This window comes from Kribbella sp. NPDC051718, from assembly GCF_040681515.1.
Lineage (GTDB): Bacteria > Actinomycetota > Actinomycetes > Propionibacteriales > Kribbellaceae > Kribbella.
In genome coordinates, this window is the sequence record NZ_JBFAYZ010000019.1 from 1 (window position 1) to 55728 (window position 55728).

The following is a 55728-nucleotide window of genomic DNA, read 5'->3' on the forward strand; positions in this document are numbered from 1 at the left end:
ATCGGCGCCGACGAGGCGTCGCACGTGGCGACCCTGACCGCGACGATCCAGAAACTCGGCGGTACGCCGGTAGGCGCGCCGGCCGTCGACTTCGGCGGCGCCTTCGAAACCCGCAAGAGCTACCTCACCACCGCCCACATCTTCGAGAACAAGGGCGTCGGCGCCTACCTCGGCGCCGCCGGCTTCGTCAAAGACAAGATGATCCTCCAGGCCGCCGCCGGCATCTTCGGCGTCGAAGCCCGCCACGCCGCCGTCGTCGGCAACCTCCTCGGTCTCAAAGCCGAAGGCGGCGTCTACCAAGGCCCCTTCGAGAAGGGCATCCCCAAGGCAGACGTCCTGAAGGCCGTAGCCCCGTTCCTCGTCGACCCGAACAAGGTCGTCGCCGCAATCACCTACTAGCCCCCGAGAGTGGGCCGACCTCCCAAGGGGAAGGCCGGCCTGCTCTCGTCAGGCGAGTCAGCGCCAGGGCTTGACCAGGTTGGTGATGTTCTGGGTCAGGGCCACCTGCAGGAGGGGTCCGAAGGTGATCCGCTGGACTCCTGCCTCCTTCAGGTCCTCGAACGAGCCTGACGGTGCTCCGTCGATCGGGTGAGCGGTCACGTTGACCGGGCCGGACAGCTCCGCCAGCAAGACGTCGAGGGCCTTGGCGTCGGGGATCTTCACCGGGTACACGCAACGGGCGCCGGCTGCCTCGCACGCCTGTGATCGGCGTACGGCCTCAGCCAGCGGGTCGTCGAACTGTGCCACCTTGCCCAGGAACGCGTCCGTACGCGCGTTGATGACCAGCTCGACGCCGGCCTGGTCGGCCGCTGCGCGCAGTGCGCCGATGTAGTCGGCGTGCTCCTGCACCTCCCGCAGCCGGCCCTCGCTGTGCACCGTGTCCTCGACATTGATGCCGACGGCACCGGCCTCCAGCACCCGCTCCACCAACTCGGCCGCCGGGGTGTCGTACCCAGACTCCACATCAGCCGTCACCGGTACGTCGACCGCTGCCGTGATGCGGCGGATCCCATCGAGAGCGTCGCCCAGCGTCATGCCCTCGTTGTCCTCCTGCCCCCGGGAGTTGGCCAGCGGGTGGCTACCGATGCTCAGCGCAGGGAAACCAGCCTCGACGACTGCGCGGGCCGACCAGGCATCCCACACGGTCGGCAGCACCAGGGTTTCGCCGGTGTGATGAAGCCGGAGCAGTTCACTGGCCTTTGCGGCGAGGTCGGTCATTTTCTACTCCCAAGATGGTTGGTTCCGGGTGCGCTGTGCCGATCGGACACGTTCAGCGTAGTGATCGCCGGCGGCATTGCGAACTTATGCAAGTGCCCGCAGAACTTTGCTTGCCGGCTCTGGGCGTGCATCAATTATGCATAAGTTTGGGTGAGGCGAGCCGGACGAGGGTGAGCGCGGATGGCACAGCAGAAACTTCCTGCTTCGGTGGAGTGGGTTGACGATCGGCTGGGCATCGCGAAGCTCGGCAAGAAGAACCTGCGCAAGGTCTTCCCCGACCACTGGTCCTTCATGCTCGGCGAGATCGCGCTCTACAGCTTCATCATCCTGATCCTGACCGGCATCTTCCTCACCCTGTGGTTCACGCCGTCGATGGCTGACGTGGAATATCAGGGCTCGTACAGCCTGCTCAAGGGCCTGCACATGTCCGAGGCCTATGAGTCGACACTGCGGATCTCCTTCGACATCCGCGGTGGGCTGCTGATGCGGCAGATCCACCACTGGGCCGCTGTCCTCTTCGTCGCCTCGATGAGCATCCACCTGCTCCGCATCTTCTTCACCGGCGCGTTCCGCAAGCCCCGCGAGCTCAACTGGCTGATCGGCATCGTGATGCTGTTCCTCGGCATCATCGAGGGCTTCATCGGGTACGGCCTGCCCGACGACCTGCTGTCCGGCACCGGCCTGCGGATCACGGAAGGGCTGGTGCTCGCCGCTCCGGTCGTCGGCACGTACATGTCGTTCTTCATCTTCGGCGGCCAGTTCCCCGGCGACGAGTTCGTCTCCCGGTTCTACACGGTCCACGTCCTGCTGATCCCCGGCATCCTGCTCGGGCTGATCACCGTCCACCTGATCCTGGTCGTCTATCACAAGCACACGCAGTACCCAGGTCCCGGCCGGACCGAGAAGAACGTCGTCGGCTATCCACTGATGCCGGTCTACCTGGCCAAGGCAGGCGGTTTCTTCTTCGTCGTCTTCGGGGTGCTCGCCATGATGGGAGCGCTGCTGCAGATCAACCCGGTCTGGCTGTACGGCCCGTACAACCCGGCCGAAGTCACCGCCGGCTCCCAGCCCGACTGGTACATGGCCTGGCTCGACGGCGCCGTCCGCCTCATGCCCGGCGTCGAATCGCACTTCTGGGGCGTCACGATCAGCTGGAACATCGTCGTACCGGCGCTCCTGATGCCACCGCTGTTCATCGGGTTCGTCGCGCTCTACCCGTTCCTCGAGCAGTTCATCACCGGCGACAAGCGCGAGCACCACCTGCTCGACCGGCCGCGCAACGTACCTACCCGGACCGGGATCGGCGTCGCGATCACCACCTTCTACGGCGTGCTCTGGCTCAACAGCGGCAACGACCTGGTCGCCACCAACTTCCACCTGTCCATCAACTCGATCACCTGGGTCTGCCGCGTCCTGATCTTCCTCGGCCCGGCGATCGCGTTCTGGATCACCCGCCGGATCGCGATCTCCTTGCAACGCGCCGACCGCGACCGGGTGCTGCACGGTCTGGAGAGCGGCGTCATCATCCGCCGGCCGGACGGCGAGTACGTCGAGAAGCACACACCGATCTCGAAGTACGAGGCATACGCTCTCACCGCGCAGGAACGCCGGACGCCGCTCGAACCAGGGCCGGCCACGGACGACAACGGAGTACCGTCACCGCATCGCCGCCGGGACAAGGTCCGAGCGCGTCTCTCGTCGTTCTACTACTTCTCGGGGTAGAGCTTGGTGAGGAGGGTTCCTGACTTGTCGTAGGCCCTGACCTTCAGGTGCTCCTTGTTGGTGTGGCTGGTTTTGTCCAGGGCGGTGAAAGTGAACCAGCCGTTGTTGAGGGGCGCCTCGTACGTTGGGCCGGTGCCGATCTGCACGAGGATCTTGGCGGTGTTCGCCGGGGCCTGGCCCCAGCCGGTGGGTAGCGATCGGCCGCAGAGGTTGCCTTGGCAGTCTGTGCGTTCGGGGAGGATCGCGGCGATCTCCTTGCCGACGGTTCCGTCAGGCCACGGGACTCGTGGGTAGTCCCTGCCCAGGTCGTCGAGGCGCAGGGCGGTGACTCCCCAGCCGAAGCCGGCGCCGCGGATTTCGTCGGTCGGCAGCTGGCAGGCGATTGCTGTCTTGCCGGACGGTGAAGTGGCGATCAGCAGGGCGCGGCTCAGTCCGGTGGGGGTAGCACTCAAGCGGTCGGAGACCTGGATCTGCCACTTGGTCATGTCGACCCACGCGTTCACCGAACAGTTGCGCAGCTGGTCGGCCGCGTTGTCCGGGAACGGATCCGCCTTCGCGGCGGCGACCAGGGCGGCCGACGGTTTGTCCCCGCCGGGAATCGTGCAGAAGAAGGGGCCTGCGGAACCGCTCTTCAGTGCGTAGCCGTGCGAGCTCACGGACCGGTAGCCGGTGGTTTTGATCAGCGACTTCTTCACACCGGGGTATCGCAGCGCGCAGCGGCGTTCGGCCTCCTGCTTCGAGATCCGCTGGGCGGCACCGTCCTCGCCACGCGGGACACCCGGGACAGGGCTGAACTGGGAGTTCTCGGCTCCGGCCACACCGGAACTGTCGCCGGTGGTTGCCAGGTTTGGGATGAGGGTGACGGCGAGGGCTGCCGCTGCGACGCCGGCGATGGTGCCGCTCACGCCCAGGACGCGCCGCCGGCGGAGGCCGCGGTGGCCTCGGGTGAGGACCGGTCCGGGGTCGAAGTGGTCCAGTGGTTCGGTGAAGGCCAGGCGGTGTAGTTCAGCGCTGACCTCGCGGGTGTCTTCCATCTCGTTCTCCTTCACAGCGCCGGACTCCGTCGCCGATCGATGGCCGTGCGGAGAGTCTCGAGGCCACGCGCGGCCTGGCTTTTCACCGTGCCCTCCGAGCACCCGAGGATCTCCGCGGTCTGCTCGATCGAGAGATCCTCGTAGTACCGCAGGACGACGCAGGCACGCTGACGTGGTGCCAGTGCTCGCAGCGCTTCGAGCACTTCGTCACGTTCAGCGTGCCCGGCCGCGAAGTCGCCGTTCTGGACGGCGTGCTCCGGGATCTCGGCACTGGTGACCTCCCGGCGCCAGGGACGCCGGCCACTGTCGTAGGCGACGTTGACCAGCGTCCGGCGGGCGTAGGCGAACGGGTTGCCGGCCCGTTGCACCTTCGGCCAGGCGAGGTACAGCTTGTAGAGCGTCTCCTGGACGACGTCGTCCGCCTTGTGCCGGTCGCCGCCGATCAGGAACGCCGTCCTCCGTAGCGACGGACTCGCCGCCTCCACGAACTCGACGAACGCCTTGTCACGCTCTGCCATCCTCGCCTCCGCTCTCCATGTCTCCCCCAAGACGGAAAGCCCGCTCCTCCAGGTTGCAACCCCCTATCAGGGGTGTTGCAAGGTGATCGTCGCGTGGGTTGTTCCGGCGGGCAAGGCGATCGTGCCTGCGGACTGGTCGACCACGGCGCCCTTGATCGACACGGCGGCGATGTTGTTCCTCAGGGCGGGGAGTTCGAGGCTGTAGCCGGCCGCGGAGGCACCGGTGAGTTCGAGGGACAGATACTTTCCGTTGGTGGTCAGGCGGTAGCCGACGCGCTTGCCGTCGGTGGTCGGGTAGTTGTCGATGGCGATCTTCTGGCGGTCGGTGAGCCACTCGTCCGGGACGCCCCGGCCGAGGATCAGGGTGCCGTCGGACTTCTCGGCGATCAGTGAGTCGAACAGCACCTTGGTCGCGGTCGACTGGCCCCACATGTGCTGGTTCGAGCCACCGCCGCCGGATGCGTGGTCGATGTCCCAGGGTGAGTTCGCGCTCGGGTAGCCGACGCCTTCCCACCAGCCGAACGGTCCGCTCTGCGACTTGTCGATCATGAACTGGTACGCCTTGATCCCCAGGTCGCGGTACTGCTCACCGCGCAGCGCCGAACTCCCGTACCCGGCGTTGTAAGCGCTGGAGTAGTAACCGTGCGGGTAGCCACCGAAGTTGTAGATGGTGTCCGAGATGTCCTTCCGACGGTCGAACCCGTGCGTGTAGGTGTCGTCGATCTTGTCGAGCATCACCCCGCTCTGCTCGGCGCCGAACAGATACCCGTCCCACGCCCAGCGGCCGAACAGGAACATCGAGGCCCAGTTCGCGTCCCGGGGATCCTTGCGCGGTCCGGTCTCGTTGGGCTCGACCATCGAGATCGGGAGGTAGTCGAGGTTGTACTCCTGCATCGTCTGGGTGATCCGTGCCGTCGCGACCCGCAGCAGATCGTCGTACTCCGCCTTGGCCCAGGCCGCCTCGGCAGTCTCGCCAAGAGCGGTGGCGAGATACCGGTACGTCGTGAGCCCCGCCAGCGCCGACCAGTTGTCGATCGTCCAGTAGCCCAGCGAGTCGATCGCCAGGGTCTGCTTGATGATGCCCGTACCACCGTCGATCCGGTCGGTCTCGACCATGTGGGTGTTCTTCTTGATCGTCTCGAACTGGCTGCGGACGAAGGCCTTGTCGCCGGTCCGTTGCAGGTACAGCGCGTACGGCCAGCTGTACTTCCACTTGGCGTCGTCGTACTGGAGCTGGGCCGGCAGCGTGGCGAGGTAGTCGCGGGCGTAGGTGAAGTCGCCGATCGTCAGCAGGGTGGCCACGATGCCGATCGTGTCGTGGTCGAACATCTCGTCGTAGCCGTTCTCGCCGACGTGCAACTGCTTCGCGCCGTCGATGTCGTCCCGGATGATCAGCGTGTAGATGTAGCCGGCCTTGTACGCGTTGACGAGCCGCTCGTCCGGCAGGTCGGTGATCTGCGCGATCGCCGCCAGCCTCGTGTTCCAGTACTTCCGCATGTCCTTGTAGTGCTTGCTGAACGATCCCGCCTGCTGCAACTGCAGCGCGGACGGCCAGTCATAGCTCGCACCGAACCGATCGGCCGCGACCGCATAGTCGCGCACCACGGTCTGGCCGGCGCCGATCGTCGTCACCGTCGGTGCGGCCGTCGCGGTCAGTGGCGTCAGCAGACTCGACACCCGGGGCAGCCGCGCCTGCGCCGCCGTCGTGTTGGTGACGCTCATCCTCGAGTAGGCGACCTCGAAGCGATTCCCGTCGACCACCACCAGATCAGCGAAGTTCTCGACCCGCACCTGCAGGCCGTCCTTGGCGTACTCGCTGATGAACGCGGGCAGATACCCCTCAGCGTTCGTCCACTTGATCTTGCCCGGAATGTTCGGCACCCCGAACGTCACCACCGCATTGCCCCGGCTCCGGAGCTGGTAACTGCCGTCGATGAAAGCGATCGGCGCATTCAGGTCGCCCTCCCACCCGAACGACGACGTGAGCCCCGGATTCGTGACGTTCGTGTACTCCGCTCCGGCCGCCGCCGACCCAGCCTCGTCGAAAGCCGCCTTGAGCAGCAGGTAGGACAGCCGCAGCTCGTCCCGTTGCGCTGAGGCATCCCCGATCACCGCCGTCGCCGAGGCGATCTCGCCGTCGAGCTGCTGCTGCGCCGCCTCACTGGCCGCGTTGAAGTCGGCCGACGCCGCCTGCGCGAGCAGAGTCCGAACCAGCCCTCGATAAGCATCCGCCGACGTCTCGGACTGCGTCACGCCGGCCAGCGTCACATTGCCGGAGTCATGCGTCTTGCGGAGCAGCTGCGCGCTGATCCGGGCCGAGTCACCGGCGCCGATGGTGAGCTCGTAGAGCCTGGTGACCGCGTCGTTGGTACTGACCAGATCGCTGCTGACGAAGCTCGGCGTGGTGGCGCCGTTGAGGTAGACGGAGACGGTCGCGGCCGCGCGCCAGGCGCCGGACACGAACCGTACGGCCCGTCCGCTCGCCGCGGCAGGCACGGTGAGGTCATAGCCGTACGGGCCGGTGAGATCCACGCCGACGTTCGCTCCGTCGGCGAAGAAGATGCCGCCCTGCCGAGTGCCGGCCTGGGTCGCGGTCGGCGTGCCGTTGGTCCACGAATACGTCACCGGATTGTCGTTCTGCGCACCGATCGCGGCACCGGCCTGCCGGTTCGCGACCGCGAGCCGAGCCGTCCCAGCCGGTACGCCGGTACTGCGGTTGATCGTCGAGCCATCGAGATGCAGCCAGTCGCTCGGCCCCTCACCGGTCAGGTCCATCGAGACCGGCGGCGCCGTCGCCGTGAAGCTCGGACCGGCCGCCGAGGCGATCCGCGACAGTGCGACGGCGGACAGCGACACGTTCCCGGCCGGCTGGACCTTCTCGGTGAACCTGGTGGTCACGACCACGCCCTCCCCCGGCCGGATCGTCACCGTGTAGCGCTTGGCAATTGCAGCATCGGTAGCACTGATCGGAGTCGTGTACGCCGAACCGCTCCCGTCCGCCGCCGCGACGGTGACTGTGCCGCGGGCTTGCCAGATCCCGCCCACGAACATCAACCGTCGTGGCGAATCCGACGGCGCCACCGTGATCCGATAGCCGCCGGCCGCAGTTCCGACCGAGTTGAAAACTCCACCCGAGGTGATCCCCGTGCTCGACGGCGTCGAGGTCCCGTCCGACCACCGGAACGACAACGGGCTGTCGTTGAGCGTGGTCTGCGCAGCGGCGGGATCGAGGTTGTCGACCATGATCGACGGCGCGACCCCGGCCTTGCGCTCAGTACCCGTACCAGCCGGATGGACCCAGTCGAGGTCACCGTAAGCGGTCAGGTCCATCACCCCGGCGACCCCGGTACCACCCGCGAGCTTCTCCGTGTTCACCACGAACGCGTTGGACGGTGTCGCCGATGCCGCCGGCAAGGAAGTCAGGGCCGGCAGCAACAACGCCCCGGCGGTGATTGCTGCGAGCAACTTCGTTCGGGTCCTCATCGGTGTCCTCACTGCCTCGGTGATCCTGGAAGGCTTGAGCCGCGGACGATCAGCTCGGGCTCCAGCAGCACGTGCTGCGGATCCCGGGGATCGCCGGCGAGCAGGTTGTCGATCGACTGGATCAACTGCCGGCCGACGACGTCGATCGGCTGATGCAAGGTGGTGAGCCCCGGGCTCACGAGTGCGGCGGTCGGTGAGTCGTCGAAGCCAGTGACCGCGACGTCCGCCCCTGGTCGCAGTCCCCGCTCGTGCAGCGCACGTAGTACGCCCAGCGCGAGCGTGTCGGAGGCGCAGACCAGCGCGGTGGCCGGGCGGGACGAATCGAGCATCCGGTGTGCGGCCTGCCGACCCGCCTCCAGGGTGTCCGGGACCGCGACCTGGAGATCCGTCTCCAGCTCACGCCCGCGGCAGCCCTCCAGCCACCCCTCGCGACGTTCGGCGCCGATCTCGGACTCGGCCGGCCAGCCGAGGTGACCGATCCGGCGGTGCCCTTGCGCCGCAACATGCTCCGTTGCCGCCCGGGTGCCCGCGCGGCCGTCGACATCGACCCAGGAGGTGGCCTCGTCACCGTCCCAGGACCGGCCGAACGACGCGAACGGCACACCCCACGACCGCAGTGCCGAGACCCGGTCGTCGTTGCGGTGCGTCTCGGCCAGGACGAACGCGTCGACCGAGGTCTTCTTCAGCAGGTCCCGGTAGGCCTTGATCTCGTTCGCCGAACCGTCCTCGGCATGACACAGGATCAGGTGGTAGCCGGCCTCGGCCGCGGCGGCGTTCAGCGCGTACAGGAACTCGTCCATCAACAGCGAGGCCTTGTCGGTCCGGGCCGGCCGCGTCTTGAACGCGATCAACGACGAACTACGGTTCCGCAGCGCCCGCGCCGACAGGTTCGGCTCGTACCCCAGCTCCTCGACCGCCGCCAGGATCCGCTCCCGCGTCGCCGGCGCCACCCGCTCGGGATTGTTGACCGCGTTCGACACCGTCTGAGCCGAAACCCCGGCCCAGCGAGCCACCTGGACCAACGTCACGTGCCCATGCGGTACCGGCGCCATCCCACTCTCCAGCCTTGCCGATTTATTAACGTTAAAACCCGTGGCTCGCACGCTAGTGAGCCGTGCGGACCACGTCAAGATGCAATCAGGCCGGATCTGGTTTTAACGCTAAGCGGAGCTGCCATGCGAACGGGGCGAGGAGCACGGCCAGCGCGACGACCCAGGCGAGCACGCTGAGCAGCGCCTGCGGGGCGGGTTGCCAGCCGCGTTCGGTGAACCCGAAGAGGCCGACCGTCCGGGAGCCGATGAAGCCACCCAGGCCGCTGAGGCAGAGGGCGAGTGCGGCGAGGCGGAGTACCGGCGCGTTGCGGATCAGGAGGAGCAGGGCGATCGCGAACGAGGCGGCCGCGTCCCAGCGGAAGGACGTGCCGATGTACGGGATGGCGTGGTAGCTGCGGACGTACAGCTGCGCGTGGATGAAGCCGACGACCGCCAGGCAGATGGCTACCGGTAGCGCGGCGAGAGCGGGGCGGAAGGTTCTCATGCGAGCTCCACGTCCTTGATCGCGAGGCGCTCGGTGCCCTCGACGTACTGGACCTCGCGGATGCCGAGCGCGGCCTTGAGCTTCCCGGCCGGCAGGGTGACCGGGCTCGGGGCCGGCCGCTCGCCGGGTCGCGGGAGCGGGTACGCCGTGGTGGTCGCGCTGTGGAAGGTGATGTTGCCTTCGGTCTTGGTGAACAGCTGGTGAATGTGGCCGTTCAGACACGTCACCGAAGAGAACCGCTTCAGGTAGCTCAATGCCTGAGTGGCGTCGTCGGTTCCCCAACCCCACTTGGGATACAGCGCGAACAGCGGGATGTGGCTGAACACGACGATGGGGGTGTCCGAGGACAACTTCGCGACATCCTGGCGGACGAACTCGATCTGGTCCTGGCCGAGATGGCCGAGGCTTTCGAGGCTCAGCGTGTTCACCAGCGAGATGAAGTGCACGCCCCGCAGGTCGAAGCTGTACCACCCGTCGCCGACGGTCCCCTGGCCGAACGCCTTGCGGTACTCGTTGATCTGCTGGATCGCGTCGGCGAAGGACTGTTCGACAGCGGTGTTCGCCGTTCCCTTGAAGCCGAGATGGCTGTCGCTGATCTGGAGGAACCGCAGCGCGTTCGGATCCTTCGCCAGCGCTGCCGGCTGCTCGTCCGCGCGGGCGATCTGGCTGCTCACCTCGCCTCCGGTCACCGTCAGCACCACGGCCGCGCCGAACCAGGCGGTGTGCCGCATCAGCTGACGTCGCGTCATACCCTCCGGACTGTGATCGTCCTCGACGCTCATGCCGTGACCACCACCGTGCCGGTCATGAACGGGTGGATCGTGCACAGGTAGTCGAACGTGCCGGCCTTGGTGAACTTGTACTGGAACTTGTCACCCTTCTGCAGCGTGCTCGACTTCAACGGACCGTCGCCGTTCTGGCTGGTCACCGTGTGCGGATCCTGGTCCTCGTTGGTCCATGTCACGGTGGTACCGACCTTGACGGTGATGTTCTATGGGCCGAACGCGAACTCCTTGATCTGCACGGCATCGGCGGCGACCGCGGGACCGGCCGGGGGTGCCGGTGACATCGACATCCCCGGCATCTCCGAGTCGGCCGGAGGGGGCTGGGTGGCGGCGGGCTGGGCCTGGCTATCGGTACCGCACGCCGCGACGGTCGTAAGGCAACCGACCGTCGCGAGCGCGATGACGAAACGTCGTATTCTCATGCCCCTTGATAGGAGCCGGGGTTACGCCTGACGCGGCGGTACGAAGACCTGGACGACGCCGTCGGACTCGCGGACATTCAGCTTCGGCAACGGCGGCAGGGCGATCGGCAGCCGATGATGGAGCACGGCGCCGTCGACGCCGAAGGCCGCGTTGTGGCAAGGGCAGTTCAGCTGCCGGGCCGGGCCGTCCAGAGCGAGTTTGCAGCCCAGGTGGGTGCACACCCCGGACACGGCATTCAGCTGGTCACCAGAACGGTGGACGAATCCGACGATGCTGCCGGTGTCGAACGGCCGTACCGCGCCGTCCGGCAGATCCTTGGCCGCGACGATCCCCCGCCACTCGCCGTTGTCGGGCGTGACCGTCTGCTCGCCGGGCTCAGCCGTCACCGCCCCTCCGGCCCCGCCCAACGCCTCCCCGGCAGCAACCCCGATCGCAACCGACGCCGCCGAGGCCGCCGCGATCGACCCAACGAACCGCCGACGGCTGGTGCCGCGCAATTCCCGTACCGGCGTACCGTCGCCGAGCTCGCGCGCCCGTCGCGGGTCGTCGTGCGGTCCGTGCGCTGGTGACGTTCCGTCGTGCGGCTCGCGCCCCGATGCAGTCTCGTCGTCCAGTTCGGTCCGCAGGCGTTCGCGGAGGGAGTTGACGAAGTCGTCGCTCGGGCCGTTGTCCGGCCCGGCGGCGCGCAGGATGATGGCGGTCCGGATCTGCGACTCGTCGGACTCGTCGACGGCAGCGGGTTTCGTCCGACGCCGGTTCAGCAGGTCGTCGACGAATCGGCGTACTCCGCGCATCGTCACCCCTCCATTCTGTCTGCGACGGCCGCGGCCTGGCGAAGCGCCCGATGCTGCAGCACCTTCGCGTTGCCGACGGTCACTCCCAGTTCGACCGCGGCCTCCTTCACCGAGCAGGCGTCGATGAACCGCAACTGCAGGATCCGCTGGTACCGATCCGGCAGCTCCGCCAGGATCGCCGCCGCCCGGACGACCGCGCCGCTGTCGCCGGCCTCGCTCACCGGCTCGGTCAGCGCCCAATCCTCCTCGAGCCGGGTGATCTGGCGCCCCAGCGTCCGCCGCCAGTACCCCGCGAGCACCGTCCGCGCGGTGGCGAGCAGGTACGCCCGGACCTCGCCGATACTCGCCGTCAGCCGCAGCGGCTTCAGCGCGGTCACGAAGACCTCGGCCGTCAGGTCCTCGGCATCCGGCCGGTTGCCGACCTTGACGAACATCAGCCGGTAGACCCGGTCCACGTTGTCGTTGTAGACGGCCTCCCAGTCGGAGTAGCTGTCGTCGGTCACCACGTGCAGATGAACCGGCGCATCCGGTCCCCGTTCGGGCGTCCGCCGCCCCGACGATCTCTGTCCCGCCACCCGCCACCGTCACCTTCACCAGTCAGCACCGACACGACACCACACCCTTGATAGGTGCGGGGGTTACACGGGTTCTGCTCGTAACCCGGCCGGCTATCTGCTTGGTGACCATCGAATCCTCTCTGTGGAGTCATCGTGACATCTCCAGTATCCCGCCGCGGCCTGCTGATCGCCGGTAGCACGACCGCCGCGGCCGTCGCCGTCGCGGCGACGAACACCGGCTTCGCCGCCGCTCACACCGCTGCCCGCATCCCGACCCTCGAACTGACCCGACAGGTCCGGGCGGGTGCTGACGTCGTGATCGCGTGGAACCAGACCCTGCTGCGGATCGTCCGCACGCCAGGCCTGCAACCACCCACGATCCACCCGACCAGGAGCTTCGCCATCCTGCATGCCGCGATCCACAACGCCGTGGTGGCCACCACGGGGAAGGGCACGCCGTACCTCTTCGCCGTCCATGCGGCTCCGGGAGCATCGCCGATCGCCGCGGCAGCCCAAGCAGGGCACGACATTCTCGTTGCCTTGTACCCGTCCGAGGCGGCGAGCCTGGACCGTCAACTCGAGGCGTCTCTGACCGGTGCCGGCCCGGCCCACGCCCGGGAATCGGGTATCGCCGCCGGCCGCCTGACTGCCCGGCTGCTGCTCGACCTGCGCAGCCACGACGGCTCATCGGCAGTATCGCCGCCGCTGGCCCCAGGCACCGAACCCGGCCAGTACCGACCGACGCCACCCGCCAACGCCGCGCCGGTGTTCACCCACTGGTCGAGCGTGACTCCGTTCCTGATCAAGCGCGCCAACCGCTTCCGCCCAGAGGCATACCCCGATCTCGCCAGCCGCCGGTACGCCGCGGCGATCAACGAGGTCAGGCGACTGGGCAGGAACAACAGCACAACCCGCAGCGCCGACCAGACCCAGCAAGCGAACTTCTGGGCCGCGCCGATCTGGAACTACTGGAACGAGATCACCCAAACCGCCCTGCGAACCGAGCACTACGACCTGGCCCGCGCCGCCGCCGTCTTCGCCCAGCTCAACCTGGCACTGGCCGACGCGGTGATCGCCTTCTACGACGCCAAGTACCACTTCCGCATCTGGCGCCCGATCACCGCGATCCGCCTCGCCGATGCCGACGGCAACCATTCCACCGCCGCAGATCCCACCTGGACTCCGCTGGCCAACACACCGCCAGACCCGTCCTACCCCGGCGCCCACAGCGTCATCTCCCAAGCAGCCGCCACCCTGCTGACCCGGGAGTTCGACCCACGCCTGCGCCTCACCGTCACCTCCGAACTCCTCCCCGGGGTAGCCCGCACCTTCCGCTCCCTGCAAGCAATCGCCGACGAGGCCGGCCTCAGCCGCCTCTACGCCGGCATCCACACCCGCCTAGACCACTACGCCGGCCAAACCCTCGGCCACCACCTGGCCCGCTCCGTTCTCTGACCTCAGTCAGTACGAGTTGGCCACGTCGAGGATCCAGGTGATGCCGAAGCGGTCGGTGAGCATGCCGAAGGTGGGGGCCCACTGGGCGGGGCCGAGGTCCTCGATCACGGTCGCTCCTTCGGACAGTGCCTTCCAGTAGGTGGTGACCTCGTCGACCGTGTCGCCGCGGACCGAGAGGAAGAACTTCTCGGTGGTGATGGTGGTGCCGTTCTCGCGGCGGGTGCTCGGCGCAGGCTCGGCCGGCGCGGCGTCGCCCGGTACGTCGTACGCCATCACCCGGAAACCGTTGCCGGCGGCAACCTGGCCGAAAACGACCTTGCCGGCGTCGGGCAACTCCTTCGGCAGCCCGAAGTCGCCGTAGGTGGCGATGGTGAGGTCACCGCCGAACACCGACGCGTAGAACTCCAGCGCCTCGCGTGCCTCGCCGTGGAAGTTGAGGTGGGCGACCGTCTGCACAGACATGCGTTGTCTCCTGTTCGTTGTCCGCCGGACCGTTTCCGGCGGACGACAGAACAATCGCAGCAGTAGAGGACAGAGAACGTCCACTACTTGGTGGATGATGAGATCCATGCCGATCAATTCCGCACCGTCCGCTTCGCGACGCCTGCTGTCTTTGCTGTCCCTGTTGCAGGTACGCCGGGACTGGCCGGGCGATCTGCTGGCCGACCGGCTCGGGGTGACCTCGCGGACGGTGCGCCGGGACATCGATCGGCTACGCGAACTCGGCTATCCGGTCCGCGCGATCAAGGGGCCGGATGGTGGCTACCGGCTGGACGCGGGTGCGCACCTGCCTCCGCTGCTGTTCGATGACGAGCAAGCCGTCGCGCTGGCGGTGGCGTTGCGGAGTGCGGCGCTCGTCGGCGCGGGGATCGAGGAGGCGGCTGCTCGCGCGCTCAGTACGGTGACTCAGCTGATGCCCAAGCGGCTGCGGGCCCGACTCGACGCCCTGGAGACGGCCATCGTCAAGAGCCCTGGCGATGGCGACCCGCAGGCAGATATCGAGGTACTGATCGCGATCGGCGCGGCGATTCGCAACCGGGAAGAACTCCGCTTCGACTACCGATCCCCGTCAGATCGCGGTGACGGCAAACTGGTGCCACCACGCCGGGTCCACCCACATCACCTGCTGGCGCAATCCGGCCGCTGGTACCTACTCGCCTGGGATCCCGCTCGCGAAGACTGGCGCATCTACCGCGCCGACCGCATGACACCCCGCGTCCCCACCGGCCCACGCTTCACCCCTCGCGAGGTCCCCGGCGGCGACCCCGCCACCTACCTGGCCGCCCGCTTCAAAGGCTCGCCCGGCCCCAACACCTGGCCCTGCCAAGGCGAGGTAATCCTGGCCGCCCCCGCAGCCGACGTCGTCCCCTTCGCCCGCGATGCCACAGTCGAACCCCTCGACGCCAACACCTGCCGAGTCCGCCTCGGCGCCTGGTCCTGGCCCGGCCTGGCAGCAACCCTCGCCAGATGGGACGTAGACATCGAGGTAGTCGATCCCCCCGAGCTACGCACCGCCTTCGCCGCCCTAGCCACCCGAGCCGCCCACGCCGCCCACGCCGCCTCAGCCGACCCGAGCAGCCACCAGCAGCCCCGTTGACCAGCTCAGCCGGACGGTCCGAAAGTCATCCCGTTCGGCCAGTTCAGCCAGCAACCGGTCGACCGCGGCGCCATGACCGTCTGGCCAGTTGGGTTGCGGGAGGAGGTCGTCGATCAAATACATCCCGCCCGGTACTACGAGTTCCAACGCCCGCTCAAGATGCGTGAACTTCCCGGGCCAGGTGTCCGCGAAGACCAGGTCGAACGGCGGCCCGTCGTACGACTCCAGCCACTCGCCACCATCGCCGGTGACGAAAGTGACCCGAGTGTCGTCCAGCTCCGCGCGGGCAATCGCCTGTACGGCGGCGTCGAGCTCGACGGAGACCAGATGGGAAGCCGCATCCATCCCATCGAGCAGCCAAGCGGTGCCCTCACCAACACCGGTGCCTAGCTCAAGCACCCGGCCGCCCGGACAGGCAGCGGCCAGCACGGTCAGCAGGCTGCCGGTGCGCTCGTCGCACGACATGGCGAAGCCCGCGTCGAGCGCGGCGGCACGTAGTACCGGCAGAGTGGCGGGAAACCGTTGTGGGCTGTCATCCATCTGGCTATTCGACCATTACTACCGTGTTGTGGAGGCCGCTGGAGCCGTTTGGGCGGGGGGCTGCGCGGTCGGCGGTTTGTACTTCGCCGGTGGTGTCGGTTGCCCGGACGGTGAGTTTGTGGTTGCCGGGTGTGGCGTCCCAGCGGAAGGTCCACTGTCGCCAGGTGTCGATGGTGTCCTCGGCCGCCAGCTTCGCGGGCTGCCACTCGCCGTCGTCCACCTGTACTTCGACCTTGGCGATCCCGCGTTGTTGCGCCCAGGCCACGCCCGCCGCGACGGCCGGGCCCGCCTTGATCCGGGCGAATCCCTTCGGTACGTCGATCCGGGAGGAAGTCTTGATCGGGGCCTCGACGGACCAGCCGCGGTCGGTCCAGTACGCGCTGAACTCGGCGAACTTGGTGACCTCCAGGTCGACAACCCACTTGGTCGCCGACACGTACCCATAGAGACCTGGTACGACCATCCGGACCGGGAAGCCGTGCTCGAACGGGAGCGGTTCGCCGTTCATGCCGACGGCGAGGATCGCGTCCCGGCCGTCGGTGAGCGCCTTGAGCGGCGTACCGATGGTGAGGCCGTCGACGCTGGTCGACTTGATCGCGTCGGCGCCGCCCTGGACGCCGGCTTCCCGGAGCAGTTCGGCGATCGGTACGCCGATCCAGCGGGCGTTGCCGACGTACGGTCCGCCGACCTCGTTGGAGACACAGGTGAGGGTGATGTCGCGCTCGATCAGCCGCCGGTCGAGGAGGTCGGCGAAGCTCAACTCGAGCTCGCGGTCGACCATGCCGTGGATGCGCAGGCGCCAGGTCCGCGGATCGACCTTGGGGACGGTCAGGAGCGTGTCGACGCGGTAGAAGCTCGGATTCGGCGTGACGAACCGGCTCACACCGGGGACATCGGCGGCCACGCCGGCCGGGATCGCCCGAGCCCGGCTGGCTGGCACCGGGATCCCGATCCCGCGCCGGGTTGCCTCGCTCACACCGGCCGGGATCAGCAGGGACGCGCCCAGGCCGCCCGCCCCGGCAACACCGAGCGCCATCGCGGTCCCCAGAAACCTCCGCCGATCAAACCCAACCGGCGCCTCAGCCGTCGCCGGCCGTCGCTCGACCGCACCGCGGGTCCGCTCGACCTCGCCGCGAGTCTGGTCGGGTTCGGTACGGGGGTGGAGGATCCGCAGCACGAGCAGGATGCCGATTGTTGCCACCAGCAACGTGATGACGCCGGGCAGCACCTGGACGAAGTGATTGGGGGCGAGCGTCCTGCCGGTGGCGGCCGCCAGGATCGCCAGCACACCGAGCAGTCCCGTCAGCGCCACAGCGACACGAGGCCTGGTGGCTCCGATCGCGCCCGCCAGCAAGGCGAAAACGGTCACCGCGAGCAGCACCACGCCGATCAGGACCGGCTTGTCGGCAGTACCGAGGTTCTTGACCGCGAAGTCCTTGGCCGCACCCGGCGCCAGGTCGATCAACTGGGTGCCGACGCCAACGACCGGAGAGGTACCTCCCGCGAGCGCCGCCGTCAGCTCACCGAGCCCCAGACCGGCACCCGCGGCGAGCAATCCTCCGACAGCTGCCAGCGCACGGCGTCTCTTTGAGGTCATACCGGTACTTCGGACCGCTCCCCTCCGCGGATCGGTCGGGCCCCGACATTCCTTACGATCACCCCATGGAACCCGCCCTCCCGTGGTCTGGTCAGTCCCTCGACGAGCCGTTCCCGGGCGACCTCGTCGCACTGGTCGAACAGCTCGCCGGCATCAACGCGCAGACCGCGCGCGCGATCCCGGTGGCGATCTGGACCCGCTGCGGCGAGAAGAGCGACCTCGGCGAGCTGACCGACCGCATGCAGTCGTACGACCTGGTCAAGTCGAACGTGATGCGAGGAACCGTCCACCTCCTCACCCTCCGCCAGTACTGGCTGTGGCGCACAGCCCTGGAACCGACCCTGAAGCGACTCGTCGCCGGCTTCTGCCGCGGCATCTGGGACTCGGCCGACTACGACAAGCTGCATGCGTTCGGCCTCGAGCTGATGTCCGACAACCAGCCGCGAACCCGCGCGGACCTCGGATCAGCAGCCGCCGACCACTTCCCCGACACCGAACCCCGGCACCTGGGCTTCGCCCTCCGGATGATCCTCCCGATCGTCGAATCAGCCCCGGACAACGCCTGGCACCCGTCCCGTACGACGTACCGCCTCGCCCCCGCGCCCGCCGAACAGCCCGACCACCAATCCGGATTGCGCGACCTCGCGCGCTCCTTCGCGACCGCATTCGGTCCGGCGACCGTCGACGACTTCGCCTACTGGTCCGGACTCAAGAAATCCGAAGCCCAGACCGTCGCAGACCAACTCGAGCAGCCGGACCCGGCACCGGCGCGCCCCGGCCTCCACGTACTGCCGGAGTTCGACAACCTCTACTACTGCAGACGATCGACGACCAGCGACCTGTACCAAGCGAAGCGCGATCCGCGCTTCAACCCGCAACGCATGCCCGGCAGCCTGATCCAGGACGGCCGAGTCATCGCCCACTGGACCTACCGCAAAAACGAACCCCCAACCCTGACCCCCTGGGAGCCGCTCAACCCGGCCGCCGAAGCCAAGTGGTCCCGATTCACCGACTGGTGGAGCCGCTGCGATGAAGGATAGACACTGGTGTGTTCCGATGGGTCAGTTGTCGGAACACACCAGGTCTCGCCGCTAGGCGGTCAGGCGCAGGTAGTCCACGTTGAAACCGCCGGTCTCGCAGAACAAGGTGATGAGCTGGTCGCCCGCAGGCAACGTCACCTGGGTGTGGATCGACTGGTAGGTCCCCCAGCCACCCGTACTCGGCACAGACACCTTCGCCAGTACCGCGCCGGACGCGTCCCGCAGCGAGATGGCGTCCGGAGCGTTCGCGCCGGTGCCGTTCGCGACGCGGAGCTCCACGTCGTACGTGCCGGCGTTGGTGACGTCGAGCCGGTACTGCAGCCAGTTGCCCGCCGCCGTCCAGCCGACGTTCTTGCCACCACTCGCGGCCGCGTTGTTCTCGATGAAGTTGGCACCGCCATCGGTCCAGCCGTGCTGGGCGACGTACGACTCAGCCTCGACCTTCTCGCCGACCGGCGTACCGTGCGGCGTCACCGTCACGTGGACGGTCACCTCGTCGCTCGCCGCTCCATCGGTGACCCGGAACTTCAGGTCCTGCTTGCCGGCGGAGGTCGGGTGCAACGTCACCAGGCCGCTGCGTCCGTCGACGCTGACGCCGGCGGGCAGGTCGACCGCGTAGTAGGCGAGCCGGTCGCGATCCCGGTCGGTGGCTGAGAGCTGCACCTGGGTTGTGGCGTATTGATCCGCGACTACGTCCCCGACGGGGCGTAGTACCGGTGCGTGGTTGTGGTGCTGGGAGGGGACGTCACCCTTCCAGCGGTACGTCGCGTAGGAGTTGGCCGGGACCGTCGCCGTGAACGACTTGCCGGCGAGCACGACGCGGACGGTCGACGGGGTGGCGTTGCTGTTGCCGAGGATCGCGACGAAGTTGTCGCTGCGGTCCTTGTAGACGACGTTGGCGATGCCGTTCGCGGTCGCGCTCGACTCGACCCGGGTGTGCTCCTTGCCCAGGTACTTCGCGAACTGGCCCATCGCGTAGAGCTCGTCGCGAACCGTGAAGGTCTGGGTGGTCGTGTCGACCTTGACCAGCCGGTTCGGCCACTTGGTGGTGCGGCCGACCTCTTCCCAGTCGACGTTGTTGTCGCGCAGCGGCGTCCAGTGCAGCGTGCCGCCGTCCTGGTCGGTGGTCTGCGCCCACATCACGTACGACGAGGCATCCAGCCGGAAGTAGTTCAGGATCGTGGCCGGGTTGAGATCGCTCGTCTCGGTCATGTGCACCGGCTTGCCGGTCTGCTCGTAGGCATCGCGCATGACGGTCGGGTCACCCCAGTACGGGTGGAACGCGATCGCGTCGGCAGCCTTCGCCGCCTTCGGGTCGTTCAGGATCCGGTAGTAGTTCTTCGTCTCGGTGCTGTTCGGGTCACGCCAGTCCCAGAAGTTGAAGTCGTGCACGTAGAGATCGGTGCCGAGGCCGGCCCGCTTCACCTCGCGCTTGATCGCGACCGCGAGCTTCTGCTGCTGCTCGACGCTGATGTCCATCGCGGGGTAGACCACGTCGATACCGGGCTCGTTGAGCAGGGTCAGCGCGTCGACCTTGATGCCCTGCTTGGCGTAGGCCTGGATGTACTTGACGTAGTACCGGGCGAAGACGTCGATGCAGTCGTCGCGCAGCTTGCCGACCTGGTAGTACGACGTGCTACCGGGCTTGAGGGCGACCTCGCCGGTGAACCGGTTGTTGGTCTTCATCCAGGCCGGTGCGCTCCACGCCGAGGCGAAGAAGGTCGCGCGCGGGTTGTAGCGCTTGATCAGTTTGGCCGTCTCGACGATGTGCAGGTCGACGTCGCGCTTGATCGAGAAGTACTTGAGGTTCCAGTCCTCGACGCCTGCGGGCGGCTCGTCGTACGACCAGAACGGCAGGTGCTCGATCAGGTCCGGGCTGCCGATGGTGAGCCGGAACCGGTCCAGCCCTGCGCCGGTCTTCGGGTCGACGAGCAGCCGGATCGCGCGGTCGCGCTCGGCGGGTGTCAGCTTCCAGAGGTTGGAGACGCTGGTCTCGTCGAGCGAGAAGCCGATGCCGGAGTACTGCTGCCGCAGCGTGCTCGGGTCGACGACGACAGTGGCGTCCGTCGTACCGCCCTGATCGCTGGTGACATAGCTGGTGGGCAGCGGCTGCCAGGCTTGCGCCGGGCCGCTGGAATAGGTGCCGGTGACGGCGGTACCGCGGTCAGGCCGGCCCGTCGTCGCGGGCAGCCCTGCGGTCGCAGGCAGGCCGACGGCTGCGAGCATGCTCCCGGCGGCCGCGGCGACAAGAACCGCCGCACTGATGGATCGCCTCACGATGTCTCCTCGATTGACGGGGAAAGCGCTTGCTTCGGCGGCGACTCTACTGTCCGGCAACGCATTCCACACCCCTCTCCCGGTTCCGGAACTTCCCAGCGGCGACAATGGGATCCCCGAGCGGTTGGAAGCCCCTTGCCTCGTCGTCACACTCTCCTGCTCGGTCTGCTCGTCACCGCACTGGCGTTCGCCGGCATCGTGATCCTGCTGAACCGCCCGGAAGAACCAGCCGGTACGCCGACAGCCACCACCCCGAGTACCGCGGTCAAGGTCCCACCCCTGCACGCCGGCTTCGACTACCAACTCGGCGGCCCGTACCCACCGCCAGCTGGTGTGAAGATCGTGACGCGGGACCGCACGGCGCCGGCAGTCAAGGGGCTGTACAACGTCTGTTACGTCAACGCCTTCCAGACCCAGCCCGGCGAGGAGGACGACTGGGACGCAGACCTGCTGCTCAAGGACGGCGCCGGCAAGACCGTCATCGACGAGGACTGGAACGAACCGCTGCTCGACCTGCGAACCGCCGCCAAGCGCGAGCGGATCGCCGCCAAGGTCAACGGCTGGATCGACGACTGTGCGACCAACGGCTTCCAGGCCGTCGAGCCCGACAACTACGACAGCTACACCCGGTCGGACAACCTGCTGAGCGCCAACCAGGCCAAGGATCTACTCACCTTGCTGGCGACTCACGCGCACTCGCGCAACCTCGCCATCGGCCAGAAGAACACCGCCGACCTCGCTGCCGATCGCAAGTCCGTGGGTCTCGACTTCGCCGTCGCCGAGGAGTGCGGCCAGTACGGCGAATGCGCGACCTATGCCGATGCCTTCGGCAACAACGTCCTGGTGATCGAGTACACCGCCGCCGGTCTCGGCAAGGCCTGTGATGCCTTCGGCAACAAACTGTCGATCGTCCGCCGCGACCTCGACGTCACCACGGCCGGCGATCCCAAGTACGTCCGCCAGGGCTGCTGACCATCAGCTGTCAGCGAGCTGGGTCCTAAGGAAGCTGACGACGCGATCCATCAACTGGGTGCTGGTCCATACATCCGGAGTGTCCGAGAGTGCGCCGTGGCCGGCGCCCTTGACGACGTACCGGGTGCTGGCGACTCCGGCCGCGCGTAAGGCCTGGTGGATGCGAGCCGTCTGGGCCGGCGGGATCATCCGGTCGTCGTCGCCGTGCAGCAGGAGGAAGGGTGGCGACTCGACGGTGACGCGGTTCGCCGGGTCGGCCTGACGGAATTCCTCGGCGTGATCGCCCGCCGTCCAGCCAGGACCGAGGATGTACGCCGGCACCCCGGCCTTCGGCCCGGTGTGAGCGGTGGCCCTCTCCGGGCCGAACCCGTCGGTGATCGCGGTGAGGTCCGAGGCGCCGAAGAAGTCGACCGCCGCGTTGAGCTTGTACTCCGGTTCGGTCGCGGCCATCGACGCGAGATACCCGCCGGCCGACTCACCCCAGACCGCGACGCGAGTGGGGTCGATCCCGTACTCGTCGGCATGCGAGCGCAGGAACCCGAGCGCCGTGGCGACATCCATCAGCCCGTCGCGATAGGTCGCGCCGACTCGCGTCGTCCGGTAGTCGATGCTCGCGACAACGAATCCGGCCTCGGCGACGTACCGCCGCTGCTTGGCGCCCGTCTGCCGCCGCGCGGCCACGAATCCGCCACCCGGCAGGTACAGCACGAGCGGATGCGGCCCGGCTCCCCGACGGGGTCAGGATGTCCATCCGCAGCTTCGCGGCGTACTCGATGCCCTTGTACGACCGTCCGCCCCGGCCAGGCTTGATCTGGTCGCTCTCGTCCGGCGCGATCGCGATGCTGTCCGGATCCGTCTCCGGCGCCGCCACGCTCGAGAACCGCAACGGCTGCCCGGCCAGCGCCGCCAGCGCGGTCACCACCCGCATCCCGATTCTCATACCGGTCTCCTCTCAGCACCCAGTTCACACGATAACCGATAGTCAACCGGTTAACAATCTCCGGTCGGTGACTCCGGCGACCCGTAGCATCTGCAGACATGTCCCAGCAGCCGCCACCGCCGCCGCGACCACAGGACGGGCCGCCGCCGCCGTACGGCACTCCGCAGTACAGCGGACAGCCGAGCCGGAACCAGGGCCCGCTGATCGTGACGTTCATCGTGCTGGGATTGGTCCTGGTCGGCATCCTCGTCACGGGCGGCGTCCTGCTGCTGCGCAACAACAACGACGACAAGCCGGCCGTGGAGAAGGTCGCCACCCGCCCCTCGGCGCCGGACGCCGTGCAGTTCCGCCCGGTCCTCAAGACCGAGCCCAACGGCTGCAGCGCTTCGACGCCAACCACCTCCACGGACACCGCCTGCGATGCGGACGGGATCCGCTACACGCTCGGCAAGGTCGCGCTCGACGGCACCCACGTCTCCGAGGTGACCGCCGCGCTGGCACCCAACAATCTCTCCTGGGTCGTCAACCTGACCCTGGACGACCAGGGCTCGAAGGCGTTCGGGCAACTCACCGCAGGACTAGCCACCAAGACCCCGCCGCAGAACCAGCTCGCGATCGTCGTCCGGGGCAAGGTCGTCACCGCCCCGTCCGTGATGTCCGCGATCACCGGCGGCAAGGTCGAGCTCGCCTCCAACTTCACCCGCACCGAGGCCGAGCAGACCGTCGCCGACATCACCGGCTAATCCGCGAGCCGGATCAGGATCCCGATCAACGACCGTCGCTCGGCCGCGGTGAACTCACCGAGCAACTCCTCCTCCATCGCCCGGATCTCGGCCCGTACCGCGACCAGCCGCGCCTCACCCGCCGGGGTCAGCCGGACCAGCCGGTTCCGCCGGTCCGCCGGATCCTGCTCGCGCACGACCAGCCCGTCCTCGACCAGCCCGTCGAGCAACGCGATCAGCCGCGACTTGTCGTACCCGATCGCGGTGGCGAGCCCGAGCTGATTGGTCCCCGGCTCCTTGGCCAGGTGGATGAGGACGCCGTACCCCCACATCGAGAGCCCGTGCGCGCGCAGCAACGGCTCCTCGGCGAGGTACAGCCGCCGGGTGATCCGCCCGAACAGCGATCCCAGGTCTTCGCGCTGCATGACTCGGATGATAGGCGTTGAACAATCGTAAGCAGCTGCATATGATCTATATGTGCATACTAATCTGAAGCGAAGCCATACCCGATCGATCGCCATCGCCGCCCCACCGGAGACCGTCTTCGATCTCGTCTCCGACCCGACGGCCTTCCCTCGCTGGGCGCCCGGTTTCGCCCGCTCCGCCCGGCCGGCCGGCGATCACTGGATCATCGAGAACGACCAGGGCGAGGCGAAGATCGTGGTCCGCTCGTCGCGTGCACACGGCACCGTCGACATCCTCTCGGCCGACGACCCCGGCCAGGGCGCCTACAGCCGGGTACTACCGAACGGCGCGGGCAGCGAGTACCAGTTCACCTTGCAGTTCCCCTCGGATGCGCCGGAGGACGCCGTCACCGCACAAATGGCCGTCGTGGACGCCGAGCTCGAGGCAGTCCGCGCCCTCTGCGAGTGAGTTCACCGGGCGTGGGCCGGGCGTTTCCGGTTGCGGCGGCTGAGGATTGCGAGGGTGAGGACGCTCGCACAGCCGATCAGTAGGAGCAGGAGCGTCCACGGGATGGTCAGAACGTGAGCGGTTGCGGCCGTTGTGGGTTGAGGAGCCGGCTTCGCGACCGGTACGACGCTGACCGTGCCGGTCAGCCGCAGGGCCGGCGGTACTCCGGAGATCGACGCAGCGACCTTCCAGGACTCGCCCGGGAGCAACTGGGGTGAATCGGCGAGCTGGCCGGCGCCGGCGGTGAAGACGCCGAAGGGACCGGTGACAGCGGCTGCCTGGCGGGCCGCGACGATCGTGTTGCCGGTGTTGCGGACGGTGTAGGTGACGGCGACGCTGCCCTCGCCGAACGGGTTCGGAGTACCGGAGTACTGCACCTTCAGGTCCTCGACGGCCAGGGCCGGTTTGAGTTCTCCGCTGACCTGAAGGCGGATTTTGGTGGTGGTCAGGCGGTCCGTAGTACCGGCCTGTTGCACCAGCGCGACGATGCCGCCCAGATGGTCGCCGGGGGCCGCGCTGTCGGGAAGCGCGAGGCGGAACGGTACGTCGACGGAGCGGCCGGGCGGCACCCGCACAGTGGTCTCGTCGAGCTGGATCCAGGCCCCGACGTCCCGCGGCCTGGCCTCGGCGCTCCGCAGTTCGATGCTGCCGTCGTCGGCGGTGAAGGCGTCGGCGCCGTGCAGCGACACCGTCAGCGGGGTCCGGCCGCGGTTGACGATCAGCAGTCCGTCGCGCAGCTGACCGCCCCGCGGCAGGGCGTAGCTGAAGCTCGGGCGCTTCGCCCCGAAGATGTTGGCGGCAGGCTTGATCTCCCAGGGCGGTTTGTCGGCCGCGAGCGCGCTCTGCGGCGGGGCGAGCCCGGGCAGGACGAGACCGGGCACGGCGAGCAGCAGGACGGCGATGACACGGGTCACGGCGTGCAGGACCGTTGACCCGCGGAGTACCGGCGGGTGCATCAGGGTGTCCCTCGGACGATCGGACGGGAGACGTGCCGATGGGGCGGATTGCAGCGTCTTGCGCCCGGATGGAGCGCAGGTGAACGGCAGCTGGCGGAGCGGCTGACCGGGCCGCAACAGTCGAGGCGTCGTTGCAGCTAGCTGCAACCGCAAACTGGTTTAGACCTCTGGCTCGATAGGGTGTGCGGACATTCGTCGGTGCGAGAGGCCCTCGGGGGGCATCGAGTACTAAGGGAGAATCTTGCAGATGAGAATTCGTCGTTTTGCTCTTGCGGTTGCCGGGCTCAGCCTGGTGACGGGGGCCGCAGCGGCCGGTCAGGCAGCAGCGGGCGTACAGAGCGAGCCCCGTCCGAGCACCACGCTCGGACATTCCGCGGCGCAGACCCCGCAGACCAAGGCCGCCGCGGCAGCCTGCGGCGTCGAGGTCGGCGCGATCACCGCCGCGGGCATCAACTCCGGCTACGGGATCACCGCGACCAAGCCGCTGACGGTCAGCAACTTCGAGCCGTTCAAGCTGTTCGGCGCCCGGTCCAGCTCGACCTGGTACGGCTGGCGCACGCCGACCAACGTCTACTACTACGCCGGCTTCGTGCTGCAGGGCACCAACCTGTACGCCGGCGCCGAGACGTACAAGAACGGCACCACCAACCCGCCGACCACCAGCTCGAAGAGGCTTGGCACCGGCTGGGGTGGCTTCACGGCCCTGACCAGCTCCAACTACTACGTGGCCGGCACGACGCGGCCGCACCTGTTCCTCTACGGCTTGCACACCAACGGCTCGCTGTACCGCTACAGCGTGAACGGCCCGACCGGTCCGATCACCAGCTACGGCAGCGCGGCGGGCTACGGCTCGTTCAAGTCGATCACCGTGATCTCGGAGACGGTCGGCTACGACACCATCCTGGCCACCACCAAGGCCGGCGCCCTGTGGACGATCCACCTCCCGGTGACCACTCCGCTGAAGGGCACCCTGAAGGCGGTCCGGACGACCGGCTTCAAGCAGTACGACAAGCTCGTCGCCTCGCGCTGCGGTAGCAGCACGCTGCTCACCGGCTTCGACAACACGGCCAAGACGCTCACCGTGTACGCCATGTCCAAGGCGAACGGCTCGAAGACCGTCATCAACACCATCGGCAGCGCGCCGGCCACCCACAACGGGCTGGTGCACTTCCTCTACACGGGCAGCGGCAGCCTGTCGCTGATCGGCGAGTAGTACAAGGGAGATCACAGATGAGAATTCGTCGTTTCGCTGCCGTGGTTGCCGGGCTCAGCCTGGTCACCGCGGCGGCGGCCGCCGGCCAGGCGACCGCCGACGTGCAGGGCAAGCCCGAGCCGACTCGCAGTTCGGTCGGCCGGACCGCGGCGCAGGGCCCGCAGGCCAAGGCCCAGACCAAGGCCGTAGCGGCCGCTTGCTACGAGTACTACGGCGGCATCACCGCTGACGGACTGAACGGGAACTACAAGGTCACCGCCACCAGGCCGGTGGGTGTGATCAAGTACACGCCGTTCAAGCTGTTCACGGGCCGGGCCACCTCCAGCTGGTACTACTGGGAGCCGTCGGCGACCGTCGGCTACTACGCCGGTTTCGTACTTCGGGCCGGCAATCTGTACGCGGGCGCCGAGACGTACTACAACGGCTCGGACATCCCGAAGACCAGCTCGAAGCTCCTGGGCGGCGGGTACGGCGGGTTCTACTCCCTCACCAGCGCGAACTACTACGTGCCGGGCACCACGAAGGAGCACACCTTCCTCTACGCCCTGCACACCAACGGCTCGCTGTACCGGTACCGGGTCAACGGTCCGACCGGTCCGGTCGTCGGTGCCGGCCACGCGCCGGGCTACAGCGGGTTCAAGGCGATCACCGTGATCTCCGAGTCCCCGACGTACGACACCCTGCTGGCCACCACCAAGGCCGGCGCCCTGTGGACGATCCACCTGCCGGTGACCACTCCGCTGAAGGGCACCCTGAAGGCGGTCCGGGCGAGCGGCTTCAAGGCGTACGACCAGCTCGTCGCCTCGCGGTGCGGCAAGGGCACGCTGCTGACTGCCTTCGACAACACGGCGAACACGCTCACCGTGTACGCCCTCGGCAAGGCCGTGGGCTCGAAGACGGTCATCAACACGATCGGCACCGCTCCCGCCACGCAGAACGCGGAAGCGCACTTCCTCTACACGGGAAGCGGCAGCGACCCGATGGTCGGCGAGTGACTTTCGCCTGACCAAGCAGTAGTTGCAGGAGCCCAGGTCGGTCGACCTGGGCTCCTGTCATTCCTCCTCGAAAACGCGGAGCAGCAGGGTGCGGTTGTGCGGTCGCCAGAGGAACTCGCGGAACTGGTCGACCGGGCCGACCGGCCACCGCTCGAGGATGCTCAGTACGGCCGGGTCCTGGATCTGTTCCGCCAGCAAGCCCGGGTAGTCGGCCCAGGCGACCTTGAACGGCCGGTCCCACAGCTGCTCGACACCGATCGTGACCGGCTCGGTCAGCTGCAACGCGTTGTGCATCGCCCCGAGCTTCTCGTACGCCGCGTTGAGCGCGCGCTCGCGTTCCTGCCAGGTCTTGGCGCGGAGCACGTCGGCCAGGAGCGGTTGCAGTTCGGGGCCACACTCGAGCCGGGCGAACGCCGTACCGAACCATTTGGAGTAGGGCGCGTACTGGCGCTCCATCAGGAAGCAGAGCCTCATCAGGTCGGTGACGAGGCGTGAACCGATCAGCGCTGATCCCAGCTCATCACCGATCGAGCCCGTTCGGCCGACCAGGTTGATCTCCGGATGCACGCGCCACCAGCCCGCGATCAGCAGGTAGAGCCAGACGTCGCGTGGGTAATAGGCGAGCCGATCGCGGACCTCCTGCAACCCGGCCTCGTCGTGATGGACGGCGCCGGCGGTCAGCGTCCGCAGCGTCTGCTCGGGGAAGGTCAGCCAATCCTCGGCCGTCAGCTCGCCGTGGATGTCGACGTTCAGGGTGTCTCGGAAGTACTTGCTGACCGTGTGCACTTCGAGCGACCCCAGTACGCCGCGCGCCGCCTTGTCGACCGAACAGCCCCGGTACTCCGCGGGCAGCTCGCGCTGCAACGTCTCGGCGACGGCGGGGTCGTCCTCGCGCAGGAAGATGAGCACCCGCGGCTTCCAGTCGTGATCCGTCGACATCTCGTCGTCGAAGCCGAGCACCTCCGACCCGCGCCCGAGCAACGCCGCGCTGTACGGAAGTACCGGAAACCTCGTCTCCAGGATCGGTCGCACCGCCTCGGAGTAGAACAAGCGGCTCAGTTCAAGTCCCGGAACGAAGTCAGCCATGCACCCCATTTTCCCAGGAATCAGCGCTTGGCCACGACCGTGACGGTGACAGTTGCCCCAAGGGGCAGCATCGTGCCGGGGAACGGCTCGACCTTGACCAGCTCGCCCGGCGCAAAACCCGGGGCATCCGTGGTCTTGGTCTCGACCCGCAAGCCCAACCCGCGCAGCAGATCAGCGTACTTCCGCCCGGAGCTGCCGTCGTCCTTCGTCGTCACGCCGTTCTGCTCCGGCACGCCGACCCGGTCCGGCAGCACCACGATCCGCTCGAGAATGCGATCGACCTCGGCCGCGTTGGTCGACGACTCCGCCGAGAACCAGACACCGGTCGACGGCAGGAGCACGATCCCTCGGCAGACTTGCGGCCCACCGGCACCGCCCGGCGCGCAGATCGTCCGCTGCTTCTGGGCCCTGACCCCGTCGATCTCGAACTCGTCGTCCGACTTGAAGCCGTACTTGTACACCAACTCCTGCCCGCCGTCGCCCACCTCGACGCTCTCCACGCCGACGGGCCGGGGAACTGCGCACGCCTGGGTCAGCCATCCGTCGATCAGAACCGTGTCGGTCTGTGGAGTGCCGCACCGGACCTGATTGGTCCCCCACCCCTGGGGCACCGCGATCGCCACATGCCCGAGCCCGACCAGACGCCCGCCCGTCGGTGGATTATTGGTTGCTGTCGGCATCGGATTGGTCGCATGACTGGTTCCTTTGGTTGCTGTCGGCAGCTGCTGCGTGCCGTCTTCCGGCGCCATCAGCAACGCTGTTCCGCCGGCCGCGACTGCGACGCTCACGGTGGCGGCCAAGGAGATGGCGGTCGTCCGACGGCGCTTGCGACGAGCGGCGCCGGCGCGCATCGCGTCGAGCGGGGGCGGTCCGACCGCGGTCCGGTCGCCGGCTCGTTCGAGCAGCTCGGTGAGCTGGGATTCGTGCATCAGATTCCTCGCAGTTCTGCCAGGTTCGGGTCCTCGGCGAGCGTCTTCAGCGCGCGGGCCAGCCGGCTCTTCACCGTTCCGGCCGCCACTTCCAGGGTCGACGCCATCTGCTGCTCGCTGAGGTGTGCGTAGTACCGGAGTACGACCGCTGTCCGTTGTTCCCTGGTCAGCCGGTCGAGCGCCCGCATCACCGCGTCGGAGTCATCGACCCCTTCGGTCTGGTCGGCCCCCGCCACCTCCGGAAGCACCGCCGCTGGACGCTCCCCGGTCCAGCGACGGCGTCTCGACGAGATGAACTGATTGATCAGCACCCGATGCACATACGCGTTGCGATCCTCCGCAACCCGCACCTTGTCCCACTTGAGCAGACACCGCTCCAGCGTGCTCTGCACCAGATCCTCAGCCTCAGCCACGGAACACCCCAGCAACACAGCCGCCCGCACCAAACTCCCCCAGCGCGCAGCCACGTAGTCACCAAAGTCATCTTCCGCGCCCACAACTCCCCCGCTCTAGCAGACTCCTCACCCAGTAGACAGCCTGACCAGCCCCCCAGGTTCCCTACTGCTCAAACTCCTCCGGCAAGTCTGTAGACAGGAGCATAGGTGCCGTCGGCGGCTGCTTTCAGGGTTGTGTTGCCGTCTTCGACGGTCAGGGGGATGGGGGTGCCGAGGTGGGTGGCGGTGCCGTGGAGGGTTAGGTCCTTGATGGTGATGTCGCCTTTGGGGGTGCCTAGGACTACGGCGTACAGGTTCTTGCCTTTGGTGGTGAAGACGACCTTGTCGCCGGCTGTGGTGGTGGCAGAGGAGCGGGTCCACGGGCGGGTGCCGTCCATCGCCTCGCGGTTGGTGCGGAGCCAGGCACCGACTCCGGTGAGGCGGCTCAGCTGGCCTGGGACGATCTTGCCCTCGCCGCCGCTGGGGCCGATGTTGAGCAGGAGGGCACCGTTGTTGGCCGCCCCGCTGGCGAGTGAGTTGATCAGCTCGGGGACCTTCGCGTAGTCGGCCTCGGACTCCTCGCGGTTGTAGCCGAACGAGCCGCCGATCCCACGGTCCTGCTGCCAGAACTTCGACTGGATGGTGTCGAAGTCGGCGTACTCCGGGGTGCGGAAGTCGCTGTGTGGCACGTCGGCCGGCGTACTGACGCTGTCGGCCGCGTTCGGGAGCTGGAACACCCCCTTCATCACCTGGTCGAAACCCCACCGGAACGGCTGCCGCCCCAGCACCTGGCGGCTGAACGACGAAGTGCTCCAACGATCGTCGACCACGCCGTCAGGAACCGTGTTGTAGTAGTCGGCCATCAGCGCGTAGAGACGCTTCGAGCCGGTCGGCCAGGAGATGTCGTTCCACAGGATGTCCGGCTTGTACCGCTGGATCAGCTCGTGCACCTGATCGATCGCGTACTGCCGGTACTCCTCGCCGTACGGCAGGTAGGCGTAGTCACCAAGCGTCTTCACCACCTTCGTCTGAAACGTCCAGTCGACCCCGCCCGAGTAGTAGACACCGAACTTCAACCCCTGCTTGCGAACAGCCGTCGCCAGCTCGCCCATCAGATCCCGCTTGGCGTGAAAGTCCGGCGCATGCGGATTGCGAACCGTCGTCGGCCACATCGAATACCCGTCGGCGTACTTCGCCGTCACCACCACATAGGCCGCGCCGGCCGCCTTGAACTGCGCCGCCCACTTATCCGGATCCCAGCGCTCAAGCCCCGCATCGAACTCTTCGGTGAAGTCGCTGTACGCCGCATCCCCGTAATGCTGACGATGAAACGCGGCCGTCGGCGACTCCGGATCCTTCATCGCATTCGCGTAGTCCTCCGCATACGGGTTATGCGTCATCGCGTCCCCGTACCGCGTCTCGAGCAACTTGTTGAACGTCGTCCCCTTCGGCGCGTACCCCGGCACCGAGTACAACCCCCAATGAAGCATCACCCCGAACTTCGCATCCGCGAACCACCTAGGCAACGGATGCTTCCTCAACGACTCGAGATCCCCCGTATAGGGCCCCGACGTCGTCATCTCAGCCTTCCGCCCATCCCGCCAGCTCCACACATACGTCCCCACCACAAACACCAACACAACGGCAACCACCACCCCCAGCACCCGCCCGAAGAACCGCCGAACCCGATGCCGCCTCTTACCCACCCGACCTTCGTTGACCATGACAACAGCCTGGCCCCCACCCCACCCACCCCGAATCCACCCACAGCCCACACCTACCCGCCAACCGGCCGACCCCGCCCTACGACCAAAGTCGCAAACAGAACTGTCGATAGAAACTCGGCTCCCCAAGGAACGAGTCGTCCTCACCCCGCCCCGTCTCGGTCATCCCCAACGACCGCAGAATCCGTACCGACGCGACGTTCGCATCCAGCGCCTCGGCCCGAATCTCCCGCAACCCCAGTACGCCGAACCCGTACTCAACCCCCAGCCGGGCCACCGCACCCCCAAGCCCTCGCCCCCACCGCTCCGACGGCCCCACCACATACCCCAACTCCCGCCACCCAACCTCGCTCCCCGCGAGGTCGACGTACCCCACCAACTCCCCACCACGCACAGCCGCCAACCGAAGCTGCCCCACCTGCGGCTCCAGAATCACCCGCCGCCAATGCGCCTCATGTCCATCCAGCGACCGATCCATCCGCCACCCAGCTACCTCACAAAACCGTCGATCCAACCCCCAGGCAGCAAACACCGCCCCGTCAGCCACCTCGAGCGTCCGAAGCCGCAACTCATCCATCCACAAACCCTAACCACGCAGGCCGGCACCAAAGCCCGCCCGGCCCTCCGCATGCCAAACGACTCAGCGGGTTGCCGGGGAGGAGGCGTCGGGGACTAGGAGGGTTGGGGTGCCGGTGGGGGTTGCTGGGACTGACCAGATGTCGGAGGTTGAGTCGTGGTGGAGGGCGTAGAGGATGGTGGTGTTGTTCTGCCAGAGGGGCTGGTCGTCGATGGGGTGGGTCTCGGCGGGGTGGGTGATTTGGTGGGTGGCCAGGTCCAGGACTGCCAGGCGCCAGGTGCCGTCGGGGGTCTTTTGTTTGTAGGCGATCCGGCGGCCGTCCGGCGACAGCGACGGGCATTCGACGTTCTGGGCGATCGCGTTGCCTCGGTAGCCGTGGTAGTCGGCCTTGATCAGGTACGTCTTTCCCTTGCTGCCCATCGTCACGTAGAAGTTGTTGCCGTCGGCGGTGAAGGTGATGCCCCAGTAGTTGATGTCCGAGGCGAAGTAGCGCTTGCCGTCGACGAAGACCGGGAGCTCCTCGATGCTCTTGAGCAGAGTGCGGCTGCGAAGGTCGTACAGTCCGGTGCGGGTGGAGAAGCCGGTCGCGGAGTACGAGTCGCCGGTGACGAAGACGGTCCAGTTGACGATGTTCCCGTCGGGTGAGACGCGGGCGCGGCTCGGCGTACCGGGCAAGGTCTCCTGGTGCTTGACCTTCAGGTCGGGCCCGAGCGCCAGCATCTCCGTGAGCGGCGGCAACGACCCCGGCTTCAACCGCAAACAGATGCTCGTACTACGAGCCGTCGCGAACCGATCGCAATGCAGGTCCCCCACCTGACGAGCACCGGAAGGATCACCGACCGGTACCACCGCCAGCTTCCCCTCATCGGGCCCGGAAGCAAGGTTCCGGAAGTACAAGTTGCCCGGGGCAATCGCCACCTGCCCGGACACCACCGGCCGCGCATTGACCGCCGGCCCGCCGCCACGCGCCTGTACGACGTACAAGGTCCCAGCCCCAAGCAGCAGAAGAACACCCAGAACACCGGTGAGGACCTTCTTCATCGTGCTTCCTCCCAAGGCCGCACGATCGCGGCCGCGATCGTGACCACCAACAGAGCCGCCGTAGTAGCCAGCAAAGCCGGCCGAAGATCCCACAGCGTCCACACCAGACCGACCAGCACCGCCGACACCATCCGAGCCAACGCCTGCCCGGTCTGGAGCAGCGCCAGCCCACTAGCCCGCAAGTGCTCCGGCAGCAACGGCCCAGCCGCAGCGGGCAGTACTCCGTCAGTGGCCGCGTAGAAGGCGCCATGCAACCCCAACGCCACCACCGCAAGCAGCGGACTCTTCACCGGCCCACACAGCAGCAACAGCGCGAGCACCAGCGCCCCATGCCCAGCCAGGAAGAGCTTCCATCGCCCAACCCGGTCAGCCAGCCGCCCAAGCGGGACGGCCAACAGCAGGAAGGTACCGGCAGTACCGATCGGCAGCAGCGGGAACAGCGCAGTACTGACCTCCCACCGTCGCTGCAACGCCAAGTAGACAAAGGAATCGGTGATAGTCACCAACCCGAGCATCGCCGCCCACCCACAACACCGGCGAAAGGCCTTGATGCTCAGCAACCCCAGCATCCCCCGCAACGGCACAGCGATCGCCGGCCCCGGCCGCGGATGATCCTTGACCAGCAACACCAACAGCAGCACTCCACAGCAGGCGATACAGAAGCTGCCGACAAAGACAGCGTTGAAGTCACCCAGACTCGCCCACAGCACCCCAGCCGCCACCAGCGGTCCGAGGAACGCGCCGAATGTATCCAGCGCCCGATGGACCCCGAAGGCCCGGCCCAGCTTCGAAGGCTCGGTGCTCAACGAGATCAGCGCATCGCGCGGCGCGGTACGAATACCCTTGCCGGCCCGGTCGACTGCAAGCACTCCCCCGATCGCCGCGACCGACGACCCGGCCGCCAGCAGCCCGAGCTTGCAGACCGCTGACAGCCCGTAGCCGATGCCGGCGACGGCTTTGAGCCGCCGCCAGCGATCGGCCACGTGCCCGCCGGCGAGTCGCAGTACTGCGGTCGCCCCGGCATAGAGCCCGTCCAGCAGACCGAACTGCAAGGGGTTGAGGCCCAGCCCGATCACCAGGTAGAGCGGCAGGATCGCCGTCACCATCTCGGAGGAGATGTCGGTGACCAGGCTGACCACGCCGAGTGCCAGCACATTGGCCGGCACCCGGCGCCACAGGCGGCCGGTCTGTTTCGAAGGGCTGCTACTGCGAGTCTCGGCGAGATACATGAGCCCGGCCTGTCAGTGGCAGGTGTAGGTCGGGCTGCTGTCCAGTACCTGCCGGTCGAGATCGATCAGCTGACTCTGGAAGGTGGTGTCGGTCATCGAGAGCTTCAGCACACCGAAGGTCTCGATGAGCTTGGCTGTGGTCGGGTGAGCGGTCTTCGGCGGGTACAGCTCCTTGCCACCCGTACCACCGATGATCTCGACCGGTCCGTTCGGATCGGCCACGCCGCTCTTGTTCTGCGGCAGGAACCGCTCGTAGTGGTGGTCATGCCCGTTCAGCACCAGGTCGACCTTCGCGCCGACCAGGACGTCCCAGAGCTGGGCCGCGCCGGCGTTGTCACCGTGGTCGCCGGAGCTGAACCGCGGGTGGTGGTAGTAGGCCGCGATGCAGCCCTTGGTGTTGGCGGCCAGATCCGCCTTCAGCCAGGTGAGCTGGGCCGGCTCGGCGAGCGCCTTGGACTCCTTGACGAAGTCGTTCGAGTCGAGGGCGATGAAGTGCCAGTTGCCCTTCTCCCAGCTGTAGTACCGCTTGCCCTGCGGCTTGGCGATCGCCGACCCGAAGTACTTGTCGTAGCCGTTGTACGACGGGTCGTCATACGTCTCGTGGTTGCCCGGGATCGGCTTGGTGATGGACTTGAACCGGCCCCACGACTTGTCGTAGTAGTTCTGGAAGTCGGACAGATGAGCGTCGTCGTACTGGTTGTCGCCCATCGTGATCACGTTGGCGGGCTTGATCAGATCGACCAGGTTCGCGGTCTTCGGGTGGATGCAGCTCGACGAGGACGCCGTGCACTGGTCCGCGATGTCGCCGGCCGCGGCCAGGACGAACGCCCCGGTACCACCCGCGCCGGTCGTGACCGTGATCGCGGCGCTCGCGCCGGACAGGTTGCCTGCCAGGTCTCGCGCGCGGACGGAGTACTGGTACGAGGTGCTGGCCGTCAGCCCGGAGTCGTTGTACTGCGTGCCGCTGACCGTCGTGACCACGGCGCCGTTACGCAGTACGTCGTAACTGCTGACGCCGACGTTGTCCGTCGACGCCGTCCACGACAGGTTGGCGGTCGTCGCCGTCACAGCCGTGGCCGTCAAGCCTGTCGGCACCGACGGCGCCTGGGTGTCGCCGCTCGAGTCGGCGGTGCCGTAGGCCTCCAACTCGAACAACGAATAGCCGTAGCTGGTCCCTCGCTGGGTACCGACCAGGCGGACGAATCGGCCGTGGCCGCTGAGCCCGGTCAGGTCGTCGGTGGCGCCGTTGCCGTCGGTCACCGTCTTGATCGTGCTGAAGTTGGTGCCGTCATCGGAGACCTCGATGCGGTACCCCTTGCCGTAGGCGGCTTCCCAGCTCAGCTCGACCCGGCTGACCGTGGCCGGCTGTCCGAGATCGACGCGGATCCACTGCGGATCCGATCCCTCGGCGCTGGCCCAGCGGGTGGTCGTGATGCCGTCGACCGCCTTGTCGCCGGTCAGCGAGGTGGTTTCGTTGCTGGAGGTGAGGACTGGTTTCTGCCGGGACAACAGCACATCGGCTGTGGTCCCCGCGGTTGCGTTGCCGACGCTGACGCCGACCACGAGCATTAGCGACAACAAGACTGCCGAATTTCGGATCCGTTTGGACACGTGACCAACTCCTGGGGGCGGGTCGGGGAATTGTTAGGAAAGTTACCTAACAGATAATCCAGCGTCAATGCCTGGACGCCCCGCCGTGCTGATACTTCGTGAGCCGATATATACTCGCTCTCGTGAGGAACCAACAGCCGACGCTGACCGAGTCGCAGTACTTCCTGCTGGCCGCCCTGCTGGACGGGCCGCTGCACGGTTACGGCATCATCAAAGCCACCGAGCAAGCCACCGACGGACGGCTCCGGCTCGCGGTCGGCACCCTGTACGGCGCTCTCGAACGGCTCGAGCGGGCCGGCCTGGTGACCGCCGACCACGAGGAGATCGTCGACGGCCGCGCCCGCCGGTACTACCGCCTGACCGACGAAGGCAACGCGAGCCTCCAGCGCGAAGCCCTGCGCATGCAGCAAGCAGCCCACATCGTCATCGATCGCACCCCGCGGACGGCACAGGCATGAACCCTCTGGTGCTGCGCGTCTACCCCAAGTCCTACCGCGATGCCCACGGCAACGAACTGCTGGCCACCCTGGACGAGGTCCACCCCGGCCGCGAGTGGCCGCCGTTGCGCGAGGCAATCACTCTGGCGCGAGGTGGCCTCCAGGCCCACATCACCGAGGAGAGCCAGAGTGGATCCTGGTGGCGGCACGGCCTCCAACTGGCCGCCCTCTGGCTGGCGCTGCTCGCGCTGGCGCCTTATCTACAAGACGTCTGGAACTGGACCCTGCACATCGACCCGTCGGCGCACGCGGTCAACTTCCACTTCAACGGCTGGCTCCCGTGGTCGGTCGGTGGCCCCGCCTACGACCGGCTGCTCCCCTACGGCCTGCTCCCGCTGATCGCCTTCGTCGCGTTGCTCCGCGGCCGGGCCTGGCTCGCGATTCCGGCGGTCGCCGCGATGATCTACGCCAGCGTCACGATGCGCGGCTCGACCATCTTCGGCGACCAAGGGGTCGTGGGCGGCAGCTACTACGGGCTGGGCGCGCCGATCCTGAACAACGACGTCTTCCTGCCGCTGTTGTTGCTACTGGCAACCACAGTGCTCGCGGTGAGCAGGGCAGTACCGCGCCGGTCGTACGGCTGGCTGCTCCCGGTCGTCTTCGCGATGTTCGTGGCCGGTGGCCTGCAGATCGCCTCCTACGACACCTGGTTCCAGCGCGGCCAGTTCGTCCTCGAGGTCGCACTCGTGATCGGTGCCGGCTGGGCGACGATCGTCACCCGCGACTTCCGCTGGGCCGTCCCGCTGGCCTTCTTCGCGGTCGTCCGCGGCTGGGCGATCCTGACCGACCCGACGATGCTGAGCTTCCGCCCGCAACCGAGCACCACCGTCCTGCTGGCACTGGCCGTCACCTTGCCCGCGCTGATCCTGGCGACCAGAAGGAACAACAAGCTCAGATGAAATCCCTGATCGCCCTCGTGGCGCTCTATGTCGTCGCGATCTGCACGCCCTGGGGCCAGCGAGCCGAGAACTCCCTGCTCGTCGGATACGCCGATCCCGCGCTGATCTACCGCATCGTGTACTCCGTCGGCCCGCCGCCGCTCAAGCTCGAAGAACTCACCATCGTCGCCGGCCTGACGCTGATCCTGGTCGTCGCTCTGCTCCGCAGGCAATGGATCCTCGCCGTCGCGGGCATCGGCGTACCGGTCGCGACAATCGCCTGCACCGAACTACTGCACACGGTGATCCTGCCCCGGCCCGACATCGTCAACGCACCGATCTCGGAGATCGAGCCGAGCTTCCCCAGCGGCCACGTCGCGATCGTCGCCGGCCTCGTGCTCGGCGCGATCCTGGTCGCAACCCCACGCGCCCGCCCGTACGTCGCGGCCGTGGGGACAGTCTGGCTGGCGCTCATCGGGGCAGCCGTGGTGGCCCTCCTCTGGCACCGCCCGAGCGACGCCATCGGCGCAACCCTGATCGCCTGCTTCTGGTACGGCATCGCCACGCGGCTACTGACCAAACAGCAGCAGCCGACAGCGACGCCGCGGACCCTGATAGTCCTCGGGCTCGCCGCCATCGGCGCGATCTGCGGCGGCGCGCGGACCGACTCCTACCCGCGCTCGTTCGTCTTCATCGCCACCGGCCTGCTATGCGCGACCATCGTCTGGTTCACGGTCGCCCGTACGTCTCCAGCAGCCGCAGCCAGATCTCGTTTATCGTCGGGTACGCCGGAACCGCATGCCACAGCCGATCGAGTGGCACCTCGCCGACCACCGCAATAGTTGCTCCCTGCAACAGATCCGCAACGTCCGGCCCGGCGAAGGTGACCCCGAGCACCACCTTGCGCTGCTCGTCGACCACCATCCGGGCGGTGCCCTTGTAACCGTCGGCATGGACGCTCGCACCGGAGACCTGGCCGATCTCGTAGTCGACGACCCGCGTCTGATACCCGGCCTTCTCCGCGGCGGCCGCAGTGAGACCGATCGACGCGACCTCCGGGTCGGTGAAGGTGACCTGCGGTACGGCCTGGTGGTCAGCCGTCGCCACGTGTGTCCCCCACGGCGCGTCCGACACCGGCTTGCCGTTGGCACGGGCGGCGATCACGTCACCGGCCGCACGAGCCTGGTACTTGCCCTGGTGGGTCAGCAGCGCGCGATGGTTGACGTCGCCCCCGGCGTACAGCCAGTCGAAGCCGCGGACCAGCAAGGTGTCGTCGACGTCGAGCCAGCTGCCCGGCTCGAGCCCGATGTTCTCCAGGCCGATGTCCCCGGTACGCGGCGTACGGCCGGTGGCGACGAGGACCTCCTGGGCGGACACGGTCGATCCGTCGCTCAGCTCCAGCACGACCTCGTCGTCGAGCCGCTTCACGCTCTTCGTCCCCGTGTTGAGCAACACCGTCGCGCCTAGTTCACGCAGCCCCTCGGCCACCTGCTCACCGGCGAACGGCTCCATCGCCTCGAGCAGCCCGCTGCGCGCGATCACCGTGACCGCAGTACCGAAGCCTGCGTACGCCGAAGCCATCTCCACGGCCACGACGCCGCCACCGATGATCGCGAGGCTGCTCGGGACCGTCTTCGCGCTGGTCGCATCGCGGCTCACCCACGGATCGGCGTCGCGCAGGCCCGGGATGTCGGGGATGAGCGAGTCGGAGCCGGTCGAGATGACGACGGCGTGCCGAGCGGTGAGCACCTGGTCCCCGACGGTCACCTGCTTCTCGCCGGTGATCCGCCCATGGCCGCGGACCAGGGAGATACCGGCGCCTTCGACCCACTTCACCTGGCCGTCGTCCTTCCAGTGGCTGGTGAATTCGTCGCGCCGGTCGAGCACAGCCTGGACGTCGAGCTCACCGGTCACGGCCTGGGCGGCACCCGGCACGCGCCGCGCTGCGCGGAGTGCCTGCGCTGAACGCAGTAGTGCCTTCGAGGGCATACAGGCCCAGTACGAACACTCGCCGCCGACCAGTTCGCTCTCCACGATCACCGCGGTCAGACCGCCCTTGACCGCGCGGTCGGCCACGTTCTCCCCGACCGCGCCGGCGCCCAGCACGATGACGTCGTACTCCGTAGTTGCCATGCCGCCCATCGTCCCAGCCCTCGGTCAGCGCCCTGGCAACCGGGTGACGACTTCCTGTACGACCCAGCCGTTGCCGTCGGGGTCGCTGAACGACAGCCACGAACCGTAGCTCCGCCGGTCGGGGTCCGGGCCGGCCGCCCGGTTCGCGTCGCCGGCGTGGTGGAAGACGCCGTCGGCGTCGTGCCAGACCTCGCTGACGTCGGCACCCTTCGCGATCAGCTCCTCGCGCGCGGCCTCGATGTCCTTGACGACCAGCTGCAGGCCCTGCAGCGAACCCGGCTCGCCGTTGGAGACACCGTCGCCGAAGATGACCGAGGCGTCCGAGCCCGGCGGTGTCACCTGGACGACCCGGAAACCCTTCTCGGTGGCGAAGTCGGCGTCGAGCCGCCAGCCAAGTTGCTCGTAGAAGGCCTTGGCCTTGTCGACGTCGCTGACGGGGATGACCACTACCTCTAGCTTCATGTCCATACCTGGAAGGTAGAAGCGGGGTCGCGGGCTTCGCGCCCGTCAGATGACGCTATCGGTGTACGTCACCGTCCTCACACCTCCTCACAGCGGCGGCCGATCGGCGTGAGGTTGTGTTCATCAGGACGTTACGAGCGGTGGCGCGCGGTGAAACACGGCCGTCGTGGACTGGTAGACGACCCGCCGACGAGGGCGGGGCGCCCCTAGGGTTCCGCTCCGGTAGTACACCGGAGGACTGGTCCGAGAGGGGAGACGGCACCGGTGGTGCCGTTCCACGGCGGGACAAAAGCCCGGGAGGCCTTGATGGCCCCGGGCTGCCGTGCGCGTTCCGGGCTGAGCATTCGGAGACCGGAATGTCAGCTACTCTCGACCCCGCCGCGGTCGACAGCACCAGCGCCAAGGACCTCGGCAGCTTCGGCTATGACCAGCAACTGTCCCGCCGAGTGGGCACGTTCGCGTCCTTCGCGGCGGGCTTCTCCTTCGTCTCGATCCTGACGACGGTCTTCCAGTTGTTCGGTCTCGGGTACGGCTTCGGCGGGACCGCCTTCTTCTGGACCTGGCCCGCCGTCCTGGCCGGGCAGCTCATGGTGGCGCTGTGCTTCGCCGAGCTGGCCGCGCGGTACCCGCTGTCGGGCGCGATCTATCAGTGGTCGCGCCGGTTGGGTGGTGCCGTCGTCGGGTGGTTCGCGGGCTGGACGATGATCGTCGCGCAGATCATCACGGTCGCCGCGGCCGCGATCGCGTTGCAGGTGGTGTTGCCGGCGGTGTGGAGCGGCTTCCAGCTGATCGGCACCGATCCGTCGCTCGCTTCTCGCGACGGGGCCGCGAACGCGGTACTGCTCGGCTGCCTGTTGCTGGTCGTCACCACGACGCTCAACGCGGTCAGCGTCCGGATCACCGCGATCGTGAACTCGGTCGGCGTCACGTGCGAGCTCATCGGCGTCGTGCTGATGGTCATCTTGCTGACCGGTCACGCCGAGCGCGGCCCATCGGTCGTCCTGCACACGACCGGGCTCGACAACAGCACCGGGTACGTCGTACCGCTGCTGATCTCGGCGTTGATGGCGGCGTACGTGCTGGTCGGGTTCGACAGTGCGGGTGAGCTGTCGGAGGAGACGCACAAGCCGCGGACGACGACGCCGCGGACGATCATCCGGGCGGTCGTCGCCTCGGGCATCGGTGGCGCGTTCCTGATCGTCGCCGCACTGATGGCTGCGCCGTCGCTGACCGACGGTGAGTTGGGCCTGCGAGGTCTGCCGTACGTGCTCACCAGCAGTCTCGGGTCGACGACCGGGAAGCTGCTGCTGCTCGATGTCGCCTTCGCGGTTTGCGTGTGCACGCTGGCGATCCAGACGGCCGCGGCCCGGATGATCTTCTCGATGGCCCGCGACAACGTGCTGCCGTTCTCCTCCCAACTGCGGAAGGTCTCACCGCGTACCGGTACGCCATTGCTCGCGACCGTCGTACCGGGTGTCGGCGCGGCGGTGTGCCTGCTCGTCAACGTCGGCAACGCGGGTCTGTTCCTCGGGCTCACGAGTGTCTGCATCATGTTGCTGTACCTGGCATATCTGATGGTCACGCTGCCTTTGTTCGTACGCCGTCTGACGGGCGACCCGGTGCCGTCCGGCGTCGACGAGGACGGCAAGAAGCTCTTCTCGCTCGGGCGGTTTGGGCTTCTGGTCAACGGGGTCGCGGTGCTCTACGGGCTTGCGATGGCGATCAACTTGGCATGGCCGCGGTCCGAGGTCTACGACCCGGCCGGCGAGGGGTGGTATCTCCACTACCTGCCGATCATCACGCTTGTCGTCACTGGGGTTGCGGGCTTCGCGACGTATCGGGTGCAGCGCGGGCGCTACCACGCGGCGATCGCTCAGCCGGTGCTGGAGAACGCATGAGCTACCAGCATGAGATTCCAGCAGATGCGGTGTGGTCGTTTCCGGTGCGGGCGGATCGGTTGGTGCGGTTGACGGCGCTCGGATCCGACGCCAACGCGTCGGTGCTGATCGTTGCGGCGGACCGGGTCGATCGGCTCAATGTGCCGGACACGTTGAAGGCGCAGATGTCGGCGTGCGTCCGGACCGGGTTGGTGCTGATGTCGGATCGCGGGTTCGCGCTCGCCACCGTGGTGGAGTCGACCTTGGAATGGCACGACTGCTTGGTGGGCATCGGAGACCGGGATGGGGTGGTTGTCGAGCTTGCGAAGTACGGGTTGGGTGAGGTTGATCTGCACGGGAGCATCAACTTCTTCTCCAAGGTGGGGATCGCGGATGACTCGCGGGCCTCGATGGCTTACGTGCCAGGGCATGCGGTGGCGGGCGATTCCGTCGTACTTCGTACCGCCGCTGACCTGCTGATCTTCGTGTCGACGGCCGCGCACCCGCTGTCTGGGCTGCCTGCTGCTGGCGTGTCGGTGGAGGTGTCTGTCGCTGAAGGGCCGGGCCCGGAGCCGTTGCGTGATGAGGCCGGCCGAGCGCTCGAGATGACCCGGAGGGCTGCGCTGTGACTGCGGTGGATCTGACGGCTTTAGATGTGACAGTTGCTGCTGGAGACGGGGCGTTGGTGTCTGTGCCGGCCGGTGGGCGGTTGCGGATCGTCGACCTGCACGGGAATCAGGCGGTCGACACGTTGCTGTATGACGCTGCGGATGTCGCCAATCGGTACTCGGCGTTCGACACGATGCGGGCGCAGGGTGCTGTGTTCCTGACGACCGGGTCGCGGCTGTTGTCGACGCGACTGGATGAGCTTGCGGTGATCACCGACGACACCTGCGGGCGGCATGACACGGTGGGTGGCGCGTGTTCGCAGGAGAGCAATGTCATCCGGTACGGGGAGCACACCCGGCATCAGCACGCTTGTCGGCAAACCTTTCTCCGGTACGGCGCCGCGGCGGGGATCGGGCAGCGGGAGCTCGGGCACAACATCAACTTCTTCATGAACGTGCCGGTGACTCCGTCGGGTGGGTTGAAGTTCGACGACGGGCTGTCCGCGCCGGGCAAGTATGTCGAGCTGACTGCGTCGCGGGACATCCTCGTGCTGATCAGCAACTGCCCGCAGATCAACAACCCCTGCAACGGCTGGAACCCGACCCCGGTGCAGTTGCTCGGCTGGTGGGGTTGATGGCCCGCGCCCTGGTCGTTGCCCCTGGCATGCAAACGACGGTGCAGGATCTGGACGGGCGACAGGGGTTGTGGGATGTCGGCGTACCACCCTCCGGAGCCGTCGACGAACTCACCTTCGCCCTCCTCAACGCCGCCGTCGGCAACCCCTCTCACGCGGCCGGTCTCGAGTGCGTGGTGGCCGGCCCGGTGCTACAACTCGACGAGGACCGCCTGGTCTGCGTCGGCGGTGCCGCCACCCGGGCAACCATCAACGGGTACCACCTCCGCCCCGGCACAGTCGCTCGCCTCACCGCCGGCTCCGTCCTCGACGTCGGCCCGCTGGACGGCCCCGGTATGCGCGGCTACGTCGCCGTCGAAGGCGGCCTCGACGTACCACGCGTACTCGGCAGCCGCTCGACCTTCATCCTCGGCGAATTCGGCGGCGTGGACGGCCGGGCGCTCGTTGCCGGCGATCTACTCCCCCTCGGCCGCCGCGAAAACCTGGTGCGCCCAGCAACCATCACTCTGCCCACGCTGACGAACGAGTGGACCTTGCGAGTAATCGCCGGTCCGCACGGCGCTCCTGAACACCTCACCACTGAGGGAGTGGACTCGTTCTTCTCCACTGTCTGGACCATCGACCACCGCTCCGACCGCACCGGCATCCGCATGGTCGGCCCGATCCCGCAATGGGCCCGCACCGACGGCGGCGAGGCGGGCCTCCACCCTTCCAACGTCCACGACTCCGCCTACCCGGTCGGCGGCATCATGCTCTCCGGCGACACCCCCGTAATAGTAGGAAAAGACGGCCCCTCCCTAGGCGGCTTCGTAGTCCCCGCAGTAGTCATCGAGGCAGACCGCTGGCAACTAGGCCAACTCCGCCCCGGCGACACCGTCCACCTACACCCAGTACCTCCGTCGGTCGCCACCGAAGCCATGCGCACCCGCCGAACCTGGCTGAACGACCTCCGCCAGCAACAAGAACCCCAACCACTACCCACCCCAGCCCCCAGCCGACCCCCCGCCCTCCACACCGGCCAGCCCAGCGGGTCACTGGCTTACAGCATCAGGTTGGCTGGGGAGCGGCATGTGCTGGTTGAGGCTGGGTCTCTGGAGCTCGATCTGACCGTGCGGGTCTGGATCCACCTTCTTGCCGAGGCGCTTCGTGCTGAGGCTCTCCACGGGGTGACTGAGATTGTCGAAGGGGTCCGGTCGGTGTTGATCGCGGTCGATTCGGCTCGGTTGGGCCCAAGGGAGTTGGCGCGGCAGCTCGTAGTACTGGCTGATGGGCTGGCGGATCCGGAGCGGGTGGTGCTGCCGGCGCGGGAAGTCAGTCTGCCTATTGCGTTTGATCATCCGCTGGCACACGAGGCGATGCGGAGATACGCGGCTTCGGTGCGACCCGATGCACCCTGGTGTCCGGACAACGTGGAGTTCATCCGGCGGGTGAACGATCTCGAGCAACGCGACGAGGTGTTCGACATCGTTGCCGAGGCCACCTATCTCGTCGTCGGGCTCGGCGACGTCTACCTCGGCGCGCCGGTCGCGGTACCGATCGATCCACGGCACCGGCTCGTCACCACGAAGTACAACCCGGCTCGCACCTGGACCCCGCAGAACGCCGTCGGCATCGGCGGCATCTATCTGTGCATCTACGGCATGGAAGGCCCCGGCGGCTACCAGCTCGTCGGCCGCACGGTCCCCGTCTGGCGGCTGTCCGAGCGCGACGAGCAACCCTGGCTGCTCCGGCAGTTCGACAAGATCAGGTTCACCCCCGTCAGCACCGAGGAACTCGCCCGGCAACGCGCCGACATCAAGGCCGGCCGCGCGGATCTCCAGGTCCGGCCGTCGACGTTCTCGATCGCCGACGTCCGCGCGATCGAGCAGGAGGCACCGATGGACATCGTCAGTCTGCGCGCGAAACGCCGCGCCGCGTTCGACGCCGAGCGCGCGAGGTGGGGAGCATGACCGTCTGGATCACCCGCGTCGCCCCGACTGAACCTCGCCCGGGCCCCCTGCACGGCCTGACCATGGCGATCAAGGACAACATCGACCTGTACGCCGTACCGACCACCGCCGGCGATCCCCGCAACACGATGCCCGCGGCAACCAACGCGTTCGTCGTCGACCGCCTGATCGAAGCCGGCGCCGTCCCGCTCGGCAAGACGAATCTCGACCAGTACGCGACCGGCCTGGTCGGCACTCGTTCGCCATACGGCGCCCCGCACTCCGTCTTCTCAGACCTTCACATCTCCGGTGGCTCCAGCGCGGGAAGCGCCGTCGCCGTCGCATCCGGCGAGGTCGACTTCGCGCTCGGTACCGACACCGCCGGCAGCGGCCGCGTCCCGGCCGCGTTCAACGGAATCATCGGCATCAAACCGAGCAAGGGCCTCGTCTCCACCACCGGCGTCGTACCAGCCTGCCGCTCGCTCGACTGCGTGACAGTCTTCGCCCGGACGGTCGACACAGCCCGCCGAGCCTTCGAGGTAATGGCCGCCTACGACCCCGCCGACCCGTACTCCCGCAAGCTGCCGCCGGCCCCAAGACCGACTGGCCCGCAGCGCATCGGCGTACCGGACAAACCACTCGGCCTGGACCCCCTGCACGAACAGGCCTGGACCGAAGCTCTCGAGCAAGCAGCGAAACTCGGCGACGTCGTACCGGTCGACCTCACCGCATTGCTCGAGACAGCCGACCTCCTGTACTCCGGCCCCTGGCTCGCCGAGCGCTGGCTGGCCTTCGGCGACAAACTCGACGACGACCCCGCCGTCGACCCGACCGTCCGAGCGATCGTCCGCAAAGGCGCGGCGCTGACGGCCTCCGAAACCTTCGCCGGCTTCGACCGCCTGGCCGCTCTGAAACGCCGAACCGAGCCGCTCTGGACCGAGATCGACGCCCTGCTGATCCCCGTCACCGAAACCCATCCGACTCTCGAAGAGGTCGCCGCCGACCCGATCGGCGTCAACAGCCGACTCGGCCGCTTCACCAACATGGTCAACCTGCTGGACCTCTGCGCGATAGCGTTCCCCGGCCCCGCCCGCACCGACGGCCTGCCCTTCGGCGTACAGCTCCTCGCGCCCGCCGGCCACGACCACCTGATCATCGACCTCGCCGCAGTTTGGTGCGGCGAGCAACCAACCACACCCGGTGTACTGCTGGCCGTCGCCGGCGCCCACCTCTCCGGCCAACCCCTCAACAAAGATCTCGTACTCCGGGGAGCCACGCTCGCCTTCGAGTCCAGGACCGCCAGCGACTACCGCATGTTCCTGGTGCCAGGCCCGCTACCGCGCCCCGGCCTGACCCGTACCGACCCGCCCGTCGTCGGCTCGGGCATCGAGGTCGAGGTCTGGCGCCTGCCCACCGAAGAGCTGGGCGGCTTCCTCACCACGATCGCCCCACCCCTCGCGATCGGCCCGATCGAGCTCGCTGACGGCACCCAAGTACTGGGCTTCGTCTGCACCGCCGATGCGGTCGACCCAACCCAGGAGATCACCGCATCCGGCAGCTGGCGCAACTACCTCGGCACCGGTTTGGGGACGTAGCGGATGAACATCAGGCACACACTCGCGGCGGCGAGCGCCAGCGCGACCGGCACCATCGTGTAGCGATAGCCCGCATTCGTGGCCAGTACGGCCGCGCCGAGCGGGCCGATCGCGCGCGCTGCGAGCACCGGCGTCGCGAGTGCCCCGGAGATCGTGCCGTACCCGGCAGCGCCGTACCGATCGAGCAGGATCGCCGGCGTCGCAAGGGTGGAGACACCGAAGCCGAGTCCGAACAACACGATGCAGACGGCCGCCCCCGGAGCACTCCGGCCGAGCAACGGCAGGACGCCGATCGCGAAGCACTGGATCAGGAAGGTCCGCGCGACGATCGTCGACATGTCGAGCCAGCGCTGCAGTACGGAGGTGACGAGGCGGCCGGTCACGGAGTACAGGCCGAGCAGTCCGGTCAGACCCGCGGCGACTGCAGGCTTGTAGCCGAGGTCGCCCAGGAAAAGCACGAGGTGGACCGACACGATCGCGATCGCGCCGCTGTGCAAGACGAAACCGGTGGTGAGCAGCCAGAAGCCGCCATCGCGGAGCGCCGCACGGATCGCCTGGCTGTGCTCCGCGCGATCAGCCGCTGTCTTGGTGTGCGTCGGCCGAGTGCCTCTCAGCGCGAGTGCGTGCAGCGGAACAGTCAGCAGATTATGTGCCAGCCCCAGAATCAGCAGGGCCTCCCGCCAGCCGTGCGTGCGGATCAGCTGCCCCGCGAGTGGGATGAAGATCGTGCTCGCGAGGCCGGCCACCAACGTCACGACGAGCAGGGCGTTGGACCGCCGCTTCGGCTCCAGTACTGCGACCAGAACGGCGATGGCAGGTCCATACAGAACCATCGCCGACGCGATCCCGATCAGCGCGAACACCACGTAGAGCTGCGCGACATTCTGCACCTGCGACCAGGCGAGCACGGCGACGCTGGCCAGCAACGAACCGGTCGTCATCAGCAGATGCGCACCGCGCCGGTCGAGCCAGCGGCCGACGGGAACCGACATCACGCAGCTGACCAGGATGGCCAGGGTGAGAGCGCCTGCCGAGGTGGCCGTCGAGATCCCGAGGTCGGCGCTCATCGGACCGAGGAAAACGCCGAACACGTAGTACAGGACGCCGTACCCGACGGTCTGCGTGATGGCGAGCGCGGCCACGACCAGCGGAGCAGACATTGCGCCCGACTATGGCTGCCCGGTGCCCGGCTCGCAAGACCCAAGTTATGGACCACTCAAACTCATCCGCTTTGGACCACCACACCAGGCCAGAACAGCAATACGGTAAAAGCTATGAACAACCAATCGGGCGGTGGGCATTCCTGGTCTGCTTACAGTCGTGCGGGCAGCGCGATGTTCCTCGTCGGCAGCCTCGCCGCGGTCTCCGGGGTCGTCAACGACTACCCCTTCTACGGCGGCCAGGCCGCGCGCTATCTCGTCTCGGCTCTGCTGCTCTTCGCAGTCGCGTACGGCCGCCGCATCCCGCTGATCCGCCCGACCCGTCGCGAGGCGCTGCTACTGGTTGCCCTCGCAGCGACCGGCCTGGTGCTCTTCAACCTCTTCGTCATCGAAGGCACCAAGCACGCCAACCCAGCCATCGTGGGCACGATCGTCGGCACCGTCCCGATCGTCCTCGCCCTGGCCGGCCCGGTGATGCACCGAACCCGCCCCTCTGCCCGCATCATCGTCGCGGCCTCGATCGTCGTCGCCGGCACCGCCCTGGCCTCCGGCCTGGGCACCTCGGACACCCAAGGAATCCTGTACTCCGTAGGCGCCCTGGCCTGCGAAGCCTGCTTCTCCCTACTCGCCCTCCCCCTACTGGTCCGCCTGGGCCCAGTCCGAGTCTCCGCCTACACCGCCGCCACCTCAGTACCCATGCTGATCGCCCTAGGCCTACTCACCGACGGCCCGTCCAACTTCGTCCGCACGCCGACTCTCGGCGAACTGAGCGGCCTCGCCTACCTCGCGATCCTCGTCAGCGGCATCGCCTTCCTCCTCTGGTACCGAGCCCTACCGATGCTCGGCCCCGACCGAGCCGGCCTCTTCGCCGGAATCATCCCCGTCGGCACCATCCTCACCTCCCTGACCCTCGGCTTCGGCCTGCCCGCCCCCGCCGAACTAGCCGGAGTAGCCCTGGTGATCACCGGACTCCTAGTAGGCCTCTACCGCCCCCGGGCCTCAGCCCAGACTGCAGCAGAGGCGGTAGTACCGGCTCAGGTTTGACATCTGGCGATGTTCCGCGTGCAATATATTGCATGCCGGTTCCCGAGTCCCATGGTGTCGTCGCCAGGTCGCTGCTTCGTGACGACGCCTATCGCGCGATCCGCGACGCGATCGTCGACGGCACGCTCGCGCCCGGCGAGCGGTTGAACGACCCCGATCTCGTTGCCTGGCTCGGCATCAGCCGTACGCCGATCCGCGAAGCACTTGCCCGGCTGGAGCAGTCCGGACTCGTGCAGACCAAGCCCGGCCGCTTCACCATCGTCAGCCCCCTCAACGTCCGCGAGGCGCGATCAGCCCAGCTCGTGGCAGCCGCGATGCACGAGCTCGCCGTCCGGGAGGCCGTCCCACTGATGACCGAGCAGGAGTTCCGGGCCATGCGCGCGGCGAACCGCCGCTTCCGTACCGCCCTCCGCGCCAACGACGTCGACGCGGCCCTCGCGGCCGACGACGACTTCCATGAGGTCGCGGTCGCCGCCAGCGCGAACCCGATGATCCGCTCGGTCCTCGAACAGGTGACCCCGCTGCTCCGCCGGATCGAGCGGATCCGCTTCGCCTCCCTCAGCGGCCGCGCGTCGGCCGCCCTGCACGACAAGATCCTCACCCTCTCCACCGAAGGCGACGCCGAAGCCGCCGCCCACACGGCCCGCGAAAACTGGCTGACCCTCGAACCCGTCCTCGCCGACGACGTCAACTGACGCCGAACAGGAGCAATCGATGAGCTTGAGCGACTTCCCCCGCCACTCCCTCACGTTCGCGCCCAGCCCCGTCCACCCGCTCAAGCGACTCTCGGAACACCTCGGAGGCGCACAGATCTGGGCGAAGCGGGAGGACTGCAACTCCGGGCTCGCGTTCGGCGGCAACAAGACACGCAAACTCGAGTACCTCGTCCCCGACGCGCTCGCCCAAGGCGCCACCCACCTCGTCACCATCGGCGGGATCCAGTCCAACCACACCCGCCAGGTCGCGGCCGTCGCCGCCTCTCTCGGCCTCAAGGCGCGCCTGGTCCAGGAGAGCTGGGTCGACTGGCCCGACGCCGTCAACGACCGAGTCGGCAACATCCTGCTCTCGCGCGTGATGGGCGCCGACATCGAACTCGTCGAGGCGGGCTTCGGCATCGGCTTCAAGGGGAGCTGGGAGAACGCGCTCGAGCAGATCCGCTCCGAAGGCGGCGTCCCGTACGCGATCCCCGCCGGCGCCTCCGACCATCCACTCGGCGGCCTGGGTTTCGCGAACTGGGCGGACGAAGTACAGGCTCAAGAAGAAGCGCTCGGCGTCTTCTTCGACACCATCGTCGTCTGCTCGGTCACCGGTTCGACCCATGCGGGCATGATCGCGGGCTTCGCCGGCCAAGACCGTCCGCGCCGAGTGCTCGGCATCGACGCCTCCGCCAAGATCGACGAGACCCGCGCCCAGGTCGAGAAGATCGCCCGCAACACCGCCGCCCTGATCGGCCTCCCCCGCGACCTCCGCGACGACGAGCTCACCGTCCTCGAAGGCTGGGCCGGCGAGTACTACGGTATCCCCGTCCAGTCCACCCTGGACGCCATCCGCCTCACCGGCTCCCTCGAAGGCGTCATCCTCGACCCCGTCTACGAAGGCAAATCCATGGCCGCCCTGATCGACCTCGTCCGCACCGGCGATATCCCCCGTACCTCCACCGTCCTCTACGCCCACCTGGGCGGCCAACCGGCCCTCAACGCCTACTCCGCCCTCTTCAAGTCCTGAGGATGAGTCGACTAGCCGCGGCCGCCGACGGGACTCGGATCGCTTACCAACCGGAAGGCGACGGACCGCCCCTGCTCCTGCTGGCCGGCCAAGCGAACACTCACCACTGGTGGGATCCGGTGCGGGGAGATTTCGGCGGGCGCCGGACGGTCACGCTCGATTGGCGTGGGACCGGTGACAGCGACCGGCCGGACGTCGTCTACAGCACCGAAGGCTTCGCGGATGATGTGGTCGCGGTGCTGGACGACGCCGGCATCGAGTCGGCCGATGTCTACGGCACCTCGATGGGCGGCCGGGTCGCCCAGTGGGTTGCGGCCAGATACCCGGAGCGGGTGCGAAGGCTCGTCCTCGGCTGCACCTCACCCGGCAAGAAGCACGGCCACGAACGAAGCCAGGAGATCCGCCGAGCCCTGGCCCAGGCCGACCAGGCACGACGCGACCGCATCCTCCTCGACCTGATGTACACCCCGACCTGGCTGGCGAACAACCCCGGCCCGTACTACGTACTGGGCGACCCCACCATGCCGACGTACGCCCGAGGTCGCCATCTCGTTGCCAGCAACAACCACGACGCCTGGGACGAACTCCCGAACATCAAGTCCCCCACCCTGATCCTGCACGGCGCCGACGACCTCTTCAGCCCCGCCGCCAACGCCGACCTCCTCGCCACCCGCATCCCCGACGCGAAGGCTCACGTCATCCCCAACGCCCGCCACGCCTACTTCCACGAGTACCGGACAATCGCGAGCCAACTCGTCCGCAACTTCCTGGACGCAACCTAGGCCTGGTACTCCGCAAGCGCCTTGTGCCCATGCACCCGCCGCTGCTTGAAGACCGCCTGGACCTTCGGATCGTCACGCGGCAACTTCTTCCCACCGGACAGAATCGACCCAGGAATCTCGAACCGATAGACGATGTCATCGCTGGCTGCGTCCAAGGTGACCTCAGCAGCCGACACCACGGCATGCACTCCGGGATAACTGGTCCGCAGCTCAACCTCGAGATAGTCCAGCTGCGCATCCACGCTGTACAGCACGTCAGTACCGAGCTCGCGCCCCTCGTACTGATGCTTGAACAAGTTGACCCGCCGCGCGCTACTGGTCCACTGCGCCAACCCCACCCCAGGCAGCTTCGGCCCGAGCTTGAGCTTCACGTCCCGCGTCATGATCTCCTCCGGCGTGAAGTCGCGCACCACCCCGGCGAAGTCCTTGGCCCGCATCGGCGTACTCACCGCACTACCCTCGATCCGCCCAGGCAGCACGGCCGACTCGGCCCACAGATTGCCGACGATCCCGGCCGCCCCGTTGACCGGATACCCGTACCGCCGGACCAGCACTCCCACCGCATATGCCATCCGAGTCACCATGCCGCCAACGGTCTCAGAGCAAACAACTGCCTCCCAACACGCCTGCCCCTAAAGGCAATCCAGCTCACCCGATCCGCTGCAACGCCCTCTCCCGGCGCCCGGCCACGCTCGAACCCGACTCGCGCCGCGCCATCCGACGCAGTACTACGGGAGCCACCAGCAACCCCATCACCGCCCAAACCCCGAGCACCCCAACCGTCTCCAGGTGCCGCCACGACTCCCCGATCTCTACCGCCACCGCATCCCCCGGCAGCAACGCCGACCGCATCCCCAACCCGAGCCAGTAGATCGGCGTCAACTGCGCCACGAACTCCAGCCACCCCGGCAGCGCAGTCACCGGATAGAAGATCCCCGAGACCCCGATCAACGCCAGCACCGGCAACTGGATCAACCCCTGCGACCGCGCGCTGGTGAACACCGACCCCAGCACAGCCCCGATCGGCAACGTCGCCAGCAACCCGAGCACCAACACCCACAGCAGGGTCAACGGCCGCTCCACCGAAAGCCCCCGGACGATCAACAACCCCGGGATCAGCAGAATCGCCAGGTCGACGATCAGCCCACCCGCCACCGACACGACCTTGCTCACCAGGTACCCGACCATTCCGTCAGGCGTCGCCTTCGCCCGCAGCAGCGTGCCGTCCTCGCGATCGGCGGTGAGCTGCTGACTCATGCTGATCATGCCCATCGCCGCGTTCATCCCGAGCATGCTCGGCAACGCCAGCGCGCCCAGCCCGTACCCGGTCGATCCGAACGACTTGTCGCGGAGGAAGTACAGGGCGATCAGCAGCAGCACCGGCCAGAGGAAGTGGCTGAGCAGCTCGCCCGGATTCGTGAACGACTGCCGCAACTCGATCACGCCGCGCCGCCAGCCGGTCCGCACCGCCCTCATTCGTGGGCTCATCACGCCACCTCGTTCTGTCGTACCAGCGTCAGATATGTGTCCTCGAGGGTCGCCCGGCGAACCTCCAACTCGGCCAGCGCTTCGCCGTACTGCTGGAAGAGCCCCCGTACGAACGCAGTCGACTCACCCGTCGACTCACTGAACCGCTGCCCGTCGACAGTCCACCGGACCTCGTCCTCCCCCGCGATCTGCCGGGTCAACTCAGCTTCGGTGCCAGCGGCAACTATCCGCCCGGCGGCAAGTACCAGGATCCGATCCGCAAGCTTGCCGGCCTCGTCGAGATCATGCGTGGTGAGCAACACCGTGGTCCCCTCCTCCGCCGCCAGCCGAGCCACCAACTCGTGGAACTCGTGCCGCGCCACCGGATCGAACCCGGCCGTCGGCTCATCCAGGAACAGCACCTCCGGCCGCCCAACGATCCCGATCGCAACATCGAGTCGCCGCCGTTGCCCACCCGACAACATCTTGATCTTCTGCCCCGCGTGCTCCGTCAGCCCGACGGCGGCGATCAACTCATCGGCATCCCACGGCCGCTGCACAGCGGAGGTCGAGTACGGGACGTAGTACTCACCTAGATGCGCAAGCAACTCCCGCACCCGCCACTTGCCGTGATCCCGCCACGACTGCAGGACGACGCCCAGCCGCGCCCGCCACCGCTCGTCGCCCTCGGCCGGATCCACGCCGAGCACGGCAACCCTTCCTGCGGACCGCAACCGGAATCCTTCGAGGATCTCGATCGTCGTCGTCTTGCCCGCGCCGTTCGGCCCGAGCAACGCCAGTACTTCGCCGCGCCGCGCCCGCAGCGTCACATCATGCAGAACGTCGGTGGCGCCGTACCGCATCCGCAGCCCGTCCACCTCGAGAACATCTTCAGCCATACCCCGGAAGCTACGTTGCGTTTCCACCTCCGGCAACGCTAAAGATGCCTCGAAACTGCCTCTGATCAACAAATCTGAGCTATTGTTGCAATGACTTTGACAGCGAACGCAAACCCGGGAGGCCGCCGATGCCAGGAGGACGGCTGACGGAACAGGACCGCCGGCTGATCGCCACCCGGCTGACCGAAGGCCACGGGTACGCCGAGATCGCCCGCGAACTCGACCGCCCCACCTCGACCATCAGCCGCGAGGTCACCCGCAACGGCGGCCGTACCAGGTACCGCGCCGACCACGCCCACCTCGCCACCGGCTCCCGCGCCCGCCGCCGCAAACCCCCGACCCCCGAGGCCGACGCTCCCACCACCGACGCCTACGGCCGCGACCGTGCAGCCGTCCACGACTATGCCGAACTCTTCGCCGAAAGCATGGTCGAGACCGGCCTCCCCCGAATGGCATCACGCGTCCTCGCCCGCCTCTACACCGCCGATACCCCGAGCCTCACTGCCGCCGACCTGGTCCGCGAACTCAAAGTCAGCCCCGCCTCCATCTCCAAGGCGATCAACTACCTAGAGGGTCTCGAACTGGTACGACGCGAGCCCGACCCCGGCAAGCGCCACGAGCACTACCTGATCGCCGAGGACATCTGGATCCAAGCCTGGCGAACGAGCGCCCGCGCCAACGCCAACTGGGCCAGCACTGCCCGCAAAGGCGCCGAACTCTTCAACCCCGCGACTCCCGCCGGCGTGCGGCTCGAGCGAATGAGCCAGTTCTTCCAGCAACTCAGCGACGACATGTCCGGTCTAGGTCCCGACCCCGACGCCGCCGAAGACACCGCCACCATCCTCGCCGCCCTGATCCACGCCGCCGGCCCCCTCACCACAACCCAACTAGCCACCGCCCTCGGTTGGCCGACCGACCGAGTCACCACCGCCCTCACCACCGCCGAGACCTACGACACCGACCCCCTACTACTGAAGACAGTTGCCCCCAGCACCTACACCGTCGGCGTCACCCGCCTGACCACCGCTCAGCGCCAAGCCCTGACCAACGCTTCTTCATAACCGCCGTACGATCCGGAGCAGCGCACCAGATCGCAGCACCCCATCCGCCAGCCCGATCTCGACCAAGTTGTCGAACACCCGCTGATCGGCCGCCGACGCCTTGATCCCGGCATCCAGCACCCGCCCCGACCGAGTCAGCCGCGCCGCCAACGCCGTGTCCCGCAGATGCCGCCCCAACAACCCCTTCACCGCCCGCCGGTACTCCGTGCCGGCATCGCCCGACCCCCGCCGCAAGGCGCCCACCGCAGCCTTCCCCGCCAGGATCCCGGTCGCGATCGCGTAGTAGATCCCCTCACCCGTCATTGGGTTGATCAGCCCGGCCGCATCGCCGGCAAGCATCACCCGGCCAGCCTGTGGCCGCCACGCCCAGGAGGCCAGCGGCAGGTGATGCCCTCGCCAGTCCACGCCGTCATCGCTTGCCCCTGGCAACAAGGCCTCGAGTTCCCGCAGCAGTCCCGCCCGGGTCGGCCGCTCTCGCCCGGTCCGGAGCTGCTCGCCGTACCCGACGTTCGACCAGCCGTCTCCGCGATCGAACGACCACGCGTACGACGGCTGCCGCGCCGTTCCGAACACGATCACCTGCTGCTCGGCCCGGCCAACCGGGGTCGGCGCATATCCCCGCAACGCCAGCGCCACCGGCCCACTCGGAACCCCCAACGCCCGGCGGACGATCGAGTACGCCCCATCGGCCCCCACCACCATCCGAGCCTCGACGTCATCGACCAGCACCCCCGACGACCGCACCTCAATACGGGTCACGCGCTGCTTGCGTAGTACCGCCCCAGCAGCCACCGCCGCCAACACCAGCCGCTCGTCGAACACGGCCCGCGGCACCACATACGCCTCCCGCGCCATCATCCGATCAACCCCCAGCGCCCCACGCCGCAACGAGAGCCGCCGAATCGGCGTACGGTCATCCACCACCCCGGTGACGCCAACCTCCGCCAGCAGATCGAACACCTGCGGAGCAATCCCATCCCCACAAGCCTTGTCCCGCGGAAACTCAGCCCGATCAAGCAACAACACCGACAACCCAGGCTCCACCGCCAACGCCCCCAAC

At 67.6% G+C, this 55728-nt stretch carries 55 protein-coding genes, 1 pseudogene and 1 riboswitch (1 of these 57 only partly in view); of the genes and pseudogenes, 23 read left to right on the plus strand and 33 right to left on the minus strand.

The features are described from left to right. Positions 1-399, plus strand: a 399-nt coding sequence (locus tag AB0M15_RS40390; protein ID WP_363832121.1) for a ferritin-like domain-containing protein, incomplete at its 5' end; no start/stop codon positions are given. A 57-nt stretch (positions 400-456) separates the two neighbouring features. On the opposite strand, the gene AB0M15_RS40395 is transcribed toward AB0M15_RS40390, so the two are convergent. Continuing rightward, on the minus strand, positions 457-1218 hold the full coding sequence (locus AB0M15_RS40395; RefSeq protein ID WP_363832125.1) for an isocitrate lyase/phosphoenolpyruvate mutase family protein: 762 nt from the start codon (positions 1216-1218) through the stop codon (positions 457-459). A gap of 180 nt (positions 1219-1398) precedes the next feature. Here AB0M15_RS40395 and AB0M15_RS40400 point away from each other — a divergent pair, with 180 nt between their 5' ends. Further along, positions 1399-2940, plus strand: a complete 1542-nt coding sequence (locus tag AB0M15_RS40400; RefSeq protein WP_363832129.1) for a cytochrome bc complex cytochrome b subunit — start codon at positions 1399-1401, stop codon at positions 2938-2940. Here AB0M15_RS40400 and AB0M15_RS40405 read toward each other — a convergent pair. The 10 genes from AB0M15_RS40405 to AB0M15_RS40450 form a co-directional block, all read right to left on the minus strand. Beyond that, a complete protein-coding gene (locus tag AB0M15_RS40405) occupies positions 2925-3974 on the minus strand; it encodes a hypothetical protein (RefSeq protein ID WP_363832133.1) in 1050 nt (349 codons plus the stop codon). The genes AB0M15_RS40400 and AB0M15_RS40405 overlap by 16 nt on opposite strands. 11 nt (positions 3975-3985) lie before the next feature. Then, on the minus strand, positions 3986-4492 hold the full coding sequence (locus AB0M15_RS40410) for a SigE family RNA polymerase sigma factor (RefSeq protein WP_363832137.1): 507 nt from the start codon (positions 4490-4492) through the stop codon (positions 3986-3988). 66 nt (positions 4493-4558) lie between these two features. Further along, entirely contained in the window at positions 4559-7975 is a 3417-nt protein-coding gene (locus AB0M15_RS40415; protein WP_363832140.1) for a sugar-binding protein, read from the minus strand. An 8-nt stretch (positions 7976-7983) separates the two neighbouring features. Continuing rightward, complete coding sequence (locus AB0M15_RS40420) at positions 7984-9027, minus strand: LacI family DNA-binding transcriptional regulator (RefSeq protein WP_363832143.1); 1044 nt, start codon at positions 9025-9027, stop codon at positions 7984-7986. Positions 9028-9112: 85 nt separating this feature from the next. Further along, positions 9113-9511 carry a hypothetical protein gene (locus tag AB0M15_RS40425; RefSeq protein WP_363832146.1) on the minus strand — a complete coding sequence of 133 codons (399 nt, stop codon included), beginning with the start codon at positions 9509-9511 and terminating at the stop codon, positions 9113-9115. Beyond that, positions 9508-10260 carry a metallophosphoesterase gene (locus AB0M15_RS40430; RefSeq protein ID WP_363832149.1) on the minus strand — a complete coding sequence of 251 codons (753 nt, stop codon included), beginning with the start codon at positions 10258-10260 and terminating at the stop codon, positions 9508-9510. Before AB0M15_RS40430 ends, AB0M15_RS40425 begins: the two co-directional genes overlap by 4 nt. 29 nt (positions 10261-10289) lie before the next feature. After that, on the minus strand, positions 10290-10499 hold the full coding sequence (locus AB0M15_RS40435; protein ID WP_363832334.1) for a plastocyanin/azurin family copper-binding protein: 210 nt from the start codon (positions 10497-10499) through the stop codon (positions 10290-10292). A gap of 3 nt (positions 10500-10502) precedes the next feature. After that, positions 10503-10718, minus strand: a complete 216-nt coding sequence (locus tag AB0M15_RS40440) for a hypothetical protein (RefSeq protein WP_363832152.1) — start codon at positions 10716-10718, stop codon at positions 10503-10505. Between the two features lie 21 nt (positions 10719-10739). Next, positions 10740-11513: a Rieske 2Fe-2S domain-containing protein gene (locus tag AB0M15_RS40445; protein ID WP_363832337.1), complete on the minus strand. Its 774-nt coding sequence runs from the start codon at positions 11511-11513 to the stop codon at positions 10740-10742. Between the two features lie 2 nt (positions 11514-11515). After that, on the minus strand, positions 11516-12088 hold the full coding sequence (locus AB0M15_RS40450; protein ID WP_363832155.1) for an RNA polymerase sigma factor: 573 nt from the start codon (positions 12086-12088) through the stop codon (positions 11516-11518). Positions 12089-12223: 135 nt separating this feature from the next. On the opposite strand from AB0M15_RS40450, the gene AB0M15_RS40455 reads away from it, so the two are divergent. Continuing rightward, entirely contained in the window at positions 12224-13525 is a 1302-nt protein-coding gene (locus tag AB0M15_RS40455) for a vanadium-dependent haloperoxidase (protein ID WP_363832158.1), read from the plus strand. Between the two features lie 6 nt (positions 13526-13531). On the opposite strand, the gene AB0M15_RS40460 is transcribed toward AB0M15_RS40455, so the two are convergent. Further along, positions 13532-13987, minus strand: a complete 456-nt coding sequence (locus tag AB0M15_RS40460; RefSeq protein ID WP_363832161.1) for a VOC family protein — start codon at positions 13985-13987, stop codon at positions 13532-13534. Between the two features lie 106 nt (positions 13988-14093). Between AB0M15_RS40460 and AB0M15_RS40465 the strand changes: the two genes are divergently transcribed. Beyond that, positions 14094-15122, plus strand: a complete 1029-nt coding sequence (locus AB0M15_RS40465; protein ID WP_363832164.1) for a WYL domain-containing protein — start codon at positions 14094-14096, stop codon at positions 15120-15122. Here AB0M15_RS40465 and AB0M15_RS40470 read toward each other — a convergent pair. Together AB0M15_RS40470 and AB0M15_RS40475 are read right to left on the minus strand one after the other, a co-directional pair. Beyond that, entirely contained in the window at positions 15087-15662 is a 576-nt protein-coding gene (locus AB0M15_RS40470; RefSeq protein ID WP_363832168.1) for a class I SAM-dependent methyltransferase, read from the minus strand. The two genes, AB0M15_RS40465 and AB0M15_RS40470, sit on opposite strands and share 36 nt — an antisense overlap. 4 nt (positions 15663-15666) lie before the next feature. After that, positions 15667-17259 carry a molybdopterin-dependent oxidoreductase gene (locus AB0M15_RS40475; RefSeq protein ID WP_363832170.1) on the minus strand — a complete coding sequence of 531 codons (1593 nt, stop codon included), beginning with the start codon at positions 17257-17259 and terminating at the stop codon, positions 15667-15669. Between the two features lie 65 nt (positions 17260-17324). Here AB0M15_RS40475 and AB0M15_RS40480 point away from each other — a divergent pair, with 65 nt between their 5' ends. Then, positions 17325-18299: a winged helix DNA-binding domain-containing protein gene (locus AB0M15_RS40480; RefSeq protein ID WP_363832173.1), complete on the plus strand. Its 975-nt coding sequence runs from the start codon at positions 17325-17327 to the stop codon at positions 18297-18299. A gap of 51 nt (positions 18300-18350) precedes the next feature. Here the strand turns inward: AB0M15_RS40480 and AB0M15_RS40485 are convergent, their stop codons facing one another. Further along, entirely contained in the window at positions 18351-20576 is a 2226-nt protein-coding gene (locus tag AB0M15_RS40485) for a carbohydrate-binding protein (protein WP_363832176.1), read from the minus strand. Between the two features lie 135 nt (positions 20577-20711). Between AB0M15_RS40485 and AB0M15_RS40490 the strand changes: the two genes are divergently transcribed. Then, positions 20712-21548, plus strand: a complete 837-nt coding sequence (locus AB0M15_RS40490) for an endo alpha-1,4 polygalactosaminidase (RefSeq protein WP_363832179.1) — start codon at positions 20712-20714, stop codon at positions 21546-21548. 3 nt (positions 21549-21551) lie between these two features. On the opposite strand, the pseudogene AB0M15_RS40495 reads toward AB0M15_RS40490, so the two are convergent. Further along, positions 21552-22271, minus strand: a pseudogene (locus AB0M15_RS40495) (alpha/beta hydrolase); the annotation flags it as partial. A 315-nt stretch (positions 22272-22586) separates the two neighbouring features. Here AB0M15_RS40495 and AB0M15_RS40500 point away from each other — a divergent pair. Further along, on the plus strand, positions 22587-23231 hold the full coding sequence (locus tag AB0M15_RS40500; protein ID WP_363832183.1) for a hypothetical protein: 645 nt from the start codon (positions 22587-22589) through the stop codon (positions 23229-23231). Here the strand turns inward: AB0M15_RS40500 and AB0M15_RS40505 are convergent. Beyond that, entirely contained in the window at positions 23228-23635 is a 408-nt protein-coding gene (locus tag AB0M15_RS40505; RefSeq protein ID WP_363832186.1) for a MarR family transcriptional regulator, read from the minus strand. The genes AB0M15_RS40500 and AB0M15_RS40505 overlap by 4 nt on opposite strands. Before the next feature lie 52 nt (positions 23636-23687). Between AB0M15_RS40505 and AB0M15_RS40510 the strand changes: the two genes are divergently transcribed. Beyond that, entirely contained in the window at positions 23688-24083 is a 396-nt protein-coding gene (locus tag AB0M15_RS40510; protein WP_363832194.1) for an SRPBCC family protein, read from the plus strand. A gap of 2 nt (positions 24084-24085) precedes the next feature. On the opposite strand, the gene AB0M15_RS40515 is transcribed toward AB0M15_RS40510, so the two are convergent. After that, complete coding sequence (locus AB0M15_RS40515) at positions 24086-25036, minus strand: DUF916 domain-containing protein (RefSeq protein ID WP_363832199.1); 951 nt, start codon at positions 25034-25036, stop codon at positions 24086-24088. Between the two features lie 289 nt (positions 25037-25325). Between AB0M15_RS40515 and AB0M15_RS40520 the strand changes: the two genes are divergently transcribed. Both AB0M15_RS40520 and AB0M15_RS40525 read left to right on the plus strand, forming a co-directional pair. Next, a complete protein-coding gene (locus AB0M15_RS40520) occupies positions 25326-26291 on the plus strand; it encodes a hypothetical protein (RefSeq protein ID WP_363832206.1) in 966 nt (321 codons plus the stop codon). 17 nt (positions 26292-26308) lie between these two features. After that, positions 26309-27286, plus strand: coding sequence for a hypothetical protein (locus AB0M15_RS40525; protein WP_363832210.1), 978 nt, complete (start codon positions 26309-26311; stop codon positions 27284-27286). A 57-nt stretch (positions 27287-27343) separates the two neighbouring features. Here AB0M15_RS40525 and AB0M15_RS40530 read toward each other — a convergent pair whose 3' ends face one another. The 8 genes from AB0M15_RS40530 to AB0M15_RS40565 all read right to left on the minus strand — a co-directional run bounded on the left by AB0M15_RS40530 (position 27344) and on the right by AB0M15_RS40565 (position 35917). Further along, entirely contained in the window at positions 27344-28372 is a 1029-nt protein-coding gene (locus AB0M15_RS40530; protein ID WP_363832214.1) for a DUF4037 domain-containing protein, read from the minus strand. Between the two features lie 20 nt (positions 28373-28392). Then, on the minus strand, positions 28393-29301 hold the full coding sequence (locus AB0M15_RS40535) for a PASTA domain-containing protein (protein ID WP_363832219.1): 909 nt from the start codon (positions 29299-29301) through the stop codon (positions 28393-28395). Continuing rightward, positions 29301-29798 carry a SigE family RNA polymerase sigma factor gene (locus tag AB0M15_RS40540; RefSeq protein ID WP_363832222.1) on the minus strand — a complete coding sequence of 166 codons (498 nt, stop codon included), beginning with the start codon at positions 29796-29798 and terminating at the stop codon, positions 29301-29303. The genes AB0M15_RS40535 and AB0M15_RS40540 overlap by 1 nt, the downstream gene beginning before the upstream one ends. Before the next feature lie 68 nt (positions 29799-29866). Then, a complete protein-coding gene (locus AB0M15_RS40545) occupies positions 29867-31459 on the minus strand; it encodes an alpha-L-fucosidase (protein ID WP_363832225.1) in 1593 nt (530 codons plus the stop codon). Positions 31460-31538: 79 nt separating this feature from the next. Further along, positions 31539-32036 (minus strand): GNAT family N-acetyltransferase, encoded by a 498-nt coding sequence (locus AB0M15_RS40550; protein WP_363832229.1) that lies wholly within the window; start codon positions 32034-32036, stop codon positions 31539-31541. 63 nt (positions 32037-32099) lie between these two features. Continuing rightward, positions 32100-33077, minus strand: a complete 978-nt coding sequence (locus tag AB0M15_RS40555; protein ID WP_363832232.1) for a hypothetical protein — start codon at positions 33075-33077, stop codon at positions 32100-32102. Beyond that, positions 33074-34306 carry an MFS transporter gene (locus tag AB0M15_RS40560; RefSeq protein WP_363832235.1) on the minus strand — a complete coding sequence of 411 codons (1233 nt, stop codon included), beginning with the start codon at positions 34304-34306 and terminating at the stop codon, positions 33074-33076. Before AB0M15_RS40560 ends, AB0M15_RS40555 begins: the two co-directional genes overlap by 4 nt. Positions 34307-34318: 12 nt before the next feature. Then, positions 34319-35917, minus strand: coding sequence for a discoidin domain-containing protein (locus AB0M15_RS40565; protein ID WP_363832238.1), 1599 nt, complete (start codon positions 35915-35917; stop codon positions 34319-34321). A gap of 122 nt (positions 35918-36039) precedes the next feature. Between AB0M15_RS40565 and AB0M15_RS40570 the strand changes: the two genes are divergently transcribed. From AB0M15_RS40570 to AB0M15_RS40580, 3 genes are read left to right on the plus strand one after another with little or no spacing between them, the layout of a single operon-like run. Beyond that, entirely contained in the window at positions 36040-36375 is a 336-nt protein-coding gene (locus AB0M15_RS40570) for a PadR family transcriptional regulator (protein WP_363832241.1), read from the plus strand. Then, positions 36372-37313 (plus strand): hypothetical protein, encoded by a 942-nt coding sequence (locus AB0M15_RS40575; RefSeq protein WP_363832245.1) that lies wholly within the window; start codon positions 36372-36374, stop codon positions 37311-37313. Before AB0M15_RS40570 ends, AB0M15_RS40575 begins: the two co-directional genes overlap by 4 nt. Further along, on the plus strand, positions 37310-38134 hold the full coding sequence (locus AB0M15_RS40580) for a phosphatase PAP2 family protein (protein WP_363832248.1): 825 nt from the start codon (positions 37310-37312) through the stop codon (positions 38132-38134). Before AB0M15_RS40575 ends, AB0M15_RS40580 begins: the two co-directional genes overlap by 4 nt. Here the strand turns inward: AB0M15_RS40580 and AB0M15_RS40585 are convergent. Together AB0M15_RS40585 and AB0M15_RS40590 are read right to left on the minus strand one after the other, a co-directional pair. Further along, positions 38022-39425 carry an NAD(P)/FAD-dependent oxidoreductase gene (locus tag AB0M15_RS40585; RefSeq protein WP_363832251.1) on the minus strand — a complete coding sequence of 468 codons (1404 nt, stop codon included), beginning with the start codon at positions 39423-39425 and terminating at the stop codon, positions 38022-38024. The two genes, AB0M15_RS40580 and AB0M15_RS40585, sit on opposite strands and share 113 nt — an antisense overlap. 24 nt (positions 39426-39449) lie before the next feature. After that, positions 39450-39893, minus strand: coding sequence for a VOC family protein (locus tag AB0M15_RS40590; RefSeq protein WP_363832254.1), 444 nt, complete (start codon positions 39891-39893; stop codon positions 39450-39452). A 189-nt stretch (positions 39894-40082) separates the two neighbouring features. Next, a riboswitch (guanidine-I (ykkC/yxkD leader) is annotated at positions 40083-40189 on the plus strand. Between the two features lie 54 nt (positions 40190-40243). On the opposite strand from AB0M15_RS40590, the gene AB0M15_RS40595 reads away from it, so the two are divergent. The 5 genes from AB0M15_RS40595 to atzF are packed head-to-tail and all read left to right on the plus strand — an operon-like array spanning position 40244 to position 46530. Further along, positions 40244-41785: an amino acid permease gene (locus AB0M15_RS40595; protein WP_363832258.1), complete on the plus strand. Its 1542-nt coding sequence runs from the start codon at positions 40244-40246 to the stop codon at positions 41783-41785. Further along, positions 41782-42393 (plus strand): DUF1989 domain-containing protein, encoded by a 612-nt coding sequence (locus tag AB0M15_RS40600; RefSeq protein ID WP_363832262.1) that lies wholly within the window; start codon positions 41782-41784, stop codon positions 42391-42393. The genes AB0M15_RS40595 and AB0M15_RS40600 overlap by 4 nt, the downstream gene beginning before the upstream one ends. Beyond that, positions 42390-43007 carry an urea amidolyase associated protein UAAP2 gene (locus AB0M15_RS40605; RefSeq protein ID WP_363832265.1) on the plus strand — a complete coding sequence of 206 codons (618 nt, stop codon included), beginning with the start codon at positions 42390-42392 and terminating at the stop codon, positions 43005-43007. Before AB0M15_RS40600 ends, AB0M15_RS40605 begins: the two co-directional genes overlap by 4 nt. Beyond that, on the plus strand, positions 43007-44956 hold the full coding sequence (locus AB0M15_RS40610) for a 5-oxoprolinase/urea amidolyase family protein (protein WP_363832269.1): 1950 nt from the start codon (positions 43007-43009) through the stop codon (positions 44954-44956). The genes AB0M15_RS40605 and AB0M15_RS40610 overlap by 1 nt, the downstream gene beginning before the upstream one ends. Next, positions 44953-46530, plus strand: a complete 1578-nt coding sequence (gene atzF, locus AB0M15_RS40615) for an allophanate hydrolase (RefSeq protein ID WP_363832273.1) — start codon at positions 44953-44955, stop codon at positions 46528-46530. Before AB0M15_RS40610 ends, atzF begins: the two co-directional genes overlap by 4 nt. Here atzF and AB0M15_RS40620 read toward each other — a convergent pair. Continuing rightward, positions 46503-47690 carry an MFS transporter gene (locus AB0M15_RS40620; RefSeq protein WP_363832276.1) on the minus strand — a complete coding sequence of 396 codons (1188 nt, stop codon included), beginning with the start codon at positions 47688-47690 and terminating at the stop codon, positions 46503-46505. The two genes, atzF and AB0M15_RS40620, sit on opposite strands and share 28 nt — an antisense overlap. A 114-nt stretch (positions 47691-47804) precedes the next feature. Here AB0M15_RS40620 and AB0M15_RS40625 point away from each other — a divergent pair, with 114 nt between their 5' ends. The 4 genes from AB0M15_RS40625 to AB0M15_RS40640 are packed head-to-tail and all read left to right on the plus strand — an operon-like array spanning position 47805 to position 51241. After that, a complete protein-coding gene (locus tag AB0M15_RS40625) occupies positions 47805-48734 on the plus strand; it encodes a DMT family transporter (protein WP_363832283.1) in 930 nt (309 codons plus the stop codon). 32 nt (positions 48735-48766) lie between these two features. Next, entirely contained in the window at positions 48767-49429 is a 663-nt protein-coding gene (locus AB0M15_RS40630; RefSeq protein ID WP_363832286.1) for a GntR family transcriptional regulator, read from the plus strand. A gap of 19 nt (positions 49430-49448) precedes the next feature. Further along, a complete protein-coding gene (locus AB0M15_RS40635; RefSeq protein WP_363832289.1) occupies positions 49449-50459 on the plus strand; it encodes a 1-aminocyclopropane-1-carboxylate deaminase in 1011 nt (336 codons plus the stop codon). 2 nt (positions 50460-50461) lie between these two features. Beyond that, the gene (locus AB0M15_RS40640) at positions 50462-51241 is read left to right on the plus strand and encodes an alpha/beta fold hydrolase (RefSeq protein ID WP_363832293.1); all 780 of its coding nucleotides are present in this window, start codon (positions 50462-50464) and stop codon (positions 51239-51241) included. Here the strand turns inward: AB0M15_RS40640 and AB0M15_RS40645 are convergent. The 3 genes from AB0M15_RS40645 to AB0M15_RS40655 all read right to left on the minus strand — a co-directional run bounded on the left by AB0M15_RS40645 (position 51238) and on the right by AB0M15_RS40655 (position 53607). Continuing rightward, a complete protein-coding gene (locus tag AB0M15_RS40645; RefSeq protein WP_363832296.1) occupies positions 51238-51813 on the minus strand; it encodes a phage tail tip lysozyme in 576 nt (191 codons plus the stop codon). The genes AB0M15_RS40640 and AB0M15_RS40645 overlap by 4 nt on opposite strands. A 76-nt stretch (positions 51814-51889) precedes the next feature. Further along, a complete protein-coding gene (locus AB0M15_RS40650) occupies positions 51890-52729 on the minus strand; it encodes an ABC transporter permease (protein WP_363832299.1) in 840 nt (279 codons plus the stop codon). Next, complete coding sequence (locus AB0M15_RS40655) at positions 52729-53607, minus strand: ABC transporter ATP-binding protein (protein WP_363832302.1); 879 nt, start codon at positions 53605-53607, stop codon at positions 52729-52731. The genes AB0M15_RS40650 and AB0M15_RS40655 overlap by 1 nt, the downstream gene beginning before the upstream one ends. 128 nt (positions 53608-53735) lie before the next feature. Between AB0M15_RS40655 and AB0M15_RS40660 the strand changes: the two genes are divergently transcribed. Beyond that, positions 53736-54668 carry a MarR family transcriptional regulator gene (locus AB0M15_RS40660; protein WP_363832305.1) on the plus strand — a complete coding sequence of 311 codons (933 nt, stop codon included), beginning with the start codon at positions 53736-53738 and terminating at the stop codon, positions 54666-54668. On the opposite strand, the gene AB0M15_RS40665 is transcribed toward AB0M15_RS40660, so the two are convergent. Continuing rightward, positions 54663-55728, minus strand: the 3' portion of a protein-coding gene (locus tag AB0M15_RS40665) for a geranylgeranyl reductase family protein (RefSeq protein WP_363832310.1). 53 nt of this gene lie beyond the right edge of the window; only the last 1066 of its 1119 coding nucleotides appear in the window; its start codon lies beyond the right edge, outside the window; it ends in the stop codon at positions 54663-54665. The genes AB0M15_RS40660 and AB0M15_RS40665 overlap by 6 nt on opposite strands.

Excerpts from the sequence above, each read along its gene's own strand:
- AB0M15_RS40395 (WP_363832125.1), bottom strand. The coding sequence starts at position 1,218 with ATGACCGACCTCGCCGCAAAGGCCAGTGAACTGCTCCGGCTTCATCAC.
- AB0M15_RS40400 (WP_363832129.1), top strand. The coding sequence starts at position 1,399 with ATGGCACAGCAGAAACTTCCTGCTTCGGTGGAGTGGGTTGACGATCGG.
- AB0M15_RS40405 (WP_363832133.1), bottom strand. The coding sequence starts at position 3,974 with ATGGAAGACACCCGCGAGGTCAGCGCTGAACTACACCGCCTGGCCTTC.
- AB0M15_RS40410 (WP_363832137.1), bottom strand. The coding sequence starts at position 4,492 with ATGGCAGAGCGTGACAAGGCGTTCGTCGAGTTCGTGGAGGCGGCGAGT.
- AB0M15_RS40415 (WP_363832140.1), bottom strand. The coding sequence starts at position 7,975 with ATGAGGACCCGAACGAAGTTGCTCGCAGCAATCACCGCCGGGGCGTTG.
- AB0M15_RS40420 (WP_363832143.1), bottom strand. The coding sequence starts at position 9,027 with ATGGCGCCGGTACCGCATGGGCACGTGACGTTGGTCCAGGTGGCTCGC.
- AB0M15_RS40425 (WP_363832146.1), bottom strand. The coding sequence starts at position 9,511 with ATGAGAACCTTCCGCCCCGCTCTCGCCGCGCTACCGGTAGCCATCTGC.
- AB0M15_RS40430 (WP_363832149.1), bottom strand. The coding sequence starts at position 10,260 with ATGACGCGACGTCAGCTGATGCGGCACACCGCCTGGTTCGGCGCGGCC.
- AB0M15_RS40440 (WP_363832152.1), bottom strand. The coding sequence starts at position 10,718 with ATGAGAATACGACGTTTCGTCATCGCGCTCGCGACGGTCGGTTGCCTT.
- AB0M15_RS40445 (WP_363832337.1), bottom strand. The coding sequence starts at position 11,513 with ATGCGCGGAGTACGCCGATTCGTCGACGACCTGCTGAACCGGCGTCGG.
- AB0M15_RS40460 (WP_363832161.1), bottom strand. The coding sequence starts at position 13,987 with ATGTCTGTGCAGACGGTCGCCCACCTCAACTTCCACGGCGAGGCACGC.
- AB0M15_RS40465 (WP_363832164.1), top strand. The coding sequence starts at position 14,094 with ATGCCGATCAATTCCGCACCGTCCGCTTCGCGACGCCTGCTGTCTTTG.
- AB0M15_RS40470 (WP_363832168.1), bottom strand. The coding sequence starts at position 15,662 with ATGGATGACAGCCCACAACGGTTTCCCGCCACTCTGCCGGTACTACGT.
- AB0M15_RS40475 (WP_363832170.1), bottom strand. The coding sequence starts at position 17,259 with ATGACCTCAAAGAGACGCCGTGCGCTGGCAGCTGTCGGAGGATTGCTC.
- AB0M15_RS40480 (WP_363832173.1), top strand. The coding sequence starts at position 17,325 with ATGGAACCCGCCCTCCCGTGGTCTGGTCAGTCCCTCGACGAGCCGTTC.
- AB0M15_RS40500 (WP_363832183.1), top strand. The coding sequence starts at position 22,587 with ATGTCCCAGCAGCCGCCACCGCCGCCGCGACCACAGGACGGGCCGCCG.
- AB0M15_RS40505 (WP_363832186.1), bottom strand. The coding sequence starts at position 23,635 with ATGCAGCGCGAAGACCTGGGATCGCTGTTCGGGCGGATCACCCGGCGG.
- AB0M15_RS40520 (WP_363832206.1), top strand. The coding sequence starts at position 25,326 with ATGAGAATTCGTCGTTTTGCTCTTGCGGTTGCCGGGCTCAGCCTGGTG.
- AB0M15_RS40525 (WP_363832210.1), top strand. The coding sequence starts at position 26,309 with ATGAGAATTCGTCGTTTCGCTGCCGTGGTTGCCGGGCTCAGCCTGGTC.
- AB0M15_RS40530 (WP_363832214.1), bottom strand. The coding sequence starts at position 28,372 with ATGGCTGACTTCGTTCCGGGACTTGAACTGAGCCGCTTGTTCTACTCC.
- AB0M15_RS40535 (WP_363832219.1), bottom strand. The coding sequence starts at position 29,301 with ATGCACGAATCCCAGCTCACCGAGCTGCTCGAACGAGCCGGCGACCGG.
- AB0M15_RS40545 (WP_363832225.1), bottom strand. The coding sequence starts at position 31,459 with ATGGTCAACGAAGGTCGGGTGGGTAAGAGGCGGCATCGGGTTCGGCGG.
- AB0M15_RS40550 (WP_363832229.1), bottom strand. The coding sequence starts at position 32,036 with ATGGATGAGTTGCGGCTTCGGACGCTCGAGGTGGCTGACGGGGCGGTG.
- AB0M15_RS40555 (WP_363832232.1), bottom strand. The coding sequence starts at position 33,077 with ATGAAGAAGGTCCTCACCGGTGTTCTGGGTGTTCTTCTGCTGCTTGGG.
- AB0M15_RS40560 (WP_363832235.1), bottom strand. The coding sequence starts at position 34,306 with ATGTATCTCGCCGAGACTCGCAGTAGCAGCCCTTCGAAACAGACCGGC.
- AB0M15_RS40575 (WP_363832245.1), top strand. The coding sequence starts at position 36,372 with ATGAACCCTCTGGTGCTGCGCGTCTACCCCAAGTCCTACCGCGATGCC.
- AB0M15_RS40580 (WP_363832248.1), top strand. The coding sequence starts at position 37,310 with ATGAAATCCCTGATCGCCCTCGTGGCGCTCTATGTCGTCGCGATCTGC.
- AB0M15_RS40585 (WP_363832251.1), bottom strand. The coding sequence starts at position 39,425 with ATGGCAACTACGGAGTACGACGTCATCGTGCTGGGCGCCGGCGCGGTC.
- AB0M15_RS40590 (WP_363832254.1), bottom strand. The coding sequence starts at position 39,893 with ATGGACATGAAGCTAGAGGTAGTGGTCATCCCCGTCAGCGACGTCGAC.
- AB0M15_RS40595 (WP_363832258.1), top strand. The coding sequence starts at position 40,244 with ATGTCAGCTACTCTCGACCCCGCCGCGGTCGACAGCACCAGCGCCAAG.
- AB0M15_RS40600 (WP_363832262.1), top strand. The coding sequence starts at position 41,782 with ATGAGCTACCAGCATGAGATTCCAGCAGATGCGGTGTGGTCGTTTCCG.
- AB0M15_RS40610 (WP_363832269.1), top strand. The coding sequence starts at position 43,007 with ATGGCCCGCGCCCTGGTCGTTGCCCCTGGCATGCAAACGACGGTGCAG.
- atzF (WP_363832273.1), top strand. The coding sequence starts at position 44,953 with ATGACCGTCTGGATCACCCGCGTCGCCCCGACTGAACCTCGCCCGGGC.
- AB0M15_RS40620 (WP_363832276.1), bottom strand. The coding sequence starts at position 47,690 with ATGTCTGCTCCGCTGGTCGTGGCCGCGCTCGCCATCACGCAGACCGTC.
- AB0M15_RS40625 (WP_363832283.1), top strand. The coding sequence starts at position 47,805 with ATGAACAACCAATCGGGCGGTGGGCATTCCTGGTCTGCTTACAGTCGT.
- AB0M15_RS40630 (WP_363832286.1), top strand. The coding sequence starts at position 48,767 with ATGCCGGTTCCCGAGTCCCATGGTGTCGTCGCCAGGTCGCTGCTTCGT.
- AB0M15_RS40635 (WP_363832289.1), top strand. The coding sequence starts at position 49,449 with ATGAGCTTGAGCGACTTCCCCCGCCACTCCCTCACGTTCGCGCCCAGC.
- AB0M15_RS40640 (WP_363832293.1), top strand. The coding sequence starts at position 50,462 with ATGAGTCGACTAGCCGCGGCCGCCGACGGGACTCGGATCGCTTACCAA.
- AB0M15_RS40645 (WP_363832296.1), bottom strand. The coding sequence starts at position 51,813 with ATGGCATATGCGGTGGGAGTGCTGGTCCGGCGGTACGGGTATCCGGTC.
- AB0M15_RS40650 (WP_363832299.1), bottom strand. The coding sequence starts at position 52,729 with ATGAGCCCACGAATGAGGGCGGTGCGGACCGGCTGGCGGCGCGGCGTG.
- AB0M15_RS40655 (WP_363832302.1), bottom strand. The coding sequence starts at position 53,607 with ATGGCTGAAGATGTTCTCGAGGTGGACGGGCTGCGGATGCGGTACGGC.
- AB0M15_RS40660 (WP_363832305.1), top strand. The coding sequence starts at position 53,736 with ATGCCAGGAGGACGGCTGACGGAACAGGACCGCCGGCTGATCGCCACC.